The sequence below is a fragment of the Pseudomonas sp. PS02303 genome (assembly GCF_029959925.1).
Taxonomy (GTDB): domain Bacteria; phylum Pseudomonadota; class Gammaproteobacteria; order Pseudomonadales; family Pseudomonadaceae; genus Aquipseudomonas; species Aquipseudomonas mandelii.
Map to the genome: position 1 here is coordinate 1 of NZ_JASCOM010000015.1, position 57,671 is coordinate 57,671.

General features: G+C 54.0%; 46 protein-coding genes and 2 pseudogenes (1 of these 48 running past the window's edge). 37 read left to right on the top strand and 11 right to left on the bottom strand.

Going from position 1 to position 57,671, the window contains the following annotated elements:
- Window positions 1–84 precede the first annotated feature (84 nt).
- The 6 genes from QMX98_RS06370 to QMX98_RS06395 form a co-directional block, all read right to left on the bottom strand.
- Entirely contained in the window at window positions 85–321 is a 237-nt protein-coding gene (locus QMX98_RS06370; RefSeq protein WP_282410458.1) for an HU family DNA-binding protein, read from the bottom strand.
- A gap of 269 nt (window positions 322–590) precedes the next feature.
- Window positions 591–1,049: a hypothetical protein gene (locus QMX98_RS06375; protein WP_200617322.1), complete on the bottom strand. Its 459-nt coding sequence runs from the start codon at window positions 1,047–1,049 to the stop codon at window positions 591–593.
- A gap of 121 nt (window positions 1,050–1,170) precedes the next feature.
- Entirely contained in the window at window positions 1,171–3,285 is a 2,115-nt protein-coding gene (topA, locus tag QMX98_RS06380; RefSeq protein WP_200617320.1) for a type I DNA topoisomerase, read from the bottom strand.
- 81 nt (window positions 3,286–3,366) lie between these two features.
- Complete coding sequence (locus QMX98_RS06385) at window positions 3,367–3,588, bottom strand: hypothetical protein (RefSeq protein WP_200617318.1); 222 nt, start codon at window positions 3,586–3,588, stop codon at window positions 3,367–3,369.
- A 1,075-nt stretch (window positions 3,589–4,663) separates the two neighbouring features.
- On the bottom strand, window positions 4,664–5,647 hold the full coding sequence (locus QMX98_RS06390) for an MDR family oxidoreductase (RefSeq protein WP_074750964.1): 984 nt from the start codon (window positions 5,645–5,647) through the stop codon (window positions 4,664–4,666).
- A 47-nt stretch (window positions 5,648–5,694) separates the two neighbouring features.
- Window positions 5,695–6,234, bottom strand: a complete 540-nt coding sequence (locus QMX98_RS06395) for a TetR/AcrR family transcriptional regulator (protein ID WP_074751395.1) — start codon at window positions 6,232–6,234, stop codon at window positions 5,695–5,697.
- Between the two features lie 170 nt (window positions 6,235–6,404).
- Here QMX98_RS06395 and gcvA point away from each other — a divergent pair, with 170 nt between their 5' ends.
- From gcvA to QMX98_RS06425, 6 genes are all read left to right on the top strand, one after another.
- Complete coding sequence (gene gcvA, locus QMX98_RS06400) at window positions 6,405–7,334, top strand: transcriptional regulator GcvA (protein WP_074750962.1); 930 nt, start codon at window positions 6,405–6,407, stop codon at window positions 7,332–7,334.
- A 209-nt stretch (window positions 7,335–7,543) separates the two neighbouring features.
- Complete coding sequence (locus QMX98_RS06405) at window positions 7,544–10,042, top strand: CoA transferase (RefSeq protein ID WP_200617312.1); 2,499 nt, start codon at window positions 7,544–7,546, stop codon at window positions 10,040–10,042.
- Between the two features lie 129 nt (window positions 10,043–10,171).
- Window positions 10,172–11,329: an iron-containing alcohol dehydrogenase gene (locus QMX98_RS06410; RefSeq protein ID WP_074750958.1), complete on the top strand. Its 1,158-nt coding sequence runs from the start codon at window positions 10,172–10,174 to the stop codon at window positions 11,327–11,329.
- A 48-nt stretch (window positions 11,330–11,377) separates the two neighbouring features.
- Window positions 11,378–12,874 carry a CoA-acylating methylmalonate-semialdehyde dehydrogenase gene (locus QMX98_RS06415; protein WP_074750956.1) on the top strand — a complete coding sequence of 499 codons (1,497 nt, stop codon included), beginning with the start codon at window positions 11,378–11,380 and terminating at the stop codon, window positions 12,872–12,874.
- A gap of 278 nt (window positions 12,875–13,152) precedes the next feature.
- A complete protein-coding gene (locus QMX98_RS06420; RefSeq protein ID WP_200617665.1) occupies window positions 13,153–14,784 on the top strand; it encodes a BCCT family transporter in 1,632 nt (543 codons plus the stop codon).
- Window positions 14,785–15,195: 411 nt separating this feature from the next.
- The gene (locus QMX98_RS06425) at window positions 15,196–15,420 is read left to right on the top strand and encodes a hypothetical protein (RefSeq protein ID WP_200617662.1); all 225 of its coding nucleotides are present in this window, start codon (window positions 15,196–15,198) and stop codon (window positions 15,418–15,420) included.
- A 16-nt stretch (window positions 15,421–15,436) separates the two neighbouring features.
- Here the strand turns inward: QMX98_RS06425 and QMX98_RS06430 are convergent, their stop codons facing one another.
- Window positions 15,437–15,889 (bottom strand): hypothetical protein, encoded by a 453-nt coding sequence (locus QMX98_RS06430; RefSeq protein WP_200617660.1) that lies wholly within the window; start codon window positions 15,887–15,889, stop codon window positions 15,437–15,439.
- A gap of 53 nt (window positions 15,890–15,942) precedes the next feature.
- The gene (locus QMX98_RS06435) at window positions 15,943–17,106 is read right to left on the bottom strand and encodes a hypothetical protein (RefSeq protein ID WP_234451907.1); all 1,164 of its coding nucleotides are present in this window, start codon (window positions 17,104–17,106) and stop codon (window positions 15,943–15,945) included.
- Between QMX98_RS06435 and QMX98_RS06440 the strand changes: the two genes are divergently transcribed.
- Complete coding sequence (locus tag QMX98_RS06440; RefSeq protein WP_200617657.1) at window positions 17,099–17,668, top strand: hypothetical protein; 570 nt, start codon at window positions 17,099–17,101, stop codon at window positions 17,666–17,668. The genes QMX98_RS06435 and QMX98_RS06440 overlap by 8 nt on opposite strands.
- Before the next feature lie 49 nt (window positions 17,669–17,717).
- On the opposite strand, the gene QMX98_RS06445 is transcribed toward QMX98_RS06440, so the two are convergent.
- Window positions 17,718–18,029 carry a hypothetical protein gene (locus QMX98_RS06445; protein ID WP_200617654.1) on the bottom strand — a complete coding sequence of 104 codons (312 nt, stop codon included), beginning with the start codon at window positions 18,027–18,029 and terminating at the stop codon, window positions 17,718–17,720.
- A 360-nt stretch (window positions 18,030–18,389) separates the two neighbouring features.
- Here QMX98_RS06445 and mobH point away from each other — a divergent pair, with 360 nt between their 5' ends.
- The 20 genes from mobH to traN all read left to right on the top strand — a co-directional run bounded on the left by mobH (window position 18,390) and on the right by traN (window position 47,362).
- Window positions 18,390–21,968: a MobH family relaxase gene (gene mobH, locus QMX98_RS06450; protein ID WP_200617652.1), complete on the top strand. Its 3,579-nt coding sequence runs from the start codon at window positions 18,390–18,392 to the stop codon at window positions 21,966–21,968.
- A gap of 5 nt (window positions 21,969–21,973) precedes the next feature.
- Window positions 21,974–23,845 (top strand): conjugative transfer system coupling protein TraD, encoded by a 1,872-nt coding sequence (gene traD, locus QMX98_RS06455; RefSeq protein ID WP_200617642.1) that lies wholly within the window; start codon window positions 21,974–21,976, stop codon window positions 23,843–23,845.
- A 32-nt stretch (window positions 23,846–23,877) separates the two neighbouring features.
- Window positions 23,878–24,282, top strand: coding sequence for a hypothetical protein (locus QMX98_RS06460; RefSeq protein WP_200617630.1), 405 nt, complete (start codon window positions 23,878–23,880; stop codon window positions 24,280–24,282).
- Window position 24,283: 1 nt separating this feature from the next.
- Complete coding sequence (locus QMX98_RS06465) at window positions 24,284–24,937, top strand: DUF4400 domain-containing protein (RefSeq protein ID WP_200617626.1); 654 nt, start codon at window positions 24,284–24,286, stop codon at window positions 24,935–24,937.
- Between the two features lie 121 nt (window positions 24,938–25,058).
- A complete protein-coding gene (locus QMX98_RS06470) occupies window positions 25,059–25,871 on the top strand; it encodes a thioredoxin domain-containing protein (protein ID WP_200617624.1) in 813 nt (270 codons plus the stop codon).
- Window positions 25,871–26,152 (top strand): type IV conjugative transfer system protein TraL, encoded by a 282-nt coding sequence (traL, locus tag QMX98_RS06475; RefSeq protein ID WP_050682337.1) that lies wholly within the window; start codon window positions 25,871–25,873, stop codon window positions 26,150–26,152. The genes QMX98_RS06470 and traL overlap by 1 nt, the downstream gene beginning before the upstream one ends.
- Window positions 26,153–26,159: 7 nt before the next feature.
- Window positions 26,160–26,798, top strand: a complete 639-nt coding sequence (locus tag QMX98_RS06480; RefSeq protein ID WP_200617622.1) for a TraE/TraK family type IV conjugative transfer system protein — start codon at window positions 26,160–26,162, stop codon at window positions 26,796–26,798.
- Complete coding sequence (locus tag QMX98_RS06485; RefSeq protein WP_282410459.1) at window positions 26,788–27,918, top strand: type-F conjugative transfer system secretin TraK; 1,131 nt, start codon at window positions 26,788–26,790, stop codon at window positions 27,916–27,918. The genes QMX98_RS06480 and QMX98_RS06485 overlap by 11 nt, the downstream gene beginning before the upstream one ends.
- A 10-nt stretch (window positions 27,919–27,928) precedes the next feature.
- On the top strand, window positions 27,929–29,290 hold the full coding sequence (locus tag QMX98_RS06490) for a TraB/VirB10 family protein (RefSeq protein WP_200617617.1): 1,362 nt from the start codon (window positions 27,929–27,931) through the stop codon (window positions 29,288–29,290).
- Window positions 29,291–29,347: 57 nt separating this feature from the next.
- Window positions 29,348–29,872, top strand: a complete 525-nt coding sequence (traV, locus tag QMX98_RS06495; RefSeq protein ID WP_200617615.1) for a type IV conjugative transfer system lipoprotein TraV — start codon at window positions 29,348–29,350, stop codon at window positions 29,870–29,872.
- A 48-nt stretch (window positions 29,873–29,920) separates the two neighbouring features.
- Window positions 29,921–30,250, top strand: coding sequence for a TraA family conjugative transfer protein (gene traA, locus QMX98_RS06500; RefSeq protein ID WP_231669723.1), 330 nt, complete (start codon window positions 29,921–29,923; stop codon window positions 30,248–30,250).
- Between the two features lie 69 nt (window positions 30,251–30,319).
- Window positions 30,320–37,102, top strand: a complete 6,783-nt coding sequence (locus tag QMX98_RS06505) for an Ig-like domain-containing protein (protein WP_282410460.1) — start codon at window positions 30,320–30,322, stop codon at window positions 37,100–37,102.
- Window positions 37,103–37,220: 118 nt separating this feature from the next.
- Window positions 37,221–37,910 (top strand): DsbC family protein, encoded by a 690-nt coding sequence (locus QMX98_RS06510; protein WP_200617602.1) that lies wholly within the window; start codon window positions 37,221–37,223, stop codon window positions 37,908–37,910.
- A complete protein-coding gene (traC, locus tag QMX98_RS06515; RefSeq protein WP_282410461.1) occupies window positions 37,911–40,313 on the top strand; it encodes a type IV secretion system protein TraC in 2,403 nt (800 codons plus the stop codon).
- Complete coding sequence (locus tag QMX98_RS06520; RefSeq protein WP_200618049.1) at window positions 40,310–40,630, top strand: hypothetical protein; 321 nt, start codon at window positions 40,310–40,312, stop codon at window positions 40,628–40,630. The genes traC and QMX98_RS06520 overlap by 4 nt, the downstream gene beginning before the upstream one ends.
- Window positions 40,623–41,114 carry a signal peptidase I gene (lepB, locus tag QMX98_RS06525; protein ID WP_200618047.1) on the top strand — a complete coding sequence of 164 codons (492 nt, stop codon included), beginning with the start codon at window positions 40,623–40,625 and terminating at the stop codon, window positions 41,112–41,114. The genes QMX98_RS06520 and lepB overlap by 8 nt, the downstream gene beginning before the upstream one ends.
- Before the next feature lie 50 nt (window positions 41,115–41,164).
- Window positions 41,165–42,259 carry a TrbC family F-type conjugative pilus assembly protein gene (locus QMX98_RS06530; protein WP_234451939.1) on the top strand — a complete coding sequence of 365 codons (1,095 nt, stop codon included), beginning with the start codon at window positions 41,165–41,167 and terminating at the stop codon, window positions 42,257–42,259.
- Window positions 42,256–42,969 carry an EAL domain-containing protein gene (locus tag QMX98_RS06535; RefSeq protein WP_200618043.1) on the top strand — a complete coding sequence of 238 codons (714 nt, stop codon included), beginning with the start codon at window positions 42,256–42,258 and terminating at the stop codon, window positions 42,967–42,969. The genes QMX98_RS06530 and QMX98_RS06535 overlap by 4 nt, the downstream gene beginning before the upstream one ends.
- Window positions 42,969–44,012, top strand: coding sequence for a TraU family protein (locus tag QMX98_RS06540; protein ID WP_282410462.1), 1,044 nt, complete (start codon window positions 42,969–42,971; stop codon window positions 44,010–44,012). Before QMX98_RS06535 ends, QMX98_RS06540 begins: the two co-directional genes overlap by 1 nt.
- Before the next feature lie 8 nt (window positions 44,013–44,020).
- Entirely contained in the window at window positions 44,021–47,362 is a 3,342-nt protein-coding gene (gene traN, locus QMX98_RS06545) for a conjugal transfer protein TraN (RefSeq protein ID WP_282410463.1), read from the top strand.
- Window positions 47,363–47,387: 25 nt separating this feature from the next.
- Here the strand turns inward: traN and ltrA are convergent.
- Together ltrA and QMX98_RS06555 are read right to left on the bottom strand one after the other, a co-directional pair.
- A pseudogene (ltrA, locus tag QMX98_RS06550) lies at window positions 47,388–48,407 on the bottom strand (group II intron reverse transcriptase/maturase); the annotation flags it as partial.
- Between the two features lie 473 nt (window positions 48,408–48,880).
- On the bottom strand, window positions 48,881–49,531 hold the full coding sequence (locus tag QMX98_RS06555; RefSeq protein ID WP_200617262.1) for a hypothetical protein: 651 nt from the start codon (window positions 49,529–49,531) through the stop codon (window positions 48,881–48,883).
- Window positions 49,532–49,976: 445 nt separating this feature from the next.
- On the opposite strand from QMX98_RS06555, the gene QMX98_RS06560 reads away from it, so the two are divergent.
- The 10 genes and pseudogenes from QMX98_RS06560 to QMX98_RS06605 all read left to right on the top strand — a co-directional run.
- Window positions 49,977–50,282, top strand: coding sequence for a hypothetical protein (locus tag QMX98_RS06560; protein WP_200617263.1), 306 nt, complete (start codon window positions 49,977–49,979; stop codon window positions 50,280–50,282).
- 116 nt (window positions 50,283–50,398) lie between these two features.
- Window positions 50,399–50,590, top strand: a complete 192-nt coding sequence (locus QMX98_RS06565; protein ID WP_050682323.1) for a hypothetical protein — start codon at window positions 50,399–50,401, stop codon at window positions 50,588–50,590.
- A 230-nt stretch (window positions 50,591–50,820) separates the two neighbouring features.
- Window positions 50,821–51,216, top strand: a pseudogene (locus QMX98_RS06570) (single-stranded DNA-binding protein); the annotation flags it as partial.
- A gap of 190 nt (window positions 51,217–51,406) precedes the next feature.
- A complete protein-coding gene (locus QMX98_RS06575; RefSeq protein ID WP_200617264.1) occupies window positions 51,407–52,573 on the top strand; it encodes a RecT family recombinase in 1,167 nt (388 codons plus the stop codon).
- A 69-nt stretch (window positions 52,574–52,642) separates the two neighbouring features.
- Window positions 52,643–53,659, top strand: coding sequence for a lambda-exonuclease family protein (locus QMX98_RS06580; protein ID WP_200617265.1), 1,017 nt, complete (start codon window positions 52,643–52,645; stop codon window positions 53,657–53,659).
- 203 nt (window positions 53,660–53,862) lie between these two features.
- Window positions 53,863–54,894, top strand: coding sequence for an AAA family ATPase (locus tag QMX98_RS06585; RefSeq protein WP_200617266.1), 1,032 nt, complete (start codon window positions 53,863–53,865; stop codon window positions 54,892–54,894).
- Between the two features lie 3 nt (window positions 54,895–54,897).
- A complete protein-coding gene (locus QMX98_RS06590; protein ID WP_200617267.1) occupies window positions 54,898–55,341 on the top strand; it encodes a hypothetical protein in 444 nt (147 codons plus the stop codon).
- Window positions 55,342–55,399: 58 nt separating this feature from the next.
- Entirely contained in the window at window positions 55,400–55,729 is a 330-nt protein-coding gene (locus tag QMX98_RS06595) for a hypothetical protein (protein WP_042955044.1), read from the top strand.
- 202 nt (window positions 55,730–55,931) lie between these two features.
- The gene (locus tag QMX98_RS06600; RefSeq protein WP_234451889.1) at window positions 55,932–57,173 is read left to right on the top strand and encodes a DUF3150 domain-containing protein; all 1,242 of its coding nucleotides are present in this window, start codon (window positions 55,932–55,934) and stop codon (window positions 57,171–57,173) included.
- 69 nt (window positions 57,174–57,242) lie between these two features.
- On the top strand, window positions 57,243–57,671 hold the start of the coding sequence (locus tag QMX98_RS06605) for a VWA domain-containing protein (RefSeq protein WP_200617269.1). The gene runs 1,368 nt beyond the window's last position; the window shows 429 of its 1,797 coding nt (coding positions 1–429); its start codon is at window positions 57,243–57,245; the stop codon falls past the right edge of the window.

Genomic DNA, 57,671 nt, shown 5'->3' on the forward strand with positions numbered 1-57,671 from the left:
GAAGCAGCATTTTAAGTAATGCGGCTCTGCGTTCAGGTGAATAGTACGGCACGACCAGTCTCTTTCCGCCCCCGATATGCTTTTTTAGGAAAAATCGGAGAGGCGACAACTATCCTGACACCGGGGGGATTGGGGATTCCGACCGATACGTTCAGGACGGTCCACGACGCTGAAAGTACCGAAGCCAACGAGCGTAACGGCGCCACCACTTGCCAGAGTTTTGGTAATAGCATCGATCAGTGCATCAAGAGCTTTTCCAGCGGCGACTTTCGAAACGTCCGCCCGAGTTGAGATTTTTTCTACGAGCTGATTTTTATTCACTTTGGCGCCCCTTTTGGTTGGCTTGTGCTGTCAGAACGAAACAAGAAATTACCCTATACATTAGATGCAGCTATGGGCGTGAATTGCCCGGCGGTCGCAGGCCGAAGTGTGCGATCAGATCCCCAAATTCTCGGCGACCTTCCCCTAGCAGCAGGAAATCTTCAGTAGTCGGTTGTTGGCCGTGCATCACCTTGGAATTGACCCTTTCAAGTGACGCGGTTAGGTCCAGGAGACGTTGAAGTTTTTCCTTCGTCTCTTGGGGTATAACGTCAGTGTCGAACATGTGAGGCGCCCCTGCTCTTACTTTGCCTGGCTAGGAACACAAGCCTACGAGCTTCCATTTCTGCGCAAGCACCTTGATCAAAGGTCGGAGGCGAAATGTCGAGGTCACCAAGCTCCTCTAACTGAAATTCCATGTGGTGCCCGGCGATCTTATAAAGTTGCTGCAAAGCCACTTTGACACGTGCTTCCCGACAGCCCACAACACCCCCGATCAGGAAATCATTGATCAGCTCGCATGCCCTGGTGGGTTGGAGGCCAATGGCTTCCATTTCGAGGGCGCTGAGACCAGCCTTAACCTCATCACCCGAATGGATCTCGATAACGCCCGGCACGACACCAATCACGACGTTAAGGGTGTTGGTACCCGTGGCAATCCCGATCTCAATAGGAAGCTTTGCGTTTGCTGATGAGTAGCTGGTTACCGCGATTGCGCCGTCGATACACATAGTGGTTCAAGAGCCTCTGTCTGATCGGCGCATTATCCCGATGTGGTATCGAAGGAAACCCCCGATCAGGCCCCGTTAAAGGGGCGAACTCAGATTGCTTATGGCGCAGCAATCAATTTGCTTATGGCGCAGCAATCAATGGCTTGCCGCCATCGTCCGGCGCCGTACCCTTGCATGAAGGGTAGCCAAGGCATCCCCAGAACGGTCCCTTTGAACCTGGTCGCAGCGACATTTTCTTCTTCTTGCACTTTGGGCAATTCTCCACAGAAATGATGCGCTCCGGCTTAGGTGCGCCGTTCTCAGCTGAGGTGTCTTTGGTGCGGATGGTTGAGAGATCAGGTTCAGGCGGCTTGCCCCGTGCCTTGATGTCATTGCAGGACGCGGTGCAGGACGGGTACTTGGAGCATCCCCAGAATGCCCCCGAACTGGTGGCTCGCCGGCGAAGAACACCAGACTCGCAGATAGGGCAAGTGACCTGGTCGCCGAACATCTCTGATTTATGTTCAGCCACCGTTGCAGAGATGCCCGGGTCGGCTTTGATCTTTTCCACTTCACCCGTGAGCACCTGGTGTTGGTAACCAACGACGGCCAGGTACGATGCTTTCCCGGTGGCAATTTGGTCCAAGGCTTCCTCAATCATCTTCGTAAAGTCGTAGCTGACGAAGCTGAACCGGCCTTTCAAGATACTGATCACGCCTATTCCGAGTGGTGTCGCGTAAAGCTTGCGCCCTTCCTTGCGAATGTACTCACGCTTGTAAAGCGTGGCCACAATCGACGCGAAAGTCGAGGGCCTACCAATCCCCATGGACTCGAGCAGTTTTGTGAGCGAGGCGTCCGTGAGCCGCGGCGGAGGCTTAGTTGCGGTTGTGACGGCCTGTACTTCGCTGCATTGGAGTCGTGCTTGTTCCTGCAGCTCCGGGAGTGATTTGTCGGCGTCGTCCTCATTGCCCTCGTCTTTGTCTTCCACTGCGTCGTCTGGGGTCAGCACCATCCATCCCGGGCTCAATAGGACTCGGCCCTTTGCCAGGAACTGCAGGTTGTGATCTTTCACTTTGACGGCCGAGAGGAGCAGAGCCTTAGTCGCATGAAACTTGGCCGGCACCATCTGACTTGCCACCGCGCGGAGCCAGATCAGCTTGAAGAGCTTCATCTCATCGCTGTCCGGCGCAAAATCGGACGGTGTAATGTCGATTGCTGTCGGTCGAATGGCTTCGTGGGCTTCCTGGGCGTCAGCTTTGGACGCCCAAGTGTTGCGTGCTGCAGGGACCGCATGTCCCTTCCCAGTGAGCCATGCACGAATTTCTTGGGCCGACTCTTCGGAAAGGTTGGGGCTGTCGGTGCGGTGATAGGTGATCAGACCTGCTTCGAAGAGCGCTTGGGCCTTCTTCATGGTCTGGTCCACGTCCATACCCAGCTTTACACTTGCGGCTTGCTGCAGAGTCGATGTAGTGAAGGGCGCCGGCGCCTTTCTGTCCTCCTCTCGGCTCTCTATCTTGTAAACCATGAAGGCAGGCTGACTCTTAATGGCTTCGGCGAGGCTTTGCAGATAGGCGGCATGCGTGAAAAGGTCGGTTTGCTCAACTCCCATGGCTGCTTGGAGCGCCTTGTGTTGCCATTCAGCAGTCCAAACCGTTTGTTTACCTGGCCAGGGAAAGCTCACTTTCAGCTTGTAGTGGTCGACCGAGACGAAACCGGCGATCGCCTGTTCTCGTTCGACCAGAAGCAAAAGGGCTGCCGACTGAACGCGTCCAGCGGATAGGTTGACACCGGCCCCGGATAGCTCGGTCAGCAGCGGTGAGACAGTGTACCCAACGATGCGATCCAGAACTCTGCGTGCCTCTTGGGCTGCCACCAACATCATGTCGATGTCGCCGGCCTTGGAGATAGCTTCAGTCAGGGCTTTCTGGGTGATTTCGTTAAACTTAATTCTTCGGTATTTTTTGGGCTTGAGGACCTCCCTCAGGTGCCAAGCAATGGCTTCACCCTCGCGATCAAGGTCGGTGGCGAGGTACACCATATTTGCCTTCTGAATTAACTTCTTCAGGTTGGATACGACCTTTTTTTTGTCTTCACTTATCTCATAGTCAGGTACGAAGTTTGGGGCTTCTACCCCCATCCTCCTGAGTGGAAGGTCTCGGAAGTGCCCGACGCTAGCGGAAACCTTGAAGGAGTCCCCTAGAAATTTCTGGATTTTCTTAATCTTATTCGGCGATTCAACGATGACGAGATCAAACACAATGTTTAGCCCTGAGGAAACTTAGAGCAACATTGCCTTCAGGATCGGGTCGCTGGGGGGCAATCTGCCCCCTTGTTGGTGTTACTTGCGCAGCCGTGCGACCTCATCGGCTGTGCCGGCATTAAGGACAGCCCGCAGGTGAAAACGCTCATGCTCAGCCTCGCCCTGGCGTGCCATTGCTTTCATCTCTTGTGATGCTGCGTCGGGCAGGTTTAGTGCAACCATCAATTCACACTGGCCGAGCTTCGACAGCTCGGTTGCCGATACTGACCTTGGATGGCGGCCGTTGCGTTTACCGCTCATAGGTTCACCTCGTGGTTCCTGTAGTTACGCCTATAGGCTCTCACGTTCTCCTGAACTGCAACTTTTATTGTGGCTGGTTGGAGCTACAGCATAGGGGTTGCACTTTCCGAGACAGGGGTACTGTAGTGGTGTGAAAAAAGAAAAGGTGAGTAGATGAATCGTGCAATTGGAGCCTGGAGTGAAGATCTCCCGGATGCACTGAGAGGGGGGCGAGTAGTCCTTTCTGAGCGCGACTTGGCAACTGAGATTCCTGTCCCCCTGCATGGCCGGGGTGATCAGGTGTTTTTGGCGAATGGATGGCTGGTGCCCGTAGACACCAAGCGCAGAAAAAGCGAAGCGGTCTACATGAAGGATGTGATTCAGTTGAGCGTCTACGCGTTCATCCTGGCCCGGCAGTCGCAATCACTGTTTGGGCGAAACCTACCAGTGTCAGGGACAGGATTCATTCGAATCTCGAATTCGACGCGCACCGTATACAAGCCTGTGACGCTGCTATCCAGCGCTCAGGTGATTTCCCTCTGGAATAGGTATTGGATGTTGCGAGGGGAGGGGCTGCGCGCTGCCCCAAGGCACCCGCACGAACGGGTTTGCGTATCCTGCCCTAAAAGATCGAATTGCCCAGTGGGGCAGCGCATTCGATGAGGAAGGAAAATTTAAAGGGGGTGGCAGAAGTATCTTCTGGCTACCCCTTCAAGGTAGGTGTGTACCCCAAGCTATGGTTGCGTAATTGCATGGACGTGACCACTCATTTGCATTGCCACTGACCAGCCATTTGCATCCGTGCTGACCAACCGTTTGCATTCGACTTGACCAGTACACGCCGTTGTGACGATCGGCAGAGAACGGCCGATTCTGTTGAAAAAGTCCGTCATGGTTTCCACGACAAAAAGTACGCGCTTGAGATTGAAATCTTTGCGTTGAACAGGAAATTCCGGGCTCAGATATCGCGTAGTGGCGAGTAAAAAAGACGTTTTCAGCGGTCAGTGTGCGGGCAGTCTGGAAGAAGCGACTTTTTCAACAGAATCGGCCAGAAGCGGCCGGTCAGCCTCGTCGGGGTGTTCTCTGAGCATTCGAGTCAACCGTCCACGTTCACAATCAGTCGGCCGCGGACCTTACCTTTAAGAAGATCGCTCGACGCAGCAATGCTTTCTTGCAGACCGATTTCCCGAGTGATGAGTGCCAGGTTGCTCAAGTCAAACTCTGCTGCAATTCGTTCCCAAGCCTCGACGCGCCTTGCGAATGGCTGAGTAACGCTATTGATGCCCAGCAAGCTGACGCCGCGCAGAATGAAGGGCGCAACGCTCGAGGGGAAGTCCATGCCTTGTGCCAGGCCGCAGGCAGCCACTAGCCCTTCGGCTTGGGTGGCTGCGCAGACATTTGCCAGTGTATGGCTACCGACCGAGTCGATGGCCGCGGCCCAGCGCTCCTTGGCCAATGGTCTGCCAGGTTCGGAGAGTTCGGCGCGATCGATAATAGTTTCTGCGCCTAGAGAGCGTAGGTAATCCGCTTCAGTCGGGCGACCAGTGGAGGCAATCACTGAATAGCCACGCTGTGCCAGCAGACTGATCGCAAAGCTGCCGACGCCGCCATTTGCCCCCGTTACCAAGACCTTGCCACGATCGGCAGCCAAGCCGTGACGTTCAAGCGCCATGATGCAGAGCATCGCCGTGTAGCCTGCGGTGCCAACCGCCATGGCTTGACGCTCATCAATGCCGCTGGGCAGGGGAATCAGCCAGTCGCCATTGATTCGAGCTTTCTGCGCGAGCCCACCCCAGTGGCTTTCACCCACCCCCCAACCGTTCAGCAGTACCCGGTCACCCGGCTTATAGGCGGGGTGGGCGCTGCTCTCCACGGTACCCGCAAGGTCTATACCTGGAATCATCGGGAACTGTCGGACAACTGGGCTCTGGCCGGTGATGGCGAGAGCATCTTTGAAGTTCAGTGTGCTGTATGCCACGCGCACAGTAACGTCTGCGGCAGGCAATTGTGATTCGTCCAGTTCGGCCATGCGGGCCTGATAATTTGTGTCTTTTCTGTCGATGAGAATGGCTTTGAACATAGCGACTCCTTAATTTAGACCGGTCGTCTTTAAATTGGCGCAAGCAGTCACCGGGTGATGCCTGCAAGAAAACCATTGATGAACACATCCAGAGGGCTAACCCCTTGAACTAGGCGTGCACGCAGTACTGCGCCTTCCCAACCAATCCAGAAGTATTCGGCAAGGGCGTCACAATCGCAGTCGCTGGATAACTCTCCTGCTTGTACCGCTTCACCGAGGCAGATGGCCAAGCGGTTCTGCCAGTTGTGCAGTACCGCGTCTAATTGCTGGCGAAAGCTTTCCGGCAGTACCAACACCTCTTGGCCCAGATTGCCGACCAGACAACCGCGTCTGAACTGGTACTTGGTCATGCCGGCTTTGGCGTCTTCGACAAAGTTGGACACCCTCTGCAGTGGCGTGAAGCGCGAGTCTAGAAAACAGCGATCAAGCTTGCGCGCAAAGTACTGGGCATAGTGCCCAAGCACTGCGTGACCGAAGGCTTCTTTACTATCGAAATAGTGATAGAACGAGCCTTTGGGAACTTGGATAAGTTTGAGTACGGTGTCGATAGAGGTTGCGGCTAAACCCTGCTCCGTGAGGATTTCCATCCCGCAATGCAGGAGCGCATCCCGTGTGTCGGCATGTTCGCGGGCAACTTTCGGAGGGCGTCCTCTACGGACGACTGGCTTGATAGTGGTCATGCGAGTTAATTTAGACTGGTTGTCTCTAATGTCAATCATCAATTGATCAAGTGCTTCGATCGAAGCCTGGGTGATCCATGAAAAAGCGTCTTCCTCCGTTGAACTGGTTGCGGGCTTTCGAAGCCTCAGCGCGTCTATTGAACTTCACGCATGCTGCCCAAGAGCTCAATCTGACTCAAGCGGCTATCAGCCAACAATTGAAGGCCCTTGAGTCGCAATTGGGCGCGGCTCTGTTCAAGCGCCTACCGCGCGGGCTCGAACTGACTGAGGCCGGAATGTCCTACTTTCCAGTCGTGCGGGAGTCGGTCGAGCGCCTCGCAGCGGCGACCGATGAGATTTTCGGGCAGGGTCATCGCAGCGCTTTGATCGTGCGCAGCAGCCTGGTGTTTTTTACCCATTGGCTAGCGATGCGCCTACCTCAGTTTCGCCGCTTGTACCCTCAGATCAACCTGAGAATTGCTAGCAGCATCTGGGTCGAAGACTCTGAATCGGACGCTGATCTGGATATCCGCTACGGGCAAGGTCGTTGGCCGGGACTCAAGTCCGAGCGTCTGACCTGGGACACACTGGTGCCGGTTTGCTCCGCGGCGCTTGCAGCAGGGGAGCCGCCTCTCAACCAGCCACAGGACTTGATTCGGCATGAGTTGCTGCATGTGCTGGGGTATGAAGACGGTTGGGGATATTGGTTGAAGAAAAGCGGTGCCGAGGATGTCGACTCATCTCAAGGGTTGCAATTCGACACGCTGATTTCCGCGCTGGAAGTGGCCGAGTTGGGACAGGGTATCGCATTAGCTCGCTCATCGCTGGTGAGGCACTTGCTCGATAGCGGTCGTTTGGTTGCGCCCTTTGGCAGTGAGGTCACCACGAAGGAGGCGTTCTACTTGGTATACGCCGCGCACAGCATGGTCAACCCGGATGCGGCCGCTTTTGCCGAGTGGCTTTGTGCAGAGGCCACAGACTTCAGAAATGCGACCAAGTCTGGCAGTCAGGAGGATTACGAGCAATAAGAGGAAAATTACAGCCATAAGAAAAATGCCCCCTTAGGGGCATTTTTTATTGCTTTCCGTCGTGGAGCATTTCTCTGACAGTAGCACTCAGATCGCAAGCAGCCGGTACTGAAAGCCAGGCCGGATGAACGGTTTACTCAAGGCACTCACAATAACAATAAACCGCGTTAGGTCCGCGTGACCTACACGGCGCTACGTAGGGTTACCTCATGGGAAACGCTAAGAAACTGCCTCTGCAGGGCGTCAACGTCATCGATTTCGGGCAGTACATCGCCGGTCCTGCGGTGGCCATGATCCTCGCCGATCTTGGCGCTACGGTCATTCATATAGACCCACCTGCTGGCCCACTCTGGGACAGCCCGGCCAATGCCACGCTCAATCGCAACAAACTCTGCCTGCGTCTGGATCTGAAAAGCATTGATGGGTTGCGCCAGGTGCGTGAACTGATTGCACAGGCAGACATCGTTATCGAGAACTTTCGTCCGGGGGTAATGATTGACCTCGGTTTGAATTTCACCGAGATCCGCCGCACCCGTCCAGAACTGATCACGCTGTCCATTCCGGGCTTCGCCAACAACGACCAACTTCGCCGCGAATGGCGTGCCACCGAGTCGGTGATTGCCTCGGCGTCCGGGGTGTTTACCGACATGGGGCAGAACCGTGTGTTGATGGGTATCAACCCGAGCTTCTCGCCGCTGCCACTGGCTTCGGCCTACGGAACCATGCTCGCCGTTTCGTCCGTGGTACTTGCGTTACAGGCACGGGAAAAGAGCGGTGTTGGTGATGAAATCGAAGTGCCGCTGGCTGCTGCAGTCATGGAGGGGCTGTCCTATAACTCCATCAAGATCGACGGCTACCCACTGCGGTACAAGACTTTGCGCGAGAAGGAAAGTGAACGGCGCAAAGCGCAAAACTTGCCGATGAACCTCAGCTACGAGCAACTGCAAGACTATCTCGATCCGTTCTATCGCACCTATGAATGCGCAGATGGCCGCAAGTTCTATGCGGTTTGCCCTTCTCACCGCAAACATGCCAAGCGTTGTCTGCAGGCGATGGGCTTGTACGAGGAGATGCTCGCCGCCGGTCTGCCTAAGGTGAGCGATCCGTACTTGTCTATGGATCAATGGGAGGGCGATGCGTCGTTGGGCGTCTATCCGCTCCCTGCCGATTGGGCTGCGCGTATCTCGGTGCGAATGAAAGAGGTGTTTCTCACTAAAACGGCAACAGAGTGGGAGGTCATTTTTGGCGAGGGACGCTTTCCGGGGGCCGCACACCGCTCCACTCAGGAATGGCTCCATGACGAGCACGCCAATACGGCAGGCTTGGTCGTCGAGGTGAATGACCACGAGTATGGCGTAATGAAACAACCAGGTCCGCTGGCCTGGCTGGAGGGTTGTGCTGAGACCATGCTCAAGCCCCTGTCCCGCCGGGATGTCTCTTTCGACGAGGCGCTGGCAACGTTGCAAGAGCGTCCGGCGCCGATATTGCCAGCACCTCAACTCGACAGCCCCGGCGGATGGTTGGACGGTGTAAAAGTACTCGACCTCACCAACGTGATTGCCGGACCGCATTCAACCTCGTTCCTGGGCCGATTTGGCGCAGAGGTGATCAAACTCGACCCGGTGGTTCCGAACTACGATCCATGGAACACGGTCGTGTTTGGCCTCTCTTCGGCGCGTGGCAAAGAAAGCATCCTGGTTGACCTCGACCAAGCAGATGGGCGTGAGGTCTTCAATCGTCTCGTTCGTGAAGTCGATGTCATTGTCATGAATGCCCCCGACCGCCAACTGGCGCCACTGGGACTGGATGAGGCGAGCCTGCAGGCAGTTAATCCCGGCGTGATTTTCTGCCAGCTCGACTGTTTTGGCGGACCGCGTCGTGGCCCGCGTACGGACTACCTCGGCTATGACGATCTGATCCAGGCAACCACGGGCATCATGCTGCGATTCGGTGGTGGCATGGACACCCCAGAAGAACATGCGCATGTCGGCACAATCGATGTGATGTGCGGTTTCGCCGCCGCGCTGGGCGTGGCCACTGCGTTGTACCGCAAGCATCACACTGGCGAAGTTTATCGTGCACGTACGTCTTTGGCTGCGCTCGGAAACCTGGTGCAGATTCCGTTCTGCTATGACTTTGTAGGACGTGGTCCCTTTGATGAACCGAGCGGTCGCGAAGCATTCGGCTACAGCGATCTGTCGCGTTTCTATCGCACGGCGGACGGTTGGATCTACCTGGATGCCGACGAGTCCGATTTACCTAAGTTTGCTGCCATTGTCGAGTTGGCAGGTGTGATCGCCACGCCTGATCGCGCAGCCTTCCTCAGTCAGGCATTCAGTCGGATGGGCGGTATCAGGCTTCAGGATCGCTTGCAGGCTGCCAATATTGCAGCGGCGGTGCCCGACAATATCGACAACCTGCGCCAGCGACACAGCCGTCCGACAGATGGTCTCCCAGGAACCAGCGTTGGTAGTTATGCCTTCAGCGTGTACAGCGACCACCCAAGTGGGCACCGCATTACCCAACTTGATCCGTACGCAATCCGTCCGCGCGCGCATCTGATCCGAGCGCTGGCGCCAGCGGAGAAGTTTGGTGCTTCAACACGCAAGGTGTTGGCGCGCTATGGATATTCCGCCGAGCAGATTCATTCGCTGCTGGAAAGCGGCGCCATCGGAGAGAGCTGGAGCGAAACGTACCTGCCCAACTGACTGGCAAAACGCTTCACGGCGGTTCCAATCGAAGCTGAAATGAGCCGCCGACCACGACAACCCATCCTTCACACACGAGTTGCCCAGCCTGCTTGCGGGCACGCTCATGTCCTGAAAAGAGAATGCACCATGACTTACGCGAGTATTCTTCCGCGCATCCTTCAAACCGGAGCCGGTGCTAGCCAACAGATTCCGCAGATTCTGGCCAGCCTCTGCTGCTCTCGGCCTCTGATTATCACCGATCGCATGATGGTGGAGTTGGGCTATGCGCAGCGCATTTGCGATGCCCTAACCAGCCAAGGTCTTAATGCCGACGTGTTCTACGACACCGTACCCGAGCCCACGGTCGCCTCGATCCAGGCCGGTGTTGCCGTTGCCCGTGATGGGGGGTACGACAGCATCATTGCGCTGGGTGGTGGTAGCCCCATCGACAGTGCCAAGGCGATTGGCATTCTCGCCAGATTCGGCGGTGTCATGCGCGACTATAAATTCCCCAGAAACGTGACAGAAAGCGGCTTGCCCATTATTGCCATTCCTACCACTGCGGGGACCGGTTCGGAAGTGACGCGTTTCACCATCATCACCGATGAGCAGAGCGACGAAAAAATGCTCTGCGTCGGCGCAGGCTTTATGCCTGTGGCTGCATTGGTGGATTACGAATTGACCTTGAGCCTGCCGCCGCGGGTTACCGCCGACACTGGAATCGATGCGCTGACCCATGCGATCGAGGCTTATGTCAGCAAGAAGGCCAACCTGTTCAGCGATGCACAGGCGCTGGCGGCCATGCGTCTGATCGGGCCGAACCTTAGGCAGGTTTATCACCACGGCGATGATCGCGATGCCCGTGAAGCCGTCATGCTGGGCTCGACTCTGGCTGGCCTGGCGTTTTCGTCGGCGTCTGTCGCGCTGGTGCACGGCATGAGTCGACCCATCGGTGCGTTCTTCCATGTACCGCACGGGCTTTCCAATGCCATGTTGCTGCCTGCCGTTACCGCTTACTCCATTCCCTCGGCGCAGCGACGTTACGCCGATTGCGCCCGGGCGATGGGTGTTGCCACCTCCTCGGATAGCGATGACTTTGCGGTCGAGAAGTTGCTGGTTGAACTGGAAGCGATCAACCGCGAGTTGAATGTTCCTACGCCGGCGGCATTCGGCATAGACCGTGAGCAATTTTTCGCGCTGATGCCGACCATGGCCAGCCAGGCGCTGGCATCCGGCTCGCCAGGCAATAACCCCCGAGTCCCCAGCGAAGCCGAAATGGTCGAGCTGTACCGCAATCTCTGGTAATCCCGCACCTTTTTTCGAACCTGTCTTGACTGTACGAGGAGTGTTTTCATGACCACCGTAGGCCACCTGATCAACGGCGACACCATCACCGACGCCAAACGCACCCAGGACGTTTTCAACCCCGCAACCGGCGAAGTTTCTCACCAGGTTGCACTGGCGTCTGCGCAGACCGTAGAGCGTGCTATCGCGGCTGCAGAAGCGGCATTCCCCGCGTGGCGTGACACGCCGCCAATGAAGCGTGCGCGAGTGATGTTTCGCTTCAAGGAACTTCTGGAACAGAACGCCGAAACCATTTGCCGATTGGTTGGCGAAGAGCATGGGAAAATCTCGCACGATGCTGCCGGCGAGCTACAACGCGGCATCGAGAATGTCGAATACGCCTGCGGTATCGCTGAGTTGCTCAAGGGCGAGCACAGCAAGAATGTCGGGCCTAACATCGACTCCTGGAGCGAATTCCAACCGCTGGGAGTGGTCGCGGGGATTACACCGTTTAACTTCCCGGTCATGGTGCCGCTGTGGATGTTCCCTATGGCGATCGCTAGCGGGAACTGCTTCATCCTCAAACCGTCGGAACGTGATCCAAGTTCCACCCTGTACATTGCCCAATTGCTCCATGAAGCCGGCCTGCCCAAAGGCGTACTGAACGTTGTCAACGGTGATAAGGAAGCAGTAGACATCCTCCTTCGCGACCCCCGCGTTCAGGCGGTAAGTTTCGTTGGCTCGACACCAGTTGCCGAATACATCTACTCCACAGCTACTGCCCACGGTAAGCGCTGTCAGGCGCTGGGCGGGGCAAAAAACCACGCTATCGTGATGCCGGACGCCGACATCGACAATGCTGTCAATCAGCTTCTCGGTGCAGCCTTTGGCTCTTCTGGTGAACGCTGCATGGCCCTGTCGGTAGCTGTTGCGGTGGGCGATGCCGCTGCGGATGCATTGGTCGAGAAAATGCAGGTGGCCATGCAAAGCCTGAAAGTCGGTGCGCATACCGACAGCAAGAACGATTTCGGCCCGGTGATTACGCGCCAGCATCAGCAGAAGGTGATCGGCTATATCAACAGCGCAGAAGAGCAGGGCGCTACTGTCGTGGTCGATGGCCGCGAGTCCTGTGTTCCAGGCTATGAGGGCGGCTTCTTCGTCGGCGGCACCCTAATCGATCGTGTAACCCCGGAGATGGTCAGCTACAAGGAAGAAATCTTCGGCCCGGTACTGCAGGTGGTGCGCGTCGCCAGCATGAAAGACGCGATGGCGCTGATCGACAACCATGAGTACGGCAATGGCACCTGTATTTTCACCCGCGATGGTGAGGCTGCCCGGTACTTCTCCGACAACATCAAGGTTGGCATGGTCGGTATCAACGTACCGTTACCGGTACCGGTGGCCTATCACAGTTTCGGTGGCTGGAAGCGTTCACTGTTTGGGGACCTGCATGCCTACGGACCAGATGCCGTGCGCTTCTACACCCGTCGCAAAACCGTGACGCAGCGCTGGCCATCTTCGGGTGTGCGCGAGGGCGTCGAGTTCTCTATGCCAACCATGAAATGACAGGTCGCGGCGACCGGCCGGCGCTGCCTGGCTGCCGTCTGGTCGCTGAAACTCGCCTCATTCAGCGTTACCTGTGCGGCGTTAATTCGCTGCGGTAATCCAAATAACCGAGAGACGATAATGAACAAAAAACACAAGAAGTTCTCGCTCTGCTGCTCTTCCCAACACCTCCTGTCAAGCGGATGACCGATCGACCCTTTGGACTATTTCCGGAGTTGATCCGGCTTCCAGGCTTTCCATTTTCGTGGAAGGTATGCGCTTCTGAGGAGTCTTGAAAAATGAATAAGGTCCGTACTGGGGCTGCGCTCGATGGACGAGTGTTCTGGCCCTCACTGATTGTAATACTGGGCATCACCATCCCCCTACTTGCTTTCCCCAAGTCGGGCGAAGCGATCATCAACCAGATGTTCGCCTTCTCCACCGGGAGTTTCGGCTGGCTATACCTGGCGTCGGGATTGGCGGTTGTTACATTCCTGCTGTGGCTCGCCTTCGGACGTTACGGAAACATCCGTCTTGGCCGGGAGGGGGATGCTCCCGAGTTTTCCTACTTCAGTTGGGTGGCAATGATTTTCTGCGGCGGCATTGGTATTGCCATCGTCAACTGGGCCTGGGTCGAGCCGATCTACTATTTCAATAGCCCCCCCATGAATGTTGCGGCCCATAGCCGTGAGGCAGCCGAATGGGCGCTGACCTACGGACAGTTCCATTGGGGCCTGACGCCGTGGGCGTTTTACTGTCTACCAGCGTTGCCCATTGCCTACTCCATGTATGTGCGTCGGCAACCTGGGGTGCGCCTGTCGGTTGCCGCGCGTGGTGTCCTGGGGGACAAGGCAAATGGCTGGTTAGGGGTGTTATTGGATACCGTGGTAGTGTTCGGCATTGTCGGTGGCGTGGGGACGTCCCTTGGTCTGGCAGTGCCACTGGTGTCGACCCTTGCAAGTGATGTTTTTGGCGTTCAACCATCCTTCACATTTGACATGGTCATACTTGCCCTCTGGACCCTGATGTTCGGTATGAGTGTCTGGTTTGGCCTGAGCAAGGGCATCAAATTACTCAGCGATATCAACGTCTATCTGGCTCTGCTGTTGCTGGCGTTCGTCGCGGTCATTGGCCCGACGCTGATACTGCTCAACGGTTGGGCCAATAGCCTCGGATTGATGATCAACAACTTCGTCCACATGAGCCTCTGGACTGATCCCATTGCCAAAGGCTCGTTCCCACAAGACTGGACCATCTTCTACTGGGCCTGGTGGATAGCCTACGCACCGATGATGGGCTTGTTCGTGGCGCGGATTTCACGCGGCCGCACCATCAAGGAGTTGATCATTGCTGAGTTGGTCTGGGGCAGTTTGGGTTGTTGGGTATTCTTTGCCGTCTGGGGTGGCTACTCATTGAACCTGCAATTGTCGGGCGTGCTGGATATCAGTGCGATCCTGACCCAGCAAGGTATCCCCGCAGCCGTCCTTGCCATTCTAAAAACCATGCCGATGTCCAGCGTTGTCATCGCTGGGTTCGTGTTGCTGTGTTTCGTGTTTCTCGCGACTACGTTGGATTCGGCAGCTTACGTCCTGGCGTCTGTTACTTCTTACGAACTTAGCGGCTATGAAGAACCGCAACGTTGGTTGAGGATTGTATGGGCGCTGCTTCTGGCTGTGATTGGCATTGGCCTGATTAAGGTTGGGGGACTCAAGGCTGTGCAAACTTCTACCATCGTTGTGGCGCTTCCTTTGATTCCGGTGCTTGGAGTGCTTGCCTGGTCACTGATACGCATGATCAAAACGGATTTTGGTGATCAGTTGGAGCATGGAGAAGTGGTGTTTGCTGTTTCGCAGCATCCGGTTGCGAAGCTAGCAGAAGATGCGGCAAGGCCAGTCATGCTGGAGCCGATGCCTGTCCCATTGCGCGAGTGATTAAAACTGGCACGGTCAGAGGCTAGGTGTTGTGGATCGACTGGCCCTTTTGTTCGGGCTGGTCTCCGCTGCTTTTGCAGGAGTACTTATTGGAGCGGCTCTCACTCATCAAGATCCAGTCCTGGCTCAGAGTGGAAGGAGAGTGGGTGAATCGCCCCTAATTTCGTAGACACTCTAACCTGCCGCTATGGGTCGACTTGTACATTTCGTGACAGGCAGCTTTTGGCCGATTCTGTTGAAAAAATCGGTCATCCAAAGCTGCCTGATCATTGACCGGTGAAAACGCCTTTTTTACACGCTGCTACGTGAAATCTGCTTCTGGAAACCTCTGCTAAAAGTAAAGATTTCAATCTCGGACGCGTACTTTTCAACTGCGGAAACCATGGCCGACTTTTTCAACAGAATCGGCCGATGACTACCTTTCGCCAGCGGCAGCAATGGGCAGCTCTCTACCGATCATGTTTACTAAGCGTGCTGGTCAAAGCCGATGCAATCGGTGGTCTGATCGAATGCAATCGCCTGGTCACGTGCAATGCAAACGAGTGGTCAGTACCGATGCAATCAGGTGGTCAAGTGGAGTGCAATTTCGCAATGGTGGTGCTTTGGGAGCTGATGGGCATTTTTATAGCTCTATAAGCATGGTTTTTCGTGCTTATTTTGGCGCCGTGCCAGCAGGCACGATACTCGCAGGAGCGTCAGCCATTTTGAATTTGTAGGCGATGAATCGTCGACGCTCGCTGTCGCTCCAGTAGGTGAATTCACTCCCCTGATCTGGCACCACGAAAGTCTGCAAGATTTCCGTCAGGTATTTGGCCATGTCCAGCAACCATGTCGGCAGAGAGTGCTTATCAGGTCGGCCATCGTCCGAGACCAGAGCGTAGATGCGATGTTCCTTCACGCTGAATGCAATGCCGACGTTCACCCGGCCCATGACGACGGAAGCACAGGCCAGCTCGTAGCTTTCTGCGTCGTCACCCAGTTCAGTTGCCAGCAGACCTTGATACACGCAGAGTGCAGCCCGAGTCTGTTCATAAGCGTCAGCTATTGGGGTCTTGCCTTTACCCGAGTTCATCGGGGTATGCGAAATAGTAAAAGTGTTACTCATCGTCTTTTTCCCTTTGGGACTTTACATGCTGTGGGCGATTGGCTGGCTTCCTATCAACTAGCCAACCCGAGTACCTGCTGGTCGTTATCGCTGTCAGGTTTGCCAGCAGGCTCGTCCTGGCGATGCTTCGAAACTTCGCTTGAGATCGACATGAATCGCTCGTATTCCTCGATCGGGATCTGGACGGAAATGGTTCCATTGTTTGCATCGATAATCGCTGACTCGCGCATGAGCTTCGAGATCCCGGTCATGGTCGACGTCATGTTTGTAATCAGCTTTTTACCGATTCGTTTTGTCGGCGCTGAAATGTGCCGACTGGTAAGGCGAATCTCTGGCTCAGGAATCGGCGCGGGCTGCGCCTGATCGACTGCTTGGACTGGTGTGGCCAGAAGCTCATTCCCGGCAATGGCTGCCTTGGCCAACAGCTCAGCCTGCTCACGCTTGCGCGCCTCGTAGGCATCGAGAATGATTTGTTCGCTCGCGTCACCATATTTCCGCCATAGGTCAAGGGCGAGGAATGGCTTGATGACGCCCTTTTCAAGCAGAACCTGGATGGACTCCGGGAGAAGTAGCAGGCGCAGCGTTTCGCGCACGTGGGTATCGGTCATGCCAATATGTGACGCGATTTGCTCATCCGGCCAATTGAAGTTGCGTAGGCGTTGATAGCCATGCGCTCGCTGAATAATGCTGAGCTTGAGCTGCTCATTCGAGGTCAGAATCCGCACGCAGGCGAGCTGGTCATTACCCTTGAGCTCAATGACAGGCAAGCGCTTGATGGGAGCGCCACGAGAAGCGGCCAATCGGGCCGCACGGAGTCGGCAATGTCCGTCACGTACATAGCAATGACCGTCGACGACTTGGACTTCGATCGGCTGAAACTGCTCGCTTCGCTCCCAGGCGAGCGCCAACCGTTCGATGTGCTTTACGGTGTCTGGCCGCTCATAGTCACGAAGATTGAAACCTTCCTGTTCCTCGATGAGATCAAGGGCCAACCAAGTGAGATTGGTCTCCCCGACACTGCCGGTATTACCTGACGCGACAGCTACCTCGCAGAACGTGCTCAGGTCATTGGCTGGGGCCTGGTGGTGGGCACTGCCTTCTTGGTTTTCGTCGTACTGATTATGTTCCGTCATCGTCGTAATTCGCTTGTGCAGGTGTGAAGCGGCGGCATGGCGCTTAGAAAATGCCTCCGGTCCGAACACGAGAGCGATGTTCAACGAGTCCCGATCATGCGTTCAATTGCGACGGGTAATCATCGAAGTGCTTCTTCGGTTCTCGCTGACCACCTTACCGCTGACTGCGGCTATCCAAGGGGGGCATCCGACCCACCAATGGTGGCGAATAGGGCCTGTGCCGGACTTGATTTTTGGTACGGTCCCTGAATCACAACTGGTGAGGGGACTATTCATGGGCAGTGCAGAGCCGGCCGCGCAATTTGCAAAACGACTTCGTAAACGGATCTCGCTGAGATCGTTGCTCGCTGCTCATGAGGAAGTCTTTGGTAGCCAAGATAATCACGGGCAGGCCGAAAAAATGAGCAAGGCAGAAGCTACAAGCAGCATGAATAATATTGGATTGGACCTGCAGCTGAGAATGAATCGTTTGCACGCCCTTCCCGAAGGTTTGGAGGAGTCAGCGCACGGGAGCTTATGGGGAGTCCAGCTCAAATACCTTCTCATTGTTGAGTTGGTGTTTGGCTCGATGATCGGTGTGTTATTGGGGATGGCCACCTACGACACTCCCGTGTATTGGTGGATAGTTCATCTGCTTCTAGGCTAGAAACAGCCCGGTGCGGCCGGGCTTATGCTCTGGATTGCGGTTCCACGTTCTATTTGTAGGAAAGGCACTTCCCGCGGAGCGTCGCTGGAACGCCCTGTGGGCCTCCCAAGGCAACAATCTCCCACTCGCGCTCTGTCATTTCCATTCCTGCGCCTCGGCACAGCTTTCGATAGGCCCTTTCGTATTCCTCTTTGCTGGCATTGAGTGCAGTGGAGCGGGGGGCGGGTTGCTGATCGGGTGGTGCGAAGGTAAGTGCCTGGTCGATGGCCTTGTTCATCCCGTGATTGAGTGCGGTCACCACTACGCTGTTGCCAGTGCCCTGTCCGGAGCGTAACTGCGCGTAATTACCTTGAGTGGTCATTACATCATCCTCGCTGCCCATTACGTGTTCGTACGCTGGTTTCCGAAGCGCAGCGCCGCCGCGGCCATCATGACCCCAGCTGCTGTAAAACTCGTGTGCAACTCTCACTGGCACGTACGCCGTGGCGTCCTCAGTGATCTGGTCATAGGGATGTTTGTGGGTGCTTGTGCAGGCCGTAAGAAATACAGCAGCCGCGATAGTGAATGCCTTTGTCCGGACCATATTGCCCTCCCATAGTGTGTGAGTGGGATCATATGGATGTGCAAAGTGCAGGTGTGGTGAGTCCGACCCGCGAAGTGGTATGGATTCAGGCACCGCTAACCCGACATGTAGACAGAATGCGTGCATCAGGAGGACTGCATGCAATTACTTAGATTATTAAAGGGGCTCGTTACGCGTCCCCCAATAGATGCTGGGCGCGAAGGCAAGCGCAGTCTTACTATCAACCAGATTCAAGAGCTGGAGCTTGAAGACCCCGAGCTGCAGAAGTATTTGATGCGGGGCGACGAGGCCTCGCTCAAGTACCCACCTTTTTTGGTCGGCCTGCCTGCCAGAGTTCCTGGCAAATTTCTTCTGAATGCCCACGCGGCAAAGGTGCGCTCTATTGCCAGCGGTATTGGGCTCCCTCCCAGGGAGTTCAATCGTTTGATCCTGCCGGTACTCGACTCCTTCGCAAGCTTTGCGCACATGCTACCTGCATCACAGGCACACCATCACCGGGGGGCAGGCGGTTTACTGGCGCACTCCCTTGAAGTGGCGGTGCACGCGCTGAATGCGTGCCAGGTGACGAGTTTCGACCACGATCGGTACCCGGCCGAACGAATCAAAAGACGAGATCGATGGAACGCGGCGGCGGTGCTCGCTGCTCTTATGCATGACGTGGGCAAGCCGCTTTACGACCTGAGGGTGACCGATGCTTCAGCTGAAAAGATCTGGCAGCCGGTCGCCAACTCGATTCCGGAATGGGCGCAAGAGAATGGCGTAGAGCGCTACTTCTTCCACTGGAACCCAAATCGGCACGACGTCCATAAGCACCTGTCGACCACGATGATAGATAGGCTTCTGCCAAAAGAGTTGCGTTTGTGGCTCATGGAGGCGGGGCAGGATCTCTATTTCGCGATGGTGAATGCGATCGCCTGTGATGACGAGAAGAGCATTCTAACGGGGCTGGTCATCAAGGCGGACTCGACTTCAGTAGAGGCGGATCTCAGGAAGTGGGGCGGCGACGCATCTGGAAAATCAGCGCTGGGAATCGGCGTGCCCGTTTCGTCGCTCGTGGTCGATACGATGCGGCATCTGAAAAGCATCGGTGTCTGGAAGGTTAATGAAGTTGGCCACCGAGTGTGGGTTATCGGTGATGGAGTCTATGTTGCCTGGGTGCAGGGCGTTAAGGACATCACAGAGGAGTTGAATGAGAAAGGCGTCAAGGCGGTACCGCGTAGTGCGGATGCACTGGGAGAGGTGCTGCTAGATCACCATATCCTTGAAAGGTCGCCAGATGGATCGATCTACTGGTCTGTTTTTCCAGATCTGCTCAGTGATGGACGTCCCAAGCCGATTAAGTTGAAGTGCGTTAGGTTGGCGGCGTCCAACCTGCTCTTTCCCTTCGAGCCAGTACCACAATCCATTGCGGGTGTGGTGGGTGAAGGCGAGCACGAAACCAGATTTGAGGCTAACTCCAACACCGGAGCTGTTGCGTTGCCAGGAGGGGGCGTAGCACCGAAAACCAATGATCCACTGGCGGCTTTCCCTGCTCCTGGTGCAAGCAATCCGGCGTCCATGGAGCCGATGTTTTCCCTAGGTGGCGCTACTGTTGATGTCTTTGCTCCAAAACCTGCGGCGGAAATTTTCAGCGCCCCGACTTTGAGCGTGCCTGATTTCTCCGCTGCGCCTGGAGGGGCAGACCCCTTTGGCAATCCCGCGCCGAAGCCGGCCGTACCGGGTACTTCCACGACAGTAGCTCCGCAATTGGCCAGCCCACCGCCGAGCGCGTCTAACTCTCCATCAACACCGCAGTCATCACAACGGACAAAAGTGGCAAAGGCCACTCTGGAGAGGGTGGCCCCGGGTTCTGCGTCCGCTCCTCAGATCAAGATTGTTGGGGCCCCGTCTCAAGTAGCGACAACAGAGCAAGGTATTGTCGTAAGTGGGCAGCAGCAGGCAGTTGTAGAAGGGATCAAAATTGGTGGTCGGGATGCGCCCACTGCTAAGACGACAGCTGCTGGAAAGCAGAGCAAGGGAGGAAATACTTCCGCAGGCGGCGCGAAAGACGGACGGCAACCCAAAGCTGTCGAGTCAGAGTTTTCACTACCGGAGCTTGCTGATGATGCGCGATTGTTCCCGGGGCCTGCTGCAGATGAGTTTCCGTCGCCAAAAGTGCCAGCGACCATCTCGCCAGCTGTACCCGTGGCAGGGGGGAATCAAATTGGAAATGGCGGGCAGCCTGATGATTTAACGCGACGTAATGCTGAGTACGCCTATAACTATGCGGACATTGACGATGATGTGCTCGAGCTCGCAGGGATGGCGATCCCTGATCGGTCTTTGCGGGCTGCAGATGTAGAGCAGGATAAAAGGCCAAAACCGGCGGTGCAACTCGGTTCTGTAGGCAGTGACTCGGACTCTCCAGCCGAACAGTATCGCCCTCGAGCAAGCCCTCGATCGGCCGCGCCCACGCCCCAGATTAAAGCAGGTGGGAATGGGCGCGACGTCAAAATGGTCATTCCTCCAGAACTTGCGGGGATGGACGAGTTTGGATTTGGTGATTTGCCAACCGAAATATCTCTCGAGTTCCTGGGTGATCTGCCTGCAGGCTCCCCGATTTCAGTGAGCCTTCCAAAAGGCATGGAGCGCGTGCTTCATTCGCCAAGTTTCGATATGGCGGACTCGGCTCCGGCCCCGGTGCCTGATGAGCAAGAATTTCATTCGATGGCATCGGAGGCGCCGACTACACATTTCGAAGACACGGATTTGCTGGCCGAATTTGACCTCCCGGTAATGAGTTCAAGTGTGATGCTGCCGAGTGTGGACTTAGAACTCGACCTTGTACCGGACGCTGACTTCTTCCCATCGGCGCAGGCGATTCCTGATTGGATTGAGGAGTCTTTTCAGGATCTACACCCAGAGACTCAGGTGAGAATTGATCCGCCCGCGCCTACTCCTGCTCCTGCTCCTGCACAAGCCAGGCAGGGAGCGCTTAAGGCCAGAGCTGAACGGACGGTTCCACAGGGCGTTGCGCCGGGCATCAGTGTTTCAAAAAGTGCTGGTGAGCCATATCCGGAAATTAAGGTAGGGCAGCCAAGAAAGCCGCGCGAGCCGTTGCCAAGTTCCCCTGTCGAATGCCTCCCTCTGCCGGAAGAATCTTCTGCGATCACAGGGAGTTTCAACGGGTATGAGTGTTCGCCGAAGGAATCAGCCGAGTATGAAGAGTTTCTTGCGCTGACCCTGGAACTGTCTAAGTCATTGAGGTGGTACGCATCCAATATCGACAAGACCGTCTCCATGGTGAGCTACAAGCCAAATTTCGAGTTCGCCGGGGAGGGGTTTGTTATCGACGATCTGCCGAAGCTGCAGAAGGCGATGTGGCTCTGGGACGATTTCACCGGAACTATGACACGCAAAGCGCCCAAGAGCGTCATGCTGAACTGTTACCTGGGAGCCGTATTTGAATACCTCACAAAGGGGAAGTACCGCCACTCGCTAGCAGTTGCCAAGGATCAAGTTGAAGCGGAAAACTTTCGGCGTATTGCTACGGCGGCACTGGCGCTCTGCAAGGAATCGGAGCTGAACGGAAAGCGAGTTGTGAGCATTCAACCCAGAAAACTGAGTGATATTTCCAACGCCCTTCAAGTTGACGAACCGACCCTGAAGAGGGCGCTAATTGCTACTCATCAATACCTCTTAGTCAGGAACAATCACGTCATAGAAATTGTGGACTAATAGCGATGAGTGAGTGGGCGTATGAGATGCCATGGAGGCCCAACTTTGAGGCCTTCGAGGCGAGTGGTTGGGTGCTTGGCATGGCGGCTACGAGTGCTGTGCACTTACTCACCGACTTGCCCCCGCAACCATTCTATTTGTCATTGATTGTGATGGGGGGCTTCGCGCTGCGTCGCATCCCCACTGCCGTGCATCTCTATCGGGTGAAGCAGGGTCTGAAGGCAAAGCCGGCAGTACTGATGGGGCAGGACGAACTGATTGAGCAGATGCTCAAGAACAGGGGTAATTTGTTCCTGGGTACCGGATTCAAATGGACCCAGAGCGAGGGGCAGCAGGTATTTGAGCTGTTAAAGCGCGACATCACCAAGCTGATGCCGAAGATTCCCGATGGGTTCATGGGTTCTCCGTGGATTCATGGCATCTCAATGCAGCCCGATCGGCCAATCGAGATGAAGGAGGACCTGACCTCGCTCCATACCCTGATCGTGGGCACGACGGGCTCAGGGAAGACCCGGGAATTTGACATTTTGATCAGCCAGGCCGTACTCCGCGGAGAGGCTGTAATCATAATCGACCCCAAGGGCGATAAGGAGCTTGCCGAAAATGCCAAGCGTGCCTGCGAGCTTTCTGGGCGTCCTGAGCGGTTCAAATATTTCCATCCAGCCTTCCCAGAAAAGAGCGTCAGGATTTCGCCAACCAAAAATTTTGGTCGTGCAACCGAAGTTGCCTCGCGCATTGCTGCGCTGATGAAGTCAGAGGGTGGCGACCCGTTCCAGGCCTTCGCGCAGATGGCTTTGAACAACGTAATTCAGGCGTTGCTGTTGTGCGGCATGCTGCCGACCCTGGTCGAGTTGCGGCGTACGCTGGAGGGGGGCTTGGCGCCTTTGGTAATCCGTTCGATCAAAGCGTACGGAGAAAAAGTCCATCCGCACTTTGAAGCGCTGGCTCGTGCTGCCTTGAGCAAAGCCCAAACAGATGAGATGAGAGCGAAGGCACTTCTGGGGCTCTATCGAACGGAAATCGTGCCGCTGGCGCCAAGCTCGGATCTGGAAGGCCTGCTTTCGATGTTTGAGCATGACAAGGCCCACTTCGGCAAAATGATTGCATCGCTGCTCCCAGTGCTGAACATGCTAACAGCCGGGCATATGGGGCCGATTCTATCGCCGAACATGGATGATCCTGACGATGAGCGTGAAATCACTGACTCAGGCAAAGTTATCCAGGGGGCCGAAGTACTCTACATGGGGCTCGACTCTCTCTCCGATAGCATGGTTGGATCGTCCATTGGCTCAATCTTCCTAGCCGATCTGGCGGCTGTGGCGGGACAACGATACAACTTCGAAGATCCTGAGGAGCTCAAGCGTCGGCCGGTAAACATTTTTGTTGATGAAGCAGCTGAAACAGTAAATGACCAACTTGTTCAACTGCTGAACAAAGGTCGTGGTGCTGGCATGCGCTTGTATGTGGCCACACAAACTATTGCCGACTTTGAGGCCCGAATGGGCTCTCCAGCCAAGGCACGTCAAGTGTTGGGTAACACTAACCACGTTATTGCTCTGCGTATTACCGATCAGGAAACTCAGAAGTACATTGCAGAGATGATTCCTCCGACTTACTACAAGTACGTCATGCGTACCCAGGGCAATACCACCAAAGATGATCCGCATATGCATTCGATTAACGTGGGTGAGCGCCTAATGGATGAAGAGGGGGAGTTGTTCCCAGCTCAACTGTTAGGCCAGTTGCCGAATCTGGAGTTCCTGGCAATTCTGGCTGGAGGGAGAGTTGAGAAAGGAAAAATACCAGTTCTGACTCGTCCTAAAAATTATGAAAAAGCAGTTGAGCGTGCAAAGCTGCTAGTTAAAGAGGCTGCATAATCGTGCGATCCCGGTTTGAAGCTGTTACGCGAATGTTGCCAAAAGATGATAAGGCCAGAATGGTTTTGAACATTCTTGAAGCTGATTGGCCGACCGCAGTGGAGATTGTTCCTGCTGCTCTCGAATTGGCTGGGTTAGAGTCGACCACTCCTCAGTGCGTGGAGCTACTGAAAAATTGCTTGTCGTCATACCAGTCTTATTTAGGTAAGAACGACCGTGCGAGGTTGGTGTCTTTTCTTGATCCGTTTCTTACAGGCGTTACGGCAATGTTACTTCAGGACCCCACTCCTGAGGATTCAGTGCTGGAGATCAAGGGTTTGTTAGATGGCGTGATAAAGAATCATGGCAGTGCGGGGGCTCGCAACAAAATCGAAGAGATCCTGATGCCAGAAGGTTCTTCTATCGGTCGCGTTTGGCGGGATATCAAGGAAAACTGAAATGGCCGACGTCGAAGAAAAGATGCCCCAGGGTCTCTGGGCGACCCTGGTGTTTATCTGTATCGAAATACTTCTGATCGTGTGCATTGTTCCAAATGAATTTATCGATATGGCGATCCTTAAGGAGCAAGATTGGGGCGAGGTGTTGATGGGAAAAAATCAGCATGATGCTCTTATCAGTAAAACGAATCAGCTTTATAGCAAAATCAATCTGGAAACAGGTCTCAATGAAACGGTGCAAAACTTTTTTGTCCCGACAGCGGAGGAGCGAGAAAAATCCAAAGCATGGGAAGGCCTCGGCAGGGTGTGGTTTTCTTTTATTGGAAATCGCGGCGAAGCTCTGACAAAGGTGATGTATCACATCTACTACCGTTTTTTACTGCTATTGATGTGGCTGCCATATATGGCCGTCATTCTAGTGCCGTCAGTGCTGGGCGGCTACATGAGCTGGAACATCAAAAGATACACTTTTCGCCATACCTCGCCCTTCCTAAATACGTACAGCTCTAAAATCATCGCCTTCATCATTGCGAGTCTGTGCGTTAGCTTCATCGCGCCCGTCCCTATCCCGCCGATGATCATTCCGGTGGTGATCATCACACTGTTGCCTATCGCCTGCAGCTTGCTGATCGGAAACCTTCCAAAGCGTCTCTGATGCCCCTCCTAGAGGAACGCTCCGCTTTTGGGGCTTCCTCTTTTGACCCTTTCAGCGGGGCGGATTCACTCCAAAAGGCTCGACCTAGACCTCACCATGTGCTCAATGGTTGAGGTGTCTCATGAAAAAAGAATTTGTTGTTCCTCTCGCGATTTCGACTCTGTCCCTTTTGGTTGCCGTTGGCTCTGCTTTCTTGGCTGACAAGAGAGTTAGCCAGGCCGTCGACCTGTCAAACCAGGTGAATGAGCAGTTTGCCAAGGTAAAGCCTTGGGCATTCAAACGGGATGCCCTCGAGTCAGTTATTGATGAGAGCAGGATCTCGGCCGCGATTCGTGGAAAAGATTCTTCTGCGCCTGAAACTACGCGTGTGCGTGGGCCGCAACCGGCCAAGATCGATCGGCGCTATGGAGATCCAAAGGCTCAATTTACGCTTATTGAGTACTCAGATTTTGAGTGCACATTCTGCAAACAGTACTTTGCGGTTCCTAAAGCGCTCGCCGACGGATCGCGGGGGAATATCTCCGTCATTTTTAAACACGTTCCTATCCACGGTGATGCATCACGCCGCGAAGCATACGCAGCTGAGTGCGCTGCAGCGCAGGGTGGTAATGACGCGTTCTACCGGATGGCTGGCGCGATATTTAGTTCAACACCTGGTAATGGCACGGGCACGGAAAAGCCACTCAGTGTTATTGCTGAAAGTATTGGTCTTGATGGTGTTGAGCTAGCTAAGTGCATGGATAACGAAGACTTCTACGCCAAAATCAAATCTGATTTTCAGGAGGCGATTGACCTTGGGATTAACCAAACCCCAACAACGATCGTTCGTCACAACGTAACAGGTCAGCAGGTCAGGTTGGACGGCGCCGTTACACCTGAAGCCATCATGTCAAGCTTGTCTAAGATCGTTCAAAGTCCTGGAGCTAAGAACTAATGCAGCCCGTTCGCATTCCTCAATATGTCGATGATCCACCCCATCTACTCTTTTGGCAGGCTGATGAAGTTGCGCCAATTGGTATTGGACTTGTTTTTGGCATGTTCACTGGCTACGCAGCGATTTGTACTATTGGGGGGTTCTTGCTCACCCGGTGGTACAGGAAATACCGTGACGACCATCCTGATGGATTTATGGTGCATATGATTTATTGGTTCACCGGATTGACTGGTGCAAAGTCCAGAACCATTCCGAATCCATTTATCCGTGAATTCCATTGAGGCAAATATGCTATTTAAAAACTTCAGGCAATCGTACCGAGGAACGGTTTCGGAGAATAAGTTTCTTCGAAGTATGGTGATCGCGCTGATTGCAATTGACCTGTTCGCGATCATCGGCTGGCTTAATAAAAGCACTGTGATTGATATGCAGCCGCCAACCTTGACCGAGCGTGCATGGGTCGATGAATCATCTGCATCTGACGAGTTTGTTGAAGGCTGGGCGCTTTATATCGCTGACCGACTCGGTAACGTGACACCCTCGTCGTCAAAAGTGATACGCAAGTCGATCGAGCCGCTGCTGGATACTGATATATATCAGGATGTAGTGAATAAAATCGAGGCGCAGGTACTTCAGATTCGCCAGGACAGGGTGACCCTTAAATTTAACGCAAAAGACGTTTTGCGTGATCGGTCGAATACAAGAAAGTTTTATGTAACCGGCAGATCCTACATGACGGGGCCCAATGGTAAGCCTGAGCCCAAAAACGTCACCTATGAACTTGACTTGCGAATCAAAAACTACAAGCCAGTACTGACCTTTGTCGATACATATGAAGGTCCACCACGAACTGAAGATGTTATTCGCCGCCAAGAGAAAACCACCCAAGCTCGTAAGCGTATGGACCAAATTAATAATGAAAAGTAAACAGGTGAAACTAGCGTTGATTCTCACTGCGTTTGCGGCTGTTCAAGCGGTTCATGCGCGAGAGTTGAATATTCCAAAAATGCCCACAGCCTCGACAGAGACTCTGGTGGTCGATGGGATGCCGAAATCGGTTAACCCCTCTGATTACGGGCTTGAAGCGGGCGAGGCGGATGCACACGCTGCTCTGGAACAAGAGGCCGCGAAAAAGGCTTCTGAGCCAGCTGCACCAGCTGTCGCAAAAAGTGCGCCTACCCCGGCAGTGAAGAACGACACTGACATGATGAAGGTGTCTGGTGGCGGTCGGCAGGGTGACCTTCAGGCGGTACCTGCGTCCGTGGCCAAAACCACCGCAGGTGGTGAGGAGTCGGTTGCGATGGTGTCGTCCCTGGAAGATGTCGTTGTCCAGCCCGGCGTGAACACAATTGTTCCTGTAGCTATTGGTCACCTAAACCGAATCGTTACGCCATTCGAAAAACCGATCGTCCAAACCGTTTCAACGAGCTCTGTCGAAGTCAAGGGCAATGTCGTTTACGTTTCGACGCAGGATCAAGCGCCGATCGCCATGTACATCACGCCGAAGGACGACGAGTCGGTAGCGATCAGTCTGACACTGGCGCCGCGGAAGGTGCCGCCTATTCAGGCCAACTTGATCCTTGGACAGGCGCCAGGGTCTGGTGGTCGCGCTACTCCTGGTGGCATGGGCGCCTTCCGCTACTCGGGCCAGGCCAAAAAGTGGGAGGAGGGGCAACCCTATATGGAATCGATCAAAGGGATCATGCGATCACTGGCTTTGGGCGGCATTCCAAAGGGATTCTCCATGGGTAAATTGAGTCGCACCGATACGCTCCCCGCCTGTTACCAGGAGGGCATCGCATTCGATTTTTCGCGCTCCCAAATTGTTCTGGGTCATAACTTCAAAGCCCTCGTGGGAGTAGCCCGTAACACTTCGGCTGTCCCGGTTATGTTCGACGAAACCTCCTGTACGCATCCGTCATTGGCCGCGGCTGCCGCATGGCCTCGGAATATGCTCGAGCCAGGTCAGGCGACGGAAATCTACATCGTGACTCGAGTTGGTGAAGCGCCTGCAGAAGAGTCTTCCAGGCCGAGCCTGCTGAACTAAAGGGGGGGTTATGATCAAGTCAATGTGGTCGGGTCTGAGCCCGAGTAAAAAGAAAGTTGTGGCGATTATTGGTGTCGTCGGGGTGGTTCTTCTGGCCGTCTTCGCGATGAGTTCGATTGGGGGGAATGACCAGCGTAAGCAGGGTGGCAAACAAACAATTGGCCGTGTTCTGTATGACGGTGATCCTCGTTCCGTGGGCATCGATTCCATCAACTCTAAACAGCGCGACCAAGAGAAAACCATCACTGAAGTTCAGCGCAACCTCAAAACCCTATTGGAACAGAGCAACAACCAAAAGGTAATTACGGACAGCCTGAAAACCGTCCAGCAAAGTGTTGATGATCTTAAGGGGCAGGTCTCTCTCGCTAAGGAGCAGGCCGACAAGGTTGCGGCTGAAAATCTTAAGCTCGCGGAGGAAATGCGCACCAATCAGGCGAAGGCCCCACCTCCTGAAAGGGAAGTCGAGCTCAAGGAAAAGGAGGATCGAATCCAGCGTGAAAAGGCTTCCCAAGACCGTTTCAACGCCGTAGGCAACGATCCAAATAAAAACCAATCGGCCTTCTTTGCAAATGCGCCGGCCCCGGCCCAGGACCCAGTCAAGCCAGGTCAGGCCCCTAAGAAGGACGAAAAGCTGACGATCAGATCTATTGGCAATGAACAGCCTGATGAGGCGGACGGCAAGGACGAAAAAGAGCAAGAGGTCTTCTTGCCGGCCGGCTCCATTATGTCGGGTGCCTTGATTACAGGCCTTGATGCGCCGACAGGTACTAAGGCACGCCAGGACCCTTTCCCGGTTCTTCTGCGGATCAAGAAAGAGGCCGTCCTTCCTAACCGATTCCGAGCTGACGTTCGTGAGTGCTTCTTGATTGCAAGCGCCTTCGGCGACATGTCCTCAGAGCGAGCTTATATGCGTGCTGAAACCATCTCATGTGTTCGTGATGATGGCGGTGTTATCGAGACCGGTATGGATGCCTACGCGGCGGGAGAGGACGGTAAGGCAGGTGTTCGTGGCCGCCTGATCTCGAAGCAGGGCGCGATCCTTGCCCGCTCCCTTGCAGCTGGATTCATGCAAGGCGTCAGTGAGGCGTTCAGTGTTCGCCAAGTGCCGAGTATTAACGTGACGGGTACAGGGAGCAGTGGCAGCAATAAAGGCGTTGTTGATCCGGTGTACCAACAGGCATTCAACTCGCAGGCCCTGCAGGGTGCTGCCATCGGTGGTGTGGGCTCGGCGTTGGAGCGCATTGCTGACTTCTACCTGGAAATGGCTGAAAACCTTTATCCGGTTATCGAGGTAGATGCTGCCCGTGAAGTTGACTTCATCGTCAAGAAGGGTGTCCAGCTGAAACTCATGTCGAAGGCGCCACGTCGCTGACCCAAAACAGGGGCGGATTCGCTCCTGCACCTAACAACATATTTGGATACTTCAATCATGAATTTGATTTCAGCGGTGAATGCTTTCCGATTTTTGGCCCTGGCAACAGTGGCAGCGGCCATGACCGGCTGCTCGTTTTTGCAAGTTGGTGAGTCTGAGTATTCCTGTAAGGGCATGCCGGACGGTGTGACCTGTATGTCCGCTCGCGATGTTTATCAGCTGACTGAAAACGAGAATTTTCGCCAAGTAGTGGAGCAGAACCAGGCGGCCAAGGATCAGGCGATAAAAGAGGGCAAGTCGATTGAGGAGGTTCTCCCCGCGGTGCAGCCCCATATCGCAGCCGGCGAGCGCTATGTCGTTCCGAAGCCAGCACGTAACCCGATTCCGATTCGTTCGCAGGCCACCGTCATGCGCGTCTGGGTGGCTCCGTGGGAGTCCGATTCGGGCGACCTTAACGTGCCTGGATTCATCTACACGGAAATTGAACCGCGACGTTGGGAAATCGGTACTCCGGCGCCTAAACCGACACCTTCCATTCGACCACTGGAGTCGAGGAAGAACACTTCTTCACCTGCAACCTAAACATTCCCCAACCAGCATGACCTAGGAGATACACCCATGCAAATGAGCATGACCCCAAGCCAAGTCCGGCGCACCAAGGACGTAATGAAGTTCGGTGTGGCACTGATGCTCACCGTCGCAGCAAGCAACGCACTCGCCGGCACCGGTGGTGACAGTTTCGACTCAATCTGGGTAACCCTGACGGACTGGATGCAGGGAACCCTGGGACGAGTCGTCGCAGGCTCAATGGTCCTGGTCGGGATCGTGTCCGGCATCGTGCGCCAGTCGATCATGTCGTTTGCTACCGGCGTTGGCGGCGGCGTTGGCCTGTACAACACGCCAACCATCATCGAGTCGATCATGACCGCCACCCTCCCGGTTGCGCACTCTCTCACCTAAACAACGAGTTCTAACAAAGCCGGCCGTTGCCGGCTTTTGGGTTTTCAAACCAGGATCGGGAAGATAATTGTGAACTGGATTAAATCGACAGGCCTTCTTGCGGTGACGTTGATGTCGGCGGTCTTTTCGACTCAGCTCCTAGCTGCGACGCAGTGCGTTGAGAGTGGAGAGGCGCTGTCATTGAATCCAGTTGTAGCGGTTGTGGGCGAGACACTCAGTGTGACTTATACCTTGGGCCGCGTCGGGTGTACGTCTACCGGCTCCTACAGTCTTCCAATCAGTGTTGGCTCGCCAAAGGGCGCAAACATTGGTAAGTGCGAAGGGGTAAGAACCAAGGAGTCGTTTAGCTGTACGGGTGTGGCCGCATTGCCACAAGGATTCACCGGGCCTTTGGTTATCAGCGTCGGTAAAGCGCTCGCGGAAACGATTGTTGAAGCGAAGAAAACACAGCCGCATGCCGATGACATGGAGGTACTTAACAACGAGGACGAAACGCTGGTTATCCCTCTCACCCTCACAGGGGCGGGAGTCCAGGCCGAGTCTTTCGAACTCTTGGATATGCCTTCGAAGGACATTGGACAGTTCCTGCTGAACGGGTCCGCGGTCACCTTCAAGCCGTTTCCACAATGGTCTGGCGTTACGTCCTTCACCTATCGCGGAAAGGACACCACCGGTAACTTCTCTAATGCAGCGACGGTTCGCGTAGTTACCAGCCTGATAAATGATCCGCCGACCATCATTCCGCACCCTGCAATCGGCGTCGAGGACAAGCCCCTTGTTTACGTGCCTGTCGTTCAAGATCCAGACCCGGTCGACATCTATCGTTTAGTGGTAGAGGCCCAGGGAGCTCATGTCACCGCTTTGGTTGAGCCGGACCTTCACTCTTTGAGAATTATTCCAGAAAAGGACTGGAATGGTTCCGACACCATTAAGATTAGTGCGGTAGACAGTGCAAACGCTAAAAGTGAGGTGATGTCCATTAGCGTCATCATCCAGCCTGAAAATGACGCGCCTGTTCTCACTCCGATATCCATCGTGGCCAACGAGGACAGCGAGGGCAGGGCAAAAATCGTTTATGCGGATCCTGATGGAAAGGCCCCGTACCGATTTCTAATTGATAAACAGCCGCCTCCGAGTGCTGGCGGTTGTGGTATTGACGTGGATGAAGTGGTCTTCACCCCTGCCAAGAACTGGAACGGGACAACCGAATGTTCTGTCGTGGTCGACGATGCTGACAGTGGCGCCTCGCTTCCAGGCACGGTGTCAATCACTGTAGTGGCCGTACCCGACAAGCCAGTGGTGGAAACCAGGACTCTGACTTTGAATCAGGGCGAGTCATCGACCTTCAGCCTTGTGGTGGCTGACCCCGATGCCGGCGACAGTTACTCGCTCAGTAGTTCGTCAATTCAAGATGCTGTTTTTGGATCGTTTAGTTTTTCTGGGACGACCTTGTCGGTTGCTCTTAACCCAGAATTTGTTGGGACAAGATCCATTTCGTACACGGCAACAGACTCTTTCGGTTTGGTGTCTACACCTGGTGAACTGACGATCAAGGTGCTACCCGTTGCCAAGAAGCCTGTCGTCGCTCCCGCTCAGGCCTATACCGCTACTGGTACACCCGTGGTGCTAGATCTCATGGCCACTGATCCAAACCATGACACGCCACTTGCCTTTGCCATTTCTCAGACAGTCCCGGTCGCTTCTGGGACTTTGAGCATCAGTGGTAATCGATTGACCTTCACGCCCGCGGCGGGATTCGTCGGTACCGCGACCGCTTACGTTGTTGCTACTGACCCGGGTGGCCTGGTGTCGGCCCCTCAAGCAATCTCTTTTATTGTCCAGGCTGACCAGGGCTTTGCCTTCGACCCGGATAGCCCTGACAGCCATACGATCATCATTGTTCAGCAGCCTGATCCGGCGGCCGGCGTTCTAACAGTCAATGGCTTGTCGATAACATTTGCGCCTGTCGCGGGTTATCTTGGAACGGCTACGTTCACCTATAAGGTGCGGGACCTGGCGGGTCTTGAGTCGGATATCAAGCAAGGCACAATCGACGTAGTCAAAACCAATTACGCCCCTACGTCTGCGAGCGTGGCCATCAGTGTTAACGAGGGTGAGGCGTCGAGCCCCGGACTGACGACGGTGGTTGATGAGAACCTGTACGACGCTGGGTTGCATACTTTTACCATCCCTATCCAAAGCATGACTGGGGTCGCGGAGGTGGTTAACAACCGCATCATCTACCATGCCCCGTTTGGCGCCAGCGGTGTCAAAACCTTCAAGTTCATCGCTCGAGATGTTGCCGGCGCTGAAGTCGTTGGGCTGGCGACTGTGAATGTGGTGCCCAAGAACTTCCCACCAAGCTCAGTCGATTTGACTCTTGATACCCAAGAGTCCACGCCGGTAAGTGGCGTTCCCGTCGTCGTCGATCCTAATCCAACTGACACGTTCACCTACACGGTCGACTCGAGTCCTATTGCTGGTAGTGCTGCGGTAGTAAGTGGCAAGGTTGTTTATACGCCGGCCCCGAATTGGATAGGCTCTGATCGATTTGCTATATCGGCGTATGACGCCGCCGGCGCTAGGGTGAGTGGGCTGGCTTACGTGACTGTACGTCGGACTAACGTTGCGCCCGAGGCTCTAAGCGGCAGCATGACGGTTCGAGAGAACACCACGAGTGCACCGTACTACCCTGTCATCATTGATAAAAACCTGTATGACATGGGTAAGCATCAGTTGGTAGTCAAGGTTCAACCTACAAATGGCTCGGTTTCAACTGATAATAACCGTCTGATTTACACGCCGAAAAAAGACTTCATCGGTGATGACAACGTTACGGTCGAGGCAACCGACCTGGGCGGACTCTCCGTACAAGGGGTGGTTGCTCTTAAAGTCACCAAGAACAATCTTCAGCCTGAGACAGCAGTGCTCAGTATCGAGACATACGAGAACACTCCATCAGCTGAAGTCACCCCGACGGTAGTCGACCCAAATGCTTGGGATCAGTTTAGTTACGAAGTGATAGCTCAGCCGGAGCACGGTTCAGTTGTGGCCGGGGCGAAGGGGTACGTGTACACGCCGCAAGCTAAATACACTGGCAATGACAAGTTTGCCTTCCGGGTCGTTGACGTGGGCGGAAAATATGTCGAGAGCGAGGCCAAGGTAGCCGTTCTGCGGAAAAACACCCCGCCAACTGGTGTGGCCCCGGACACCGTGTATTACTTCGAGGGCATCGGAGGCAAGCAACGTCTGGCTGCGATCGACGATAACCTCTGGGGATCGCATACCATCGAAGTTCAGTCACAACCAGGGCACGGATTCGCCTGGTTTAATAACGACATGTTGAACTTCAAGACCGATGGGCGAACAGAGACCACCATGACCGTCAAAGTGACGGACCAGGACGGCCTGTCGGTGATCGTGCCGGTGAGGTTGATGCCCAAGAGTATCGATAGCGTAATCGATCAATTACCGGTTCAAGAACTCACCAGCAACAAAGTGGCCACGCCAGCCATCACCAAGGAGTTTCTGCGCGTGGATGGGCGACCAGGCTTGCTGCTGACCGATAAGGACGCTATAGCGGCGTTGGGCAGCGACATTGTCGCGGTCGTTGAGAAGTCCTCAACTGTTGGCTTGCGTCTTGGTAGGAGGCCTTTGGCGCCGAGCCAAGGCACACGGTTGTCAGTGGAGTATTTCACTGCGGACGCGCTCGGATCTGCATTAGCAGGTATCCAATCGAGTGCCAGTGGTCATGGCCGGGTACTGCTTGTAAGAGCGGACCTGACAGGCACTGCGTACGCCATACCCTTTGAGGTGTGGAAGCTTGAAGGCGCGGTGAAGACAACGGCCGATACAGCTCCTCTGGGTCTACAAGCGTTACGCGCGCAGTTCGAACCGTCTAACACTGTGTGCTTGAACACAGTTCGCCAGGCTTCCGCGGTGAACGGTAACCCGTATGACAATCCTGTTTGCCTTTTGGAGTTCACACAGAAACTGCCTGAGTTCAAGGATTTGTCCAGTGACTCGACTCTGGCGATGATTGGGACCGCTACCGATATCGGTACGTACCCGATCGAGGTGAGCTCCTACATCGTCGGCGCCGATGGCGAGAAAAGTCTGCTGGCGACTTATACCAAGTCTGCCGAATTTGTTTCCCCAGTTGGCGCTGTGAAAGTCGGACCCAAGTATCCATTCACGACGGCGTATTACAAAGTCGAGGATTTGGATGTTGAGTACGTCCAGCAGGTCGGGCCTGCATGCGACCTGACGATTATCGAGCGACGGGCAATTTCAGCAGCTGCTTCCTTCTCCACAAGACCCCTGTGTCTGCTTGAGTGGACGGAAATCCCTGTAGGAATGGTTGTTCGTCCAAACTGGGAGCGGCCATACCTTCAGGGAACGGCAACTATGCTAGGCCTCAACACGTCGAGCTGGAGGCTGTCTGTGTTCACGCCATCCGGTAAAAAAATCGACCTCGGTCCCGACACTTTTACCTTTTCCGCGATTGAACCGAGCCAGGCGACGGTTACCTATGAGTCCAGTACGAAAGTCAGCGATACACTCCTGACCTCACCGCTCGAGGGTGCGTACATCGGTGACGCCGTGATTCAGTCGGTCAGTGCAAGGCTGATGCTGAAGCACAACCTCAACTTGGGCGTAGAACAAACCGAGGATGCAGCTCCAGCCTATGGCGCGACGAGCAAAATCTATCGTCGGATTTACACGGCGCCTTTTGATGCGTTGTGGCAAATGAGGAAACTCCACGTAGACGCCGCCTATAAGGTCCTGCCTGATATCGCGACTCACACTGAAGCCGATGTCCTGGCCGTTCCTGACGAGAGTGTTGTGCCAATCATCGACAACCAGAACGGAAAGATTCTTTCAACGGAAAGCCTTGAAGTAGGTGTGACCATTGGGGATGCGTTCGACACTAAAAAAATCTACTCGGCGGACAGGATGGGTGAATGGGAGATTCGTCTGATTCTTAAGCCGTCGTGGAACACGGTGACGGAGCTGGCGCCATGGCAAAAGACAGACGGTGTTGGCCATGCTGCGTTTGCGATCCCTGTTGAAGAGTTGGCCGGTAAAAACCTGCGCATTTACGCCGAGGCACGAGTTATTTCTCCTGTGCCAGAGTACAAGGTCACTCGCACCTCGCCTCGACCACTAAGTCTCGCAATCCTGAATGGTGCTGCACTCGATGGGTCGATCAGGTCACTTCGTATGACGGGCGAAGCGCCGCTGCGCGTGACGCTGTTTGCTGACGTGACCAATCGAGCGTGGACCAAAGACCTTGGGGCGGTTCGTTGGGAGTTGTCGACTGAGGGCGGCCCGTGGGTCGAACTGCCAAACAAGAGTCGGACGCCGCAAAGGATCGCCTTGACCTTGCTGAAGGGCAATTACAAGGTCCGCGCAGAGCTCACGAATAAAAACTCGGGGGCTAAGTCGATGACCGATGAGATCGAAATCATCGTTTACAACGTCCCAAAAGGAGTGTTGAAGGGACCTGGGAATACCTTCCTGGATGCAAATGCTCGATTCAGAGTTCTACAGTTGAACGCCCAACCAATTGACCTCTCAAATATTGAGGTTGAATGGAGCTTGGATCGCGGTAAAACGTGGGCGCTTGGGACCGATACGAATATCCAAACACGCAGCACAGAGCAGAGAGTGAGCGTCTATGCTCGCATGCGTTACAAGGACTCACCAGCTGACGATGTTCACGTGTGGAAGGTCCTACGATCTGGTGTCGCCTTCCGGAAAATCAGACCACCGCGGGTGCAACTGATTGGTCCGCGCCGCCCTGAAGTCGGGAAGGAGGCTACCTGGGTAGCAAATATGCTGATGCCATACCCAAACATGGACCTGACCATGGGCGGGGAATTCATCATGCCTGACGGCACAACGATCGTGCCTGGCCAAGAGGCCAAATACACGCCGGTGGATGCCGACATTACTGATGCAAAGACCTACCTCAGCTACAGGGCATGGATTGACGGCTATCGTGATCGTGGGGGAGAGGGCATCACGCAGCAGCGCATCACGTTCTGGATCTATGACTGGCCTGAATGGGCTATCCAGCCTACCTTCAGCGCAGAATACGCCCCTGCGGAGCTCTCACTGCGCGTGCGGAACATTGGCGAGTTCAAAGCGGTTGAAGGCGTGTACTACGACTGGGAAATGCCGGAGATGCCTGGGTACGAAGTCGTGAAGGACGACACCATGGTTCTCAGGATGCTCAATATCCTCGAGCCCGCCGTGTACCCCTTCAAGGTCCATGTCTACGATGCACGAGGCAACTACAGCTTGGTTGAGCGCCAGATGACGTTCAAGGAACCACCACCTTGGACCATCAATCTGCTGTGGAATGGTGACAACAATGCTTCCCGGGCACCTTTGGGCATCATGATTCGACCTCAGATTTCTGGTGGCCACCCTAAGGATCGGATCACCAGCCTGAAGTACAAGTTGAACGGCGAAGAGATCGATACGGGAGGCTCTCGCTATGCCCGGGCCACCTTGCCGGCAGAGGGGCAGTATCAGGTAGACCTCGAAATTGAAACCCAAATGAACAAGGGCTCAGATGGAAAGGTTGAGATCGATGTGAAGAAGAACCAGCCACCAACCTGTGAACTGCAGGTGAAGGAGGGCGGATCCGCATGGTCAGCACTTGCCAAATGCACGGATCCAGATGGGCGAATCGCGAGGCATAACTGGTACGTGAACGACAAGCTGCAAGGACTGGGAGGGTCGGCGATCACGATCTCGAAGCGAACCTACCCAGACGCACCGAAAATCGTCCTGTTCGCTACTGACGATTCAGGGGAGGACTCACCGCCAGTTACCTGGTGATGCAAAAAGAAGGGCGCCATTGGGCGCCCTTCTTTTTTGACCCTGCTACAGGGTCAGATTCGAACCTAATTGGGAGGCAGGTTCTCTAGCCTGATGACATCGAAATCGAGGTGTCCTCATGCTCAGAAGAATCTTTTTCCCCCTCCTGCTGGCCACGTCTGCATGCGCTCTGGCTGCCGAGCCGGTTGGCGGTCAGCATAATCAAACCGCACCGATGCCAATCAACGGAATGATCGCGGCGGTAAAGAACGGGAAAATGGCCTTCGTTAGCGATAATGGGCGATTCGTGTTCCGCGGGTCCATGTATGACACGTGGGCTCAGAAGGAAATAACAACCCTCGAAGAGGCCGAGCAAGCCTCCAAGTACATTGACCTCCAGAAAATCAAATTCAACATTGAGGATCTGGTTCCCTTTACTGTCGGAACCGGATCCAAAACTGTCGTCGTCTTTACAGACCCACTTTGCCCTTCTTGCGCCAACCTTATTTCAGATCTGAAAAAAGTCGAGGGTTACACTTTCAAGATTGTTGAAGTTCCGGCGCTAGGTGACGAAAGCGCAAAGATCGTTCGTAGTTTGCTTTGCGCAGAAGACAAAGACGCCGCGTTCGATATTGCTACGGGCAAGGAAAAGCCAAAGGTAATCGATCAGCGCGGAAACGACTGTGACACCTCTCCAATCGGCAAACGGATTATTTCGGCTCAGATGTTCGGTGTGAAAGGCGTTCCATTCATGATCAGGAATGATGGACTGATCAAGCATGGGTACGAGAAAGGAACCCTCTCAAACTGGCTGATGGGAGCAAATTAAGTGACTGCGTATGCCAAGGCAAACTACCCATTAGCCGACCTTCTGAGTGTCATCGCCTATGACGATGACAAAAAATATTTCGTCATGGATGATAACTCGGTTGGATTTTCGTTCTTGTGCCGGCCTCTGCCTGGTAGTGACGGGAAGGAAGGTGATCAGCTCAAGTCTGTGATGAAGCAGGCCTGGCCTGCGGGTACGACAATCAACTTTAATTTGTTCCCGTCGCAAAATATCAACTCCCAAGTAAACAGCATGCTCAGGATGCGGCTGGGGTGTGAGGACAACATCGCACACCAGGCAATTAAAAGCCGGGCAAGTTACCTGGTAAATGGCACGTTAAAACCCATCGATGATTACTCCGGGATCAAGGTTCGTGAAATTCACGCGTTGATCACCGTAGTCATGCCGATAGATGAAGTGCTGCCGTCCGAAAAGGAAATTCAGACCCTGTCGGAGTTGCGCGCACAGTTTGACTCCACCTTTAAAAGCATCGGTTTTGCTCCGCAAGCGCTGACCAATCACCTTTACCTGGAAATCATGTCCTCGATCCTGAACCAAGGCCAACAAGCTTCTTGGCGGGATCGCATGCATGCCGAGGCGGAAGATGACAAACCATTAAAATGCCAAATCCTCGACTACGACCGAACGGTCGAGGTTTTCAGCGATCACCTGAAAATCGGTGACACGCTAGTTAAAACGCTGAGCGTTAAAAAATTTCCTCGGCAGACACTTCAGGGGGCCGCTGCTTGGTACCTCGGCGATTTGCTGACTGGTACTAACGGCATCCGCGAAAACTGCTTGATCAGCTTCACGGTGTATTTTCCTGAACAGCAAGCGGCGAAAGACAAGCTCAGTACCAAGCGTCAATGGGCGAACAACCAGGCATACGGACCGCTTCTGAAATTTGTGCCGAAGCTAGGGGCAAAGAAACAAGGCATGGATGACCTCTTCAAAGAAATTGAGGAGGGGGAAGCAGTGGTCCGGTGCAACATGACTGTGGTCATATTTTCCAGTGACCGAGACCGTCTGGTGCGTGCGACGTCGGAAGCTCGAAACTATCTGGGTATTCGCCAATTCACCCTGCTGGAGGACAAGTACTTCGTTCTTCCGTTGTTCCTGAATGCTCTTCCCTTTGGCGCCGACCGCAAAGCCATCGACGAGAGCTACCGCTATAAGACGATGGCCATCACCCATGCGTTGCCATTGCTTCCAATCTATGGGGATTGGAAGGGGACTGGTTCACCGATCATGCAGTTCGTTTCTCGTAATGGGCAGCTGATGTCCTATTGCCTGTTTGACTCAGAAACAAACTATAACGCCACGGTCGCAGCCCAATCAGGTAGCGGTAAGTCTTTCCTAACAAACTATCTGATCACAGCCTATCAATCAGCAGGTGCCCAAGTCTGGGTTATTGACGTAGGCCGGTCGTACGAAAAGCTTTCTAAGGCGTTTGGAGGGGACTTTATTGAGTTTACGCCCGAATCGCACATCTGCCTGAACCCGTTCGAGCTGGTGCAAGTTTACCAGGACGAAGAGGATGTTCTGATTGGCTTGCTCTGCGCAATGGCGGCGCCGACACAACCGCTGGTCGACCTGCAAATCGCCGGCCTTCGCCAGCACTGCGCAATGGTCTGGGACGCCAAAGGGCGTGAGATGATTGTCGATGACGTCGAGAAATCACTTCTAGCGGACAAGGATTCCCGTATCCAGGATATCGGCAAGCAATTGTTCCCGTTTACGTCGAAGGGCATGTACGGCAAGTACTTCAATGGCCGAAACAACGTCGATTTCAAAAACCCATTTACGGTTCTTGAATTGGAGGAACTGAAGGGGCGCAAGCATCTTCAACAAGTGGTCCTCCTGCAGCTGATCTACCAGATCCAGCAGGCCATGTTCCTGGGTGATCGGGACAGAAAAAAGATCGTTGTAATCGACGAGGCATGGTCGTTGCTCACCGAGGGCGACGTGGCCAAGTTTATCGAGCACGGCTATCGACGTTTCCGGAAATACAACGGCGCAGCCATCACCATCACGCAGTCCGTAAATGACCTGTATGCAAGTCCGACGGGCCGTGCCATTGCAGAAAACTCGGCGAACAGTTTCCTGCTCGGGCAAAAGCCTGACGCGATCAACATGATCAAGCGGGAAGGGCGTTTGGCTCTTAGTGAAGGTGGCTTCAGCATCCTCAAATCGGTTCATACCATTCGAGGTCAATATTCAGAGATCTTCTTTCAGACAGAGCAAGGCACTGGAGTTGGGCGTCTCACGGTAGATAACTTTTCAAAGCTACTTTACTCGACAACACCAAAAGACGTAAGCGACATCAATATTTACATCGGCCAAGGGCTGAATACAGCTGAGGCAATTAATGCCGTGATGCGAGATCGTGGGGTGGCAGCATGAAAGATTTAATTTTAAACGCGGTTGTTTCTTTGATTGTTGCAGTTGCGGTGGTTTTTGGTCATGACTTCGTAAAAGTTCAGGATTCAGGGACTCCAATTGCAGTAGTTAATTATGACGTTGTTGCGGGCCGCGCAACGCTCGATGCGCCAGAGAAGGCTGAAGCTGGTTATGAACAACTGCGGGCGTCGGCAAGTAAGCTTGCGGCCGCGGGATTCGTAGTGATTGATTCGCGTGCGTTGACTGCATACCCGCCAGATCTAGAGGTGCCTTCCCCAGTTCAGGAAGAAGATAAAACCTCGAGGGCTAAGGATGAATAAGCACGCGCGATTTATGATTCGTGCTTTGCCAGTAACTGCATTAATGGTCGCGGCTAGTCTGTATGTGACCACCCGCTACGGTGTGGGTATTGATCCCCAAAAAAATACTTGCCTAGATTGGCGAGTGTTTATCATTGATAAGCACAATAAGTCTGTCGAGCGCGACGGTATTTATGCGTTCAAATCAACACAGATGGAGCCATACTTTCGTAACGGTACGGTCATCATCAAGTACGTCCGTGGCGTGACGGGCGATCGTGTCACGGTGAATCCTGACCAGATCTCTATCAATGGAAAGGTTCGCGGGCAGGGTCTTTTGTTGGCTGATAAATTGGGGATGCCGACAACCCGGTACGTCAGAGACGAGATTGTACCGCTCGACAAATACTGGTTTATGGGAACCTCCTCAGACAGTTTTGATTCCAGGTATTGGGGCTATGTCGGTCAGAGTGAAGTTATTGGAAAGGCGTACCCGATATGGTAGGCCGGACTGCTGCTCTGGTTTTGTTGTTGATGGCCCCCGCGACCGCCTGCTTGGCTGATTTAAATTTTGCCGCTCACGAGAAGGATGCTATTGAACAGTTTTCAGCAGAGCTTGATCAAATTAAGCATCAGACAGACAGTCAAGTTGATTTCACTTTAAAAAATGAAGACTTTACATTTGCTAAAGCACCTGCACCGCAAGCGCCTGAGGCAAGCTCTCAGCCAGTTATCGATGATAGGAAGGTCATATACCAAATATTTGTGTCTTGGTCTCTTGGAGAACAGGAAATCAAGGATCTTCTCGTTCTATACAATGGTAACAAGACTGTAGAGCTCGTTTTTCGTGGCATCCCGGAAGGTATGCCGTTCCCGCAGGCCTTAGCAAAACTTCAGAAACTGGCACTGGAGACAAAGTCGGATACCCCAGTATTAATTAACCCCGTTGTATTTACTGATGCGGCAGTGACTACTGTTCCGCAAATACGCAAAATTGTGGAAGGTGCACCTCAATACATTGTTGCGGGTACTACTTCCATCGAGGCAGCCGATGCGGAATACGGCGCGAGAAAGAAGCCTGGTCTGGGCTCGGTCGGCCCAACGCTCGATATAGCGGAGCGTGACTTGATTGAGGTGCTAAAGGAGCGCCTGGCGAAAGTGGATTTCGGCGAGCTAAAGGAAAAGGCGACCAAACGTTTCTGGGATAAGCAAACCTTTGTCGACCTCCCCACAGCGACAAGTCATCGAGTCCGGAAGCTTGACCCCACCGTCACGGTCCCCGAGGACATGACAGCGGCAGATGGTTCATTGATCCATAAGGCTGGCGACCGGATAAACCCGCTGTCTATTCGTCCTTTTACTCAACGACTTGTGATCATTGATCCAGTTGACCCAAAACAGATCGACCTGGCTAAAGCCGAAATCGCGAAACACAGCGAGGATCAGAACGTGGTGGTCATTCTTTCTAGGGTCGACCGAAGTTCTGGCTGGGATGGGTTTACAAATGTTCAGGACCAGATAGGCAGGGCTGTTTACCTGCTCAAGGACGATGTCAGAACCCGCTTCTCGCTCGAAGTTGTGCCATCTGTGGTCACGGCGGACTCCTCCAATTTTTATATCGAAGAATTCCCAGCAGGGGGGCTCAAATGAAAGCTATTGCGCTTCAGGCAATCCATCAGCCCACCGGGGGGATTTTGGGACACGAGGTCCTTGTGCGCCAATCCGTTGGTGGCACTTGGGTTGGACCTGGAGCGTTTATGGCAGGGTCTACCCCTCAGGCCTGGGTGAGCATGGACCACGCTGTTGCGCAGATGCTGTTTAGTCATGCGGCCGATCTAAGAGGTCGCGGCGTGTCCTTCGTGAATGTGAGCGCCCACACACTGTCCGATCCGGCGGAGCTGAACGCGGTATGTAGGTCCCTGGCCAAGCTGACGCATATGGGGGTGGAGGTGTGTGTAGAGGTGTCCGAGACCTTCGACGCCGTTGGCAGGTCTTTTCATCAAGCGATGGAAGTGATCAAAGACCAGGGGCTCTTATTAGCGATTGATGACTTCGGGATTGAGTGCTCGAACTTTAGTCGATTGAGTTCCTATCCATGGGACTTCTGCAAAGTGGATTTAACCGCAGTGTGGAACAGTGACAATCTCGATTGGCTGATCGAGGTGAGGGATTACTGCAGTGCCAATGGTATTGGCCTGATATTGGAAAAGCTCGAGTGTTTAAAGCTGTTAGGTGGTTTGCTCAAGCCTTTGAGCGCTGCTTCGGTGCAAGGCTTCGCTTTGTCCAAGCCGTTCATTCTTCAATTCAATTCTTCCACTGAACGTTCGGCTACACAACTAAAGGCGCAGCAATCACTGTGATGAAGATTAAAGTTCTTTTGGCCTTCCTACTATCGGCCATTCTGTATTCTGGATCAGCTGTTTCAGACCAGACAGTTACAGACTCTCTTTCCTGCCCCAATGCTCAACTGTTCAGTGGGAAGCTTTTTACTGATGTCTGTTGGGCATGTTTATTTCCCATACGAATTGCTGGGGTGAGTATCACACCTGGTGATGCCCCGTTTGGAGCGTCAAATAAAAGCCTATGTATGTGCGAGGACAAGTTGGGTTTGTTTATGCCCGGCATCGTTAACTCCATGTGGGAGCCGGCGCGACTAATTGAGGTAGTTAGAAAACCTGGTTGCTCTCTCGCACTTGGAGGTGTGTCTCTGCCGATAGGCGATAAGCGTCTGTGGGGTACTTTGTCCGACGCGACAGCTGGGAACGGCATCACAAAAGAACGCACGTCGTTTTACAACGTTCATTACTACGCATTTCCTTTGCTCTCAATTCTTGAAATGTATATGCCAAAGCGCTGTTCTCCGGATGGCTATGCCGACTTTGACATCATTCAACTGTCTGAAATTGACCCTACGTGGACCAATGACGAACTGGCTTTTTTTGTTAACCCCGAAGCGGCCGCTGTTGCTAACCCGTTGGCGCAAGCCGCCTGCACAGCTGATGCGGCGTTAGGTGTAGTTGGCCAAGAGCCATTGACGTCGTTGTGGTGGTGCGCAGGTACCTGGGGGGAAATTTACCCTATGGCCGGTACGGCGCTGCCCAACGACTTTGGCCGTACAACGTCACTCTTGGCGGCTCGCACGATTGCTACGCAACACCGGCGTGGACTCGCGCACTTAACAATTGGTGATGCAACGACCTGTAGGGGATCGATATTTCCGACTATTCCAAAATCCCAATACAAGATGAGTATGTTTTTTCCTAGAGCTGAATCCAAGCGCGCGCACTACATCGGTGCTCACCCACTTACATGGCAAGGAGGAGAGGGTCGAGTTATACCGCAAGTAGGTGAAGATGCACTTTATATGCTGTTTCGTTGGAATGACTGCTGCAATACATTGTGAGGACACATATGACGACTGCCGGTAGAGTCACAGCAGCAGCAACCCTGTTGTTTTATACCTATTCCTGTTTTTTACCTGCCTGGGCTGACAATATTTCATCATCGGCTTCTGCGGGTAATGCCGCTGCGCAAGAAGCTATGTCGGCGTGGACGCCGCCCTCGGTTTCGGGAACCTCCATAAGCTACGGATCGGGTGGTGATAAGCAGAGTATCAATATTTCTGAGTTGTTTCCGGGCGCTGGGAAAGGTGAGGGAGCGACCGATCTTTCTAATTTATACGGGGATGACAAAGGTACGTTGAGCGCCGGTTCTAAGGCGAATACGACACTCAATAGTGAAAACTCCATGAACGGTGACGCGTACCGTTTGTTGAAGAATACAGCGGGTACAACCCGGCCAGACCTGAACAATGATCCACTCTGGACCAATACCGATAAAATTATCGACAATCAAGATGTTTTTGATAAAGAGTTTTCCGACTGCAAACAAATAACTGACACTAAAAAAACTACAACGACGAAGCATGTTTCAGAAATGAAAACTTGCGAGCGGGTTGCTGATAAGTCTGGTTCTTTTACGCTAAAGCACGACTATCTTGCCGGCGTAATCAAGTATTCATCAGGTCCAACCAATATTCAGACGTGTGGAGAAGGGTGTGTTGACATTTGGTTGGGCCAGGTTGGCGATAACTACTGGGATGGCTACTGTACTGTCTACGAAAATAAAATGGAATTTGAAGTAATTAAGCCGGAAGCAATTACCAATGCGCAGTTGGTGTACGCGAAGTGGGACGACTACATGCAGGTTTGGGTCGGGCAAACAAAAATTTGGTCTGGCCCCAACGAAAACTTTCCTCCAGAAACACCAGGTGCGTGTGAGCTCGCGACGGATTGGTCTGCGACGCCGAATGTCGATATGACATCGCTTTTAAAAACAAAAGGCATAGTTCCCTTTAAAATTCGTGCTTCCGTCTCAGGGTCGGGCGAAGCATACGCGAAGTTGCGCGTTCACTTCGATCCAACCAAAGTGATCAGCGACGACAAGTGGTACCCGCAGGAGGCCTTGGACGCACTTACAGCCGTGAATGACGGTGCCTGCGAGGGCAATTACGTGTGCACCAAGATGCCTCCACTGACCGAGGACGGTTGCACTGTGATCAACGGCGTCAAGGTGTGTGAAAGTAACTTTCCTGCATCCCCTGTGCAGGGTATTTCTCCTCTATGCGAAGAAGTGTCCGTCAATACCCAGTGCGATTTTTATAAAGGGCCAATGGACTGCTACACCGATGCTCAAGGGCAGCAACAGTGTCCCGTCAACTCTGACAAAATATGTTCGGTCACCCATAACCTCAAAGTCATTGAAGTGCCGTTTGCTGCCAAGGTAGCCGTCGAGGACAGAGCAGGTGCAAATGAAACTAATCGGATTAAGGTCGATTTTCTTGCCGGTACCTTCACTAACACGTCAAGTTCGTCGCGATCCGATAGCTCTCTGGACAAGGTGAACTATGACTATATTTGCAAGAATGGACCTAATGGTAAGCCGCTCCCGCAAAAAATCGCGGTGTCGTCCATTGGCGTTTGGACGGGGCACAAGTACGCGCCTAATACCCTAACGGTGGACTCGGTGAACATCGTTCAAATGCCTAGCTGCCAAAACGGGTTGCAGATGATCGCCGACATCAAAGACACGGGTAGTGGTAACCCCGGCTGGTTCTATGCTCATGAATTCCGACTCAAAGTGGTCCGTATCAACGCGGAGACATACGGTCCGCAGTTTTGCATTGACTCTGCAAACAAGATTCAAAAAGGGCAGTGTTCGGCAGGTGGCACCGTTTCGGTCACCAAGGGCGTTACATCGGGCTGTCTGCCTCTGAACGGAATTCAGGTGTGTCCGGGCGATGAGATGTATAACGCGATGCTGCCTGCGCCGGTTGTGGGCGTCGACAAGCTTGCGCTGGCGATGAAGGTAGAAGGATGCGTGGAGGGGGGGCTAAATCTCAACTCTTGTCAGAAGTTCGAGAAGGACAAGTCTTGCGGGTTTATCTCGCAGAAATGTGTATCCGGCGCTACCGGTGCATCTGGCCAGTGCTATGTGACGGAGGAGGTGTGGGATTGCGGTTATGACGTTGAAGTCCCGTCAACTGAGACGAGCAGCTCCTACCAATGTGATGGACCTGTGCGATGCCTTGGAACTGAATGCTTCAACCCGGTAGATGAGAAGTCCACGGATTTTGCCTACGCCGCGGTGGCACTTCAGATCGCTCAATTTGCCGAGCATGACCTCGATTGTGGCAAAGACCCGACGGATACGACTTCCGATAAAACCTGTAAGGTTTGGAAAGGGGAGGCTATGGAATGCAAAAAAGCAGTGGGCGGCTGGGTCGATTGTTGCGAAGCTCCAGACGGTGTGTCGCTCATGGATTACGTCACTCTGGTTTACACGTCTATTCAGTTGAGTGAGAAGGTCGGAATAATTGACGCCGCCCCAACACTGGAAAGTGCCTGGGCTTTCAGTAAAACGCTAATGTCCAGTGGCTGGGATGCTGCCTGGAGTGCTGCTGGTGCTACTAACGCGGCCGTTACAGAAGTTGCTCAACTTGGGGTAATCGGTGCTTTCAAGCAACAAATGATGAACTACGTCGCAAACTGGACCGCCCAGACATTCGGGCCGGCTGCAGCGAATATGATCTTCGCGAGTGGCTTCGCTGCCAACGGTGCGAGCGATGTTGCATACGCCACAACGGACGCTGCTTCTGGTGCTGTTACGCCCGCCGCAAATGCGACCTGGGCATCGGGAATTGCATCTGTAGTATCGGTAGTGATGATCGCGTACATGGTTTACCAGATTGCGAATATTTTGGTGAATATCATCTGGGAGTGTGAGGAAAAGGAGTTCGAGCTCGGAGCTAAAAAGGAAACAAAGGTTTGCCATTTCGTTGGTAGTTATTGCGCGTCCAAGTCACCACTTGGCTGTATTGAGAAGCGGGAAGCCTATTGCTGCTTTAACTCGCCACTGGGGCGGATTATTCAGGAGCAGGCTCGACCGCAACTCGGCATGAGTTGGGGGGAGTCAGAAAACCCGTCATGTGAAGGTTTGGCTGTTGAGGACCTCAGTCGCCTGGACTGGAGCAAGATAGATATTTCCGAGTGGATTGGTTTGCTCCAAGTAACCAACAACTACCCCACCATCGACAAGTCGACGTTGGATAAGCTGACAGGTAAAGGTACAGCACTCAGCATCGGCGGTGACCGGGAGAACACTCTGATACGCAATCAGTCTCGGTTGGAGGATAAGGATTTCTCCGGTACCCGGAAGGAAGCCGAGGATAAGGTCCGGAAAAATCTCAATTAATACGATCGAGTAGGAGGCGGATTTACATCCGCCGTCCTCTCACACCACCGTACGTACGGATCCGTATACGGCGGTTCAGGTTATGCGGTTAAGCCGTTTTATCGTATCCAGTATTGAGACCAGCCCCAGGCTGTCCCACAGCTTCTTCGGCAGCGCGTGATTCATATGTGACCAGCACTCGCTCGCCAGCACGACGACTGCGCACATAAATATTGGCGTCGTCGGCATAGCGTACAAAGCGATGGCCCCGCCGTTCCAGCTCGCGGTCGAGTTCATTGAGCAGGATGTTCGACAACAACGGTGAGAGCGGGCCGCCTTGCGGCGTGCCTTCCTGCCGTCGGCTGGTGATCCCGCCCGACATCATTCCCGCTTCGAGATAACGACGGATCAGCATAAGCACACGTTTATCTTCGATTTGACGCTCGATGTAGGCCATCAATACATCGTGGTTGACCCGATCAAAGAACTTCTCCAGATCGAGTTCCACGCACCAGCGGTGTCCCGCCGCCACATGGGCGCGGGCGGTTTCGATAGCTTGATGAGCGCTTCTGCCCGGACGAAAGCCGTAGCTGTGGTCCGAAAACAGAGGGTCGAAGATTGGCGTGAGCTGTTGCAGCAGCGCCTGCTGGATCAGGCGATCCACGACACTGGGGATACCCAGCTGTCTTGTGCCGCCTTTGGGTTTGGGGATGTCGACGGCGCGTACACCTTGCGGGTGATACTCGCCGGCCAGCAACCGAGTCTTGAGGATCGGCCAATACTGTTTCACGTAGCCTGCCAATTGGTCGACCGTCATGCCATCGGCACCCGGTGCGCCCTTGTTGCTGACTACGCGTTGATACGCACGCTTAAGGTTGGCGGGTGCAAGCACCCGCGCCATCAGCGTGTCCGGCTCCGCGTTCGTCCACGTCACAGACGCCGTCGATGCTTGCGCCCTGTCAGCCGTCATCCTCGGATACCGTCCGGGACCTGGGGTAACAGTTTCCTCTTGGAGAATATTCTGCGTTTCAGCATTCGACGAGACTCTGATGCCTACTGGCGGCATAACCTGTTCGGCCCTTGGTGGCGGGGTTATTCGCCACTTACTACGGCCTCGGCTGACTTCTGCAGGTTCATCCCGTCGCCTCTCGACGCTCGGTAGCACAGTGGCAAACCTACAGATCTCCCAGGGTAATTCGCGCGACCTTCCTGCTTATGCCTGTCGGATCTACGTCACAGCGTTCCGTGCAAGTATTGGGCTTTGAAGATATTGGCCTTCTTACCCCGCTGCGCCGCCTCTATCCGCTTCCTGTTCGTCAGGCCAGCATTTTGCCTCGGGCTTCCTTCAGATTCGCAGTCGCCCGCGACACCCTTGCCTCTGGCTAACACTTCCCCTTGCCGGGTGTGTAGAGGACTTTCACCTCCAAGTCATCAGCGTGGCCACCACAGCCAAGCTGGTTGCGCTTCGCGCAACGCGCCATGCCTGGCGCACTAATAAAAAAGGGCGCCAGATGGCGCCCTTTGTTCATGTCGACGGCATTAAGCAGCTTGTTCTTCTTCCTCGATGGCTTCTTGCGTGCTCTTGTCGACTTCGGTTTCTTCAGCCGCTTCGCCCAAGGATTGCGCGATTGAATCTGCATAGGGCTCTTTCTTGCCCTTGTTCCGCGCTTCGCTGGCCATGTTCTGCAGCTTGCGGATCACTTTCATAACCTGGCGCATGCGCTCGTTTGCCACCAGGCTGTTCTTGTCCGACGGTAGCAGGCAGAGCAGCCATGCGGTCTGTGCCTGAATCAGCATTTGGTCGAAGGCTTGAATAATTTGCGCAAACCGCATGATCGCCGGCGTGGAGACGGTGAAAGTATAGGACTGGGCGTTGTCATAGCGGGCGGTAATGCCCTCTTGGCCGGCCACCTTGATCATGTGAGAGTAACGATCGCGTTCTTTGTTGATCTCGGTTTCCAGGTTGATCAACATCGTTTCCACGGCCGTGATCACCCCGTTGTAGTCGAACGCTTTGTTCGACTGCGCCATTGCGCGTGCCACCACGTCAACGGTGAAGAGGGCGCGTGCCGCACCTTCAAAGCAACGACGATGTACGCGTTGAGCTTGCTCGGTATGGAGTGTGTAAGTGGACTCAAGGGTTGCGCTGGAGTACCTGCCTTGCGGCTTGAAATCGTGTCCGTTGGCCATTGCATGGCTCCTATGGGTTGGGGAGCCTTAACGATATTCTTATGATGCTTTTTGGTAGGTTGAATCTGACCCGATGTTAGGGTCAGAAGCTACGCTAGCCGCTTTACACCATCCATAAGGGCAGTTATGCTCAAATCTAATCTTCACCCAAGCATGTTGCTTGAGTGTTGTCCCGACAGGTCTTACCTGTTGGCGTTGTGTGAAGCTGGGCACCATACCCAGCACTCAATCGATCACGATTCGCGGTCGTGATTTTACCCAGAGGGGCTTTCTGTCCCTTTGGGGTGGAGGCTCCTCATTTTTTGCTGGAGGCCTCCATGAAATCTGCAATCCTCTCTACTGTCCTGTCCGCTCTCGCGCGGTTAGTGATGGTTCTGTCTGCTGACACCGCACATGCTTACAACTCTTACGCCGGCCATGTAATGGCTGACCAGGAGGTGAGCAAATGAACAACCTTCCTATCGTGTTGCTCATTCTCGTTGTGGTTGTTGGGTACCTCTACCTCACTCGTTCCAAGAAGGTTGTTCCTCGCCAGGATCCCAAGCTTGGTAACGAGAAGGTTGATGATCTGCATGTGTCGCCTACCCAGGCCGCTCATGCGAAAGCAGCAAATGCTTCGCTCGGTCTTAGTGCCAAGGATTGCCTCGCTCTGCGTGGCGCCACTCGCACTAACCAGCTACCGAAATTGATCGATTATTCGACCTATGACGTGCCGACCTTCCAGCGTCGCAATATTCAGCTCAGCTTCTGAGCTGATGGACTACTCACTCCCTGAGTGAGTAGTGCTGCAAGGGCCACCCTTCCCAGGTGGTCCTCCAAAGTTCTCGCTTTGAGTGCTTTGGTGGACCACCTGGCGAGGAGCCCTCCATGCAATATCCAGTTCAAGCGTTCTATCTTATGGAACTACAAGAGTTACTCCTCGGCGGTGAAACGGTACGTGTACCGGACAACATCGCGAGTACGGTGACTCCTGAGGTTATGGACATTCGCTATGTCAAGCGGTGGGCCGTGTATAACCACATTCTTCCCGAGACCGCGGAAATCGGGATCACGATGTAAATCCCTTCGATAGCGGGGGGGAGCTCGCTCCCCCTTGAAGCTTCTTTTCTGTGGCCTTGCCTCAAGCCCATTGAAAAGATTCTTCTGTACCTGCTACCTGAATTCCTGTTGGTCATTGTTGACCTTCGGATGCAGAAGCTGGACTGCTTTTCCCAGCATTAACAACAATCCCCTAAGGGCCACTCATACCCCGCAGGGGCGTGCGCCCCGGTTCTATGCGGAGTGACAACATGGCGCGTGGCGTAAACAAAGTAATCCTCGTTGGCACATGTGGCCAAGATCCCGAGGTCCGCTATTTGCCTAACGGCAACGCGGTCACCAATCTGAGTCTCGCTACCAGCGAGCAGTGGACAGATAAGCAGTCGGGTCAGAAGGTAGAACGTACTGAATGGCACCGTGTCTCGATGTTCGGCAAGATTGCTGAAATTGCCGGCGAATACCTTCGTAAGGGTTCGCAGGTGTACATCGAGGGCAAGCTGCAGACTCGCGAGTGGGAAAAGGACGGTATCAAGCGGTATTCAACTGAGATCGTCGTTGACAATCAGGGCACCATGCAGTTGCTCGGTGGTCGCCCTCAAAACCAAGACAGCTCGCAGGCTCCCGGTGGCAGTAATTCTGCCTCTCGCTAGTAGGCTGCGAGGTCTATGCCTTAAAACGCAACAACCGTCGAAGCCTGGACCATTATCGGACTTTGATGATTTCGCTTGAGGCCTTGCCTCTAGCGAAACACTGCTGATCCAACTCAAGCAATTCATCCCGCGCGGGGCGCAAATCCCGTTTGGGGTTTGCCTCCGCCTCTTAACCTGGAGGTTACACATGGCTGGCAAACAAATTTCTCAACAGCGACCCTCCGTGAAGCCTGAACAGATCAATGATCTGGTTAAAAGCACGGAGCAGGACTTCACGAACATTGTGAGTGCGATGAATAGTCGTATGAACTTTGCCCAGGAAGCGCTTTACGCCTACCAAGCAATGCTCGGTAATTCCTACCTGGCATCGGCAGCAATGAACAACAAGGCAAGCTTTGCCTTGGCGATGCAGCAAATTGCTTCGTCGGGGCTTACGCTGAATCCGGCAATGGGGTTGGCATTTCTGGTACCCCGCGAGGGGAAGGTGATCGCCGATATCTCCTACCGGGGATTGATGAAGATCGCAACGGATAGCCGTGCTGTCGATCTCGTGGTGGCCTGCTCGGTTTACAGTCGTGACACCTTTAGCTACAACGGTGCCAATGACGAGCCAATCCACGTCTACGATCCATTCCTGGCGAAGCATGATCGGGGGGAGTTCCGCGGCGTATACGTCAAAGCGTATCTGTCCATCGGTAAGCTTCTCGTTCACCCAGTTAGTGCAGAAGACGTCTATGCCGCCCGGCAGTTGTCTTCTGCATGGGCGAACACGGACCTTTCGAAGAAGAAGGGGCCTTGGGATACCCATTTCGACTCAATGGCTATCAAGACGGGTATCAAAATTGCCCGGAAGTATTGGCCAATGACCAGTCCCGCCCTCGATAACGTCATCTCCTACCTCAACGAGGAAGGGGGTGAGGGCTTCGTAGGTGGTGCAGTCACGCTCGAAACTGCGTCGCGGGAGATGCACGGTCCTTCGTCGGTAACTCAGACCAATGTCGTTAACCTGCACGAGGGAGTTGTTTACGACGTTGATCCCAACCCTGTTGTGCAGCCTCAGGCAGATGCCTCACCAGTTGGTAATTCGCACTACGCCCAGATGGATCAGCCTCGTTCCCAAGGTCCGATTCGTACTGAGGGGGAGGCTGGCGCCGGATCGTCGCCACGTGATGTTAACGAGACGCTTATCCGTCGTATTGATCAAGTGCATGACCGCTCGATGCGTACCGGTGCCTGGCAGAGCGCTTTCGACTGGGCTACCGCCCAGCTGAAAGGCGATCTGCTCGAGCGAGCAAATAAGAAGTTCCGTAAGGGACAATCTGAATACCTCGCTAAGCAGAAGGTGCCTGCGTGATGTCAGTACTCAACCCTAAAGGGGGCCTTGCCCCCTTGGGGGCTGGGTTCCTCCACCCATGGAGGCACAATGAACGTTATTAATTTGCGCCAAAGGAGCCCCCAGTGGCACACCTGGCGAAATGAAGGGATCTCTGCAACTTCTACCGCTGTGATCTTGGGGCATCATCCTGAGAAAACACGGTGGCGGTTGTGGGCTGAAATGACGGGGCGGGTTGCCTCCATCGACATTTCGATGATCCCCCAAGTTCGCTTGGCAATCATGCTGGAGCCTCATGCGATCGCTTGGTACCAGGATCGTTTTGACACGGTCTTGCTTCCGCTCTGCGGTCAGTCGATAACACACCCTGTACTCAGGGCGAGTTTTGACGGCGTGGATCCGGAGAATCGCCCAGTCGAAGTGAAGGTCCTTTCGGACACAAACTTCGATGAGGTGAAAAATCTGGGAGAGCTGTCCTCGCACTACAAACTCTACTGGTGGCAAGTTCAGCACCAGATGGCTGTGTCAGGGGCAGAGAAGGGCTTTCTTCTTTTCTACCACACCCGGCATGTCCCGATTGTCTTCGAGATTCTTCGAAGCGATCTGGCAGTAAAGTTGATAACCAAAGCGGCGCTTGAATTCTGGGCGCTGGTCGTCACCGATACAGAGCCGGAAAAAGACCCTCTTCGCGACTACTTCATCCCTGAGGGTGAGAAGCTGGCGGAGTGGGTAAAGCATGCGGCCGAGGCCAGGACCATTGATCGTCGTATCAGTGAACTCGAGGCAGAGCTGAAGCTGATGAAGTCGCAGAAGGAAGGGGTTCAGAAAGGATTGGTTTCCCTTATGGGGCACCATATGCTGGCTGAAGCCGAGGGTGTTCGGATATGCCGTTACCAACAGGCCGGCAATGTGCGGTGGAAGGAGTTGTTTGCCAGCCTTCACCCGGACTATCCCGAGGATAAATTGCAGTCGTATCGCGCGCCGGTGACGGAGCGATCCCGATTGACGATAGATCCTGATACCCCGCTTTCTGACGCGGCGCTGGCGCATCTTTTCGAGGCCGAAACTGTTGACCTGGAGGGTGGTGTTCAGGCATTTTGCTATTAGGGATTGAGGGCCATTTGGCCCTCATTTTCTCTTTCAAGAAATCTGCGGTAAGCACGTCCTTACCAGAGTTTTCTGAATTTGTTCCTTCGCCATGTGGCATGGGAGCGATAACGCAGCTGTTCGTTCTAACAGCAAATCTTAAACCCCCTGGGGCATCCATTCCCCAGCAGGGGAGTGGTGTCTCTCTTTTCTGGAGTTACACCATGAAATTTCAAGACATCATCCCAATGAGCTCGTTCGGCGTTGTCGGCAATCAAGGGCAAGTTATGGCCCCTGGCTTCCCAGCTGATCATGAACTGATGGAGCTCGTTCCATCGATCAACCCTCACTACTTCTTCCGCACCATCCTGCGGTTGCCAGTAATGAACTTTCTCTACTCGCATGGTGGCGACTTTCTGTCCCTTGTGGGTCCGACTGGCGCCGGTAAAACGTCTATCCTCGAGCAAATTGCGGCGCGTCTTCGTTGGCCTTTCCGCAAAGTAAACGCTCACTCAAGGATGGAAATGCCTGAGCTGGTTGGTTCGACCTCACTCGACTGTGAACAAGCAACGGGTGATCAACGAACCTCTTTCCGCTACGGTCCGTTGGCCCTAGCAATGAAGGAGGGGGCAATTTTTGTTTTGGACGAGGCGGATGTACTCGATCCATCGGTGTTTGCAGGTCTTAATGCGGTGCTGGAAGGTGGCGCGTTGGTTCTTGCAGAAAACGGTGGTGAGATCATTTACCCGCATCCAAACTTCCGTATGGTCATCACGAGCAACACTCGTGGTCAGGGCGATGACACTGGTCTCCACGGCGGCACCATGGCGCAGAACCTTGCGACCTGGGACCGTTGCCGGATGATCGAAGTACCATACATGAGCAAAGCGGAGGAGCTTCAGATCCTCTCGTCGACAATGCCAAAAGTGGATGTCGCGATTCTCGAGAAGATGATCGATATCGCCAACGATGTGCGTAAGCAATTCGTTGGAAATCCTGAGATGGAGTTGAAGCCAGGCCAGCCTGGTCTGACGATCACCTTCTCGACGCGCTCGCTGCTGCGTTGGGCTCGTATCGGTTCAACCTACAGTGGTAACCCATCAGCCAAAGCAATCTTCCCGTCAACAATGGGTCAGGCTCTTCGTGAGGCGCTTACCAACCGTGCTGATAAAGCGATGCGTGTGGTTGTTCACACCATCGCCAAGGACGGATTCGGTGCCGCTTGGGGCGCAGACCCTGTTCTGCAGACGGTGTAAAACATGAGCATTTTTTTCTCGTGTGCAGTTGAGTCAGCACAACGGGAGCCTATCCGGCTGGCACTACAGGATCTTGATTCTGTAGCTGCCAGCCTGGGGCTGTCCTCGTCGCTGAAATCTCTCGGTGAGTTGCTTGAAGGCTCTCTCGCTTCTGGCGAGCTGAAACCTTATGAAGACCTCGAAAAGATACTTTTGCTGTCGGCAGTCGCTGTCAATCTGGGACCGGTAAACACTGGTGTTCAGCTACTCAGTTTGGCCACCGGCGGCGGTGAATCCATTGCTTTGACTAACGCTAAGGAATGCGATGCATTTCTGACGCGGTTGTTAAACGTTGATCAATACAATCAAGGCATTCAAATTTTGATTGCCCTGGGTGTACTGCCAAAACCCTTGGACCTTTCTTCCTTCGCCAATGCTTTCGAAGGCGAGTCTGTGTTCTGTCTTTAACCCTTGCGGGGCTCGTCCCGTAAGGGGAGAGCTCCGAGAGTAATTCGGAGTGTGAACCATGAATTTGACACCAGCGATCTGTAAGGCCGTTGAGTTGTGCACCAGCCACTTGCGCAAGGAGGATGTACAGCTTCTTGAAGCAATCGCGGCTGAACATCGAGGGCGCTTCAGTGAGTCCGCTGAATTCCTCCCAGTCGTCTTCGATACCCGTCATGGGTTTTTGATTGCGATCGGTGAGCTCACGGTCAACGCTATTGTTGCTCGAGGTGCATCATCCGAGTTCAAGTCTTTGCTTGAATGGTGCCTTGCACCTTCTCAGGGAATCCTCTATCTGGCTTTCGACGCTGATGCTGAGCAGATTGATGATTTACCAATGTTTGATTGGTAAGAAAGCGGGGGCCTCTGGCTCCCGCCTTCGAGCCTGCTTTGCTATAGTCCGGCTATAGCAAATCAGGTTCTCAGCGTTGCTCATGCGAGCAACCTGCGTTAGTGACAGCTACTCACTCAAATCCGCAGCATTCTTACTTAAACCCATTGGGGGCGACCTTCCCCATATGGGGCAGACCGCCTCCACTTCCCGGAGGTGCGTCATGCAAAATTCTAATCTCGTTCAAGAAACTCAAATTCTCAGCAAGCTTTTGCTGGTGGATTTGAACGTCAGTATCTGGTCCGGCCGCAAGAAATTGCGCGCTGAGGACCTGGGTGTAGATCTCAATCTGCCCCCATCGGAACTGGCCTCATTGGGTAGCAAGCGAATCACCGATCCTGATGAGATCAAGGAATTCGATCGGCTGAAGCGGCGGGCAATTCGCCTGCTTGAAACTAACGGTGTTCGCTTCATGGGAGGCTACGGTCTTCCAAACGATGTTGCGCCGGCGGTTGCAGCTGAACTGCAGGATATCCAGCGATTGTTCTCCCAGCAGATTCAGATTTTCATCGGTAAGTACGATCAAATCTGTATTGACTGGATGAACAAATGGAACGGTAAACCTCAATGGCGTAAAGCTATTGAGAACGCCATCACTCCTAAGGCTGTCGTTCAACAACGTCTGGGCTTTCGCTTCACTCTTTGCCGCGTGGTTCCTGATGCATCGGATGCCTCGCTCTCCAAGGGCTTGGAGCAAGAGGTTCAGGGGTTGTCGGGTCAGCTGTTTCGGGAAATTGCCGATGCAGCTGAGGATCTTCTGGACAACAGCTTCGTTGGAAAGGGCTCCGTCAGCCGTAAGGCTGTCAGTGCCATGCTCAAGATGCACAAGAAACTCAGCTCGCTGGCTTTCTTGAATCCGAAGGTGCAGGACGTAGCTGATTACATGATGGCCGTGATCGGTAAGCTGCCGAAAACTGGTCCCTACGAGGGTTCGCAATTTCAGGATCTGTTAGGCCTGATCATGAACCTTTCTGACGAGACCAAAATTCTCAAGATGGCTGAGGTATTCTCGAAAACCTCCACCGATGTCCAGTCGACCCTTCAAGTGCAGGCTCCGCTCGTTATTGATACCTCTATTGCCGCCCCGGTCGTAGTCGAATCGACGGAACCACACCTGATTGACGATGTGGAGACAGCGTTTGACTTGGCGGGTGAAAGCCTACTGGCAAACGATGTTGCGGTTGATGGTGGCCACACTGCACCTAGCGTCACGCTCGATGAGTTGATGACTGGTACCACCCTTGAGGGTGATATGAGCATTGGCGAGTTGTCGGCACTGGCTGAGCAAATCCAAGCCAGCGCTTTTCAATCGGTACCCGTTGTCGAAACAAGCGCTTTACCTGCGGCCCACATTGTGGCGCCTGTGGTCGAGTTGCAAAGTGGCGCTATCGAGTTCTGCATGTAATTCCAACCCCTCGGGGGCACACCTGCCCCCTTTGGGGTCGGTGTGTCTCCACTACCTGGAGGCAACACCATGAATAATTCTCTTCAAACAGCACTCCCGATTATCGCTCGCTACTACTGCGATGATCTGGGAGTGACCGTTGTCTGGGGCGGAAGCCAAGCTTGTACCAGGAACAACGTCATCTACCTCCCAATGATTGAGGCGTCGCCTACCATGCTGAATGTGGCCCTGGGCTACACGGCGCATGAGTCGGCACACATCAAATACACGGATTCGACGGTGTACGACAAAGCAGGACTCGAACCACCGTTCATTGGGAAATTTTTAAACCTTCTCGAGGATATTCGAATCGAGAAACGCATGATGACTGACCATTACTCCACCATTCACCCCTTAGCCGTGACGGCTCAAGAGGTGCTTGGGGGCGAAAGTGATCTGTCAGGAATGACTGAGGCGGTACTGCTTCACGACGGTTGCTTGCTCGTTGGGCGCGCAAAA

Excerpts from the sequence above, each read along its gene's own strand:
- QMX98_RS06555 (WP_200617262.1), bottom strand. The coding sequence starts at position 49,531 with ATGGCCAACGGACACGATTTCAAGCCGCAAGGCAGGTACTCCAGCGCA.
- QMX98_RS06585 (WP_200617266.1), top strand. The coding sequence starts at position 53,863 with ATGAAATTTCAAGACATCATCCCAATGAGCTCGTTCGGCGTTGTCGGC.
- QMX98_RS06540 (WP_282410462.1), top strand. The coding sequence starts at position 42,969 with ATGAAGATTAAAGTTCTTTTGGCCTTCCTACTATCGGCCATTCTGTAT.
- QMX98_RS06490 (WP_200617617.1), top strand. The coding sequence starts at position 27,929 with ATGATCAAGTCAATGTGGTCGGGTCTGAGCCCGAGTAAAAAGAAAGTT.
- QMX98_RS06385 (WP_200617318.1), bottom strand. The coding sequence starts at position 3,588 with ATGAGCGGTAAACGCAACGGCCGCCATCCAAGGTCAGTATCGGCAACC.
- QMX98_RS06395 (WP_074751395.1), bottom strand. The coding sequence starts at position 6,234 with ATGGAAATCCTCACGGAGCAGGGTTTAGCCGCAACCTCTATCGACACC.
- QMX98_RS06560 (WP_200617263.1), top strand. The coding sequence starts at position 49,977 with ATGAACAACCTTCCTATCGTGTTGCTCATTCTCGTTGTGGTTGTTGGG.
- QMX98_RS06420 (WP_200617665.1), top strand. The coding sequence starts at position 13,153 with ATGAATAAGGTCCGTACTGGGGCTGCGCTCGATGGACGAGTGTTCTGG.
- QMX98_RS06595 (WP_042955044.1), top strand. The coding sequence starts at position 55,400 with ATGAATTTGACACCAGCGATCTGTAAGGCCGTTGAGTTGTGCACCAGC.
- QMX98_RS06375 (WP_200617322.1), bottom strand. The coding sequence starts at position 1,049 with ATGTGTATCGACGGCGCAATCGCGGTAACCAGCTACTCATCAGCAAAC.
- QMX98_RS06425 (WP_200617662.1), top strand. The coding sequence starts at position 15,196 with ATGACTACCTTTCGCCAGCGGCAGCAATGGGCAGCTCTCTACCGATCA.
- QMX98_RS06565 (WP_050682323.1), top strand. The coding sequence starts at position 50,399 with ATGCAATATCCAGTTCAAGCGTTCTATCTTATGGAACTACAAGAGTTA.
- QMX98_RS06590 (WP_200617267.1), top strand. The coding sequence starts at position 54,898 with ATGAGCATTTTTTTCTCGTGTGCAGTTGAGTCAGCACAACGGGAGCCT.
- QMX98_RS06485 (WP_282410459.1), top strand. The coding sequence starts at position 26,788 with ATGAAAAGTAAACAGGTGAAACTAGCGTTGATTCTCACTGCGTTTGCG.
- QMX98_RS06415 (WP_074750956.1), top strand. The coding sequence starts at position 11,378 with ATGACCACCGTAGGCCACCTGATCAACGGCGACACCATCACCGACGCC.
- QMX98_RS06575 (WP_200617264.1), top strand. The coding sequence starts at position 51,407 with ATGGCTGGCAAACAAATTTCTCAACAGCGACCCTCCGTGAAGCCTGAA.
- QMX98_RS06480 (WP_200617622.1), top strand. The coding sequence starts at position 26,160 with ATGCTATTTAAAAACTTCAGGCAATCGTACCGAGGAACGGTTTCGGAG.
- QMX98_RS06510 (WP_200617602.1), top strand. The coding sequence starts at position 37,221 with ATGCTCAGAAGAATCTTTTTCCCCCTCCTGCTGGCCACGTCTGCATGC.
- QMX98_RS06600 (WP_234451889.1), top strand. The coding sequence starts at position 55,932 with ATGCAAAATTCTAATCTCGTTCAAGAAACTCAAATTCTCAGCAAGCTT.
- lepB (WP_200618047.1), top strand. The coding sequence starts at position 40,623 with ATGAATAAGCACGCGCGATTTATGATTCGTGCTTTGCCAGTAACTGCA.
- QMX98_RS06580 (WP_200617265.1), top strand. The coding sequence starts at position 52,643 with ATGAACGTTATTAATTTGCGCCAAAGGAGCCCCCAGTGGCACACCTGG.
- QMX98_RS06405 (WP_200617312.1), top strand. The coding sequence starts at position 7,544 with ATGGGAAACGCTAAGAAACTGCCTCTGCAGGGCGTCAACGTCATCGAT.
- QMX98_RS06445 (WP_200617654.1), bottom strand. The coding sequence starts at position 18,029 with ATGACCACTCAAGGTAATTACGCGCAGTTACGCTCCGGACAGGGCACT.
- QMX98_RS06470 (WP_200617624.1), top strand. The coding sequence starts at position 25,059 with ATGAAAAAAGAATTTGTTGTTCCTCTCGCGATTTCGACTCTGTCCCTT.
- traA (WP_231669723.1), top strand. The coding sequence starts at position 29,921 with ATGACCCCAAGCCAAGTCCGGCGCACCAAGGACGTAATGAAGTTCGGT.
- QMX98_RS06535 (WP_200618043.1), top strand. The coding sequence starts at position 42,256 with ATGAAAGCTATTGCGCTTCAGGCAATCCATCAGCCCACCGGGGGGATT.
- QMX98_RS06520 (WP_200618049.1), top strand. The coding sequence starts at position 40,310 with ATGAAAGATTTAATTTTAAACGCGGTTGTTTCTTTGATTGTTGCAGTT.
- QMX98_RS06440 (WP_200617657.1), top strand. The coding sequence starts at position 17,099 with ATGTTCAACGAGTCCCGATCATGCGTTCAATTGCGACGGGTAATCATC.
- gcvA (WP_074750962.1), top strand. The coding sequence starts at position 6,405 with ATGAAAAAGCGTCTTCCTCCGTTGAACTGGTTGCGGGCTTTCGAAGCC.
- traN (WP_282410463.1), top strand. The coding sequence starts at position 44,021 with ATGACGACTGCCGGTAGAGTCACAGCAGCAGCAACCCTGTTGTTTTAT.
- mobH (WP_200617652.1), top strand. The coding sequence starts at position 18,390 with ATGCAATTACTTAGATTATTAAAGGGGCTCGTTACGCGTCCCCCAATA.
- traD (WP_200617642.1), top strand. The coding sequence starts at position 21,974 with ATGAGTGAGTGGGCGTATGAGATGCCATGGAGGCCCAACTTTGAGGCC.
- QMX98_RS06430 (WP_200617660.1), bottom strand. The coding sequence starts at position 15,889 with ATGAGTAACACTTTTACTATTTCGCATACCCCGATGAACTCGGGTAAA.
- QMX98_RS06460 (WP_200617630.1), top strand. The coding sequence starts at position 23,878 with ATGTTGCCAAAAGATGATAAGGCCAGAATGGTTTTGAACATTCTTGAA.
- QMX98_RS06410 (WP_074750958.1), top strand. The coding sequence starts at position 10,172 with ATGACTTACGCGAGTATTCTTCCGCGCATCCTTCAAACCGGAGCCGGT.
- traL (WP_050682337.1), top strand. The coding sequence starts at position 25,871 with ATGCAGCCCGTTCGCATTCCTCAATATGTCGATGATCCACCCCATCTA.
- QMX98_RS06465 (WP_200617626.1), top strand. The coding sequence starts at position 24,284 with ATGGCCGACGTCGAAGAAAAGATGCCCCAGGGTCTCTGGGCGACCCTG.
- QMX98_RS06390 (WP_074750964.1), bottom strand. The coding sequence starts at position 5,647 with ATGTTCAAAGCCATTCTCATCGACAGAAAAGACACAAATTATCAGGCC.
- traV (WP_200617615.1), top strand. The coding sequence starts at position 29,348 with ATGAATTTGATTTCAGCGGTGAATGCTTTCCGATTTTTGGCCCTGGCA.